The organism is Pseudomonas kitaguniensis (assembly GCF_009296165.1).
GTDB lineage: Bacteria > Pseudomonadota > Gammaproteobacteria > Pseudomonadales > Pseudomonadaceae > Aquipseudomonas > Aquipseudomonas kitaguniensis.
Genome location: NZ_VUAZ01000071.1, coordinates 1 through 42,696 on the forward strand (window position 1 = coordinate 1; position 42,696 = coordinate 42,696).

At 60.3% G+C, this 42,696-nt stretch carries 33 protein-coding genes and 4 pseudogenes; 21 read left to right on the forward strand and 16 right to left on the reverse strand.

Annotated features, from left to right (window positions below):
- Positions 1-112: 112 nt before the first annotated feature.
- Positions 113-1,573 (reverse strand): membrane-bound lytic murein transglycosylase MltF, encoded by a 1,461-nt coding sequence (gene mltF, locus F0169_RS13110; protein WP_058414827.1) that lies wholly within the window; start codon positions 1,571-1,573, stop codon positions 113-115.
- Between the two features lie 286 nt (positions 1,574-1,859).
- On the opposite strand from mltF, the gene purL reads away from it, so the two are divergent.
- The 4 genes from purL (at position 1,860) to F0169_RS13130 (ending at position 8,245) form a co-directional block, all read left to right on the forward strand.
- On the forward strand, positions 1,860-5,756 hold the full coding sequence (gene purL / locus F0169_RS13115) for a phosphoribosylformylglycinamidine synthase (RefSeq protein WP_152746772.1): 3,897 nt from the start codon (positions 1,860-1,862) through the stop codon (positions 5,754-5,756).
- 4 nt (positions 5,757-5,760) lie between these two features.
- Entirely contained in the window at positions 5,761-6,072 is a 312-nt protein-coding gene (locus F0169_RS13120; RefSeq protein ID WP_058414825.1) for a YqfO family protein, read from the forward strand.
- Positions 6,073-6,269: 197 nt separating this feature from the next.
- A complete protein-coding gene (locus tag F0169_RS13125) occupies positions 6,270-6,731 on the forward strand; it encodes a Rid family hydrolase (protein ID WP_206670177.1) in 462 nt (153 codons plus the stop codon).
- A 575-nt stretch (positions 6,732-7,306) separates the two neighbouring features.
- A complete protein-coding gene (locus F0169_RS13130; protein ID WP_122250666.1) occupies positions 7,307-8,245 on the forward strand; it encodes a pectate lyase family protein in 939 nt (312 codons plus the stop codon).
- A 159-nt stretch (positions 8,246-8,404) separates the two neighbouring features.
- On the opposite strand, the gene nagE is transcribed toward F0169_RS13130, so the two are convergent.
- From nagE to F0169_RS13165, 7 genes are all read right to left on the reverse strand, one after another.
- Positions 8,405-10,096: an N-acetylglucosamine-specific PTS transporter subunit IIBC gene (nagE, locus tag F0169_RS13135; RefSeq protein WP_152746773.1), complete on the reverse strand. Its 1,692-nt coding sequence runs from the start codon at positions 10,094-10,096 to the stop codon at positions 8,405-8,407.
- Between the two features lie 26 nt (positions 10,097-10,122).
- Positions 10,123-12,633 (reverse strand): phosphoenolpyruvate--protein phosphotransferase, encoded by a 2,511-nt coding sequence (ptsP, locus tag F0169_RS13140; protein ID WP_152746774.1) that lies wholly within the window; start codon positions 12,631-12,633, stop codon positions 10,123-10,125.
- 36 nt (positions 12,634-12,669) lie between these two features.
- Positions 12,670-13,692, reverse strand: coding sequence for an SIS domain-containing protein (locus tag F0169_RS13145; protein ID WP_122250663.1), 1,023 nt, complete (start codon positions 13,690-13,692; stop codon positions 12,670-12,672).
- The gene (nagA, locus tag F0169_RS13150) at positions 13,673-14,779 is read right to left on the reverse strand and encodes an N-acetylglucosamine-6-phosphate deacetylase (protein ID WP_152746775.1); all 1,107 of its coding nucleotides are present in this window, start codon (positions 14,777-14,779) and stop codon (positions 13,673-13,675) included. Before nagA ends, F0169_RS13145 begins: the two co-directional genes overlap by 20 nt.
- 54 nt (positions 14,780-14,833) lie before the next feature.
- On the reverse strand, positions 14,834-15,565 hold the full coding sequence (locus F0169_RS13155) for a GntR family transcriptional regulator (protein ID WP_058414929.1): 732 nt from the start codon (positions 15,563-15,565) through the stop codon (positions 14,834-14,836).
- Between the two features lie 262 nt (positions 15,566-15,827).
- On the reverse strand, positions 15,828-16,331 hold the full coding sequence (locus F0169_RS13160) for a L,D-transpeptidase family protein (protein WP_058414819.1): 504 nt from the start codon (positions 16,329-16,331) through the stop codon (positions 15,828-15,830).
- A gap of 39 nt (positions 16,332-16,370) precedes the next feature.
- A complete protein-coding gene (locus tag F0169_RS13165; protein WP_058414818.1) occupies positions 16,371-16,919 on the reverse strand; it encodes an NUDIX hydrolase in 549 nt (182 codons plus the stop codon).
- A gap of 147 nt (positions 16,920-17,066) precedes the next feature.
- On the opposite strand from F0169_RS13165, the gene F0169_RS13170 reads away from it, so the two are divergent.
- The 5 genes from F0169_RS13170 to purT all read left to right on the forward strand — a co-directional run bounded on the left by F0169_RS13170 (position 17,067) and on the right by purT (position 20,284).
- On the forward strand, positions 17,067-17,669 hold the full coding sequence (locus F0169_RS13170; protein WP_058414817.1) for a CoA pyrophosphatase: 603 nt from the start codon (positions 17,067-17,069) through the stop codon (positions 17,667-17,669).
- Between the two features lie 35 nt (positions 17,670-17,704).
- Positions 17,705-18,229: a gamma carbonic anhydrase family protein gene (locus F0169_RS13175; RefSeq protein ID WP_152746776.1), complete on the forward strand. Its 525-nt coding sequence runs from the start codon at positions 17,705-17,707 to the stop codon at positions 18,227-18,229.
- Positions 18,226-18,441: a DUF1289 domain-containing protein gene (locus F0169_RS13180; protein ID WP_058414815.1), complete on the forward strand. Its 216-nt coding sequence runs from the start codon at positions 18,226-18,228 to the stop codon at positions 18,439-18,441. Before F0169_RS13175 ends, F0169_RS13180 begins: the two co-directional genes overlap by 4 nt.
- A gap of 124 nt (positions 18,442-18,565) precedes the next feature.
- Positions 18,566-19,033 carry a VUT family protein gene (locus F0169_RS13185; RefSeq protein ID WP_058414814.1) on the forward strand — a complete coding sequence of 156 codons (468 nt, stop codon included), beginning with the start codon at positions 18,566-18,568 and terminating at the stop codon, positions 19,031-19,033.
- Between the two features lie 69 nt (positions 19,034-19,102).
- The gene (purT, locus tag F0169_RS13190) at positions 19,103-20,284 is read left to right on the forward strand and encodes a formate-dependent phosphoribosylglycinamide formyltransferase (protein WP_152746777.1); all 1,182 of its coding nucleotides are present in this window, start codon (positions 19,103-19,105) and stop codon (positions 20,282-20,284) included.
- A gap of 96 nt (positions 20,285-20,380) precedes the next feature.
- Here the strand turns inward: purT and F0169_RS13195 are convergent.
- The 3 genes and pseudogenes from F0169_RS13195 to F0169_RS13205 all read right to left on the reverse strand — a co-directional run bounded on the left by F0169_RS13195 (position 20,381) and on the right by F0169_RS13205 (position 23,977).
- Positions 20,381-21,690, reverse strand: a pseudogene (locus tag F0169_RS13195) (MFS transporter).
- 223 nt (positions 21,691-21,913) lie between these two features.
- Positions 21,914-23,152, reverse strand: a complete 1,239-nt coding sequence (locus F0169_RS13200) for a transporter associated domain-containing protein (RefSeq protein WP_152746778.1) — start codon at positions 23,150-23,152, stop codon at positions 21,914-21,916.
- A 12-nt stretch (positions 23,153-23,164) separates the two neighbouring features.
- A complete protein-coding gene (locus F0169_RS13205) occupies positions 23,165-23,977 on the reverse strand; it encodes a cytochrome C assembly family protein (protein WP_058414810.1) in 813 nt (270 codons plus the stop codon).
- A gap of 234 nt (positions 23,978-24,211) precedes the next feature.
- Between F0169_RS13205 and ffh the strand changes: the two genes are divergently transcribed.
- From ffh to thrC, 9 genes and pseudogenes are all read left to right on the forward strand, one after another.
- On the forward strand, positions 24,212-25,588 hold the full coding sequence (gene ffh, locus F0169_RS13210; protein WP_152746779.1) for a signal recognition particle protein: 1,377 nt from the start codon (positions 24,212-24,214) through the stop codon (positions 25,586-25,588).
- Between the two features lie 251 nt (positions 25,589-25,839).
- On the forward strand, positions 25,840-26,091 hold the full coding sequence (gene rpsP / locus F0169_RS13215) for a 30S ribosomal protein S16 (protein ID WP_003175899.1): 252 nt from the start codon (positions 25,840-25,842) through the stop codon (positions 26,089-26,091).
- 5 nt (positions 26,092-26,096) lie between these two features.
- On the forward strand, positions 26,097-26,633 hold the full coding sequence (gene rimM / locus F0169_RS13220) for a ribosome maturation factor RimM (RefSeq protein ID WP_122250659.1): 537 nt from the start codon (positions 26,097-26,099) through the stop codon (positions 26,631-26,633).
- A complete protein-coding gene (trmD, locus tag F0169_RS13225) occupies positions 26,615-27,388 on the forward strand; it encodes a tRNA (guanosine(37)-N1)-methyltransferase TrmD (protein ID WP_152746780.1) in 774 nt (257 codons plus the stop codon). The genes rimM and trmD overlap by 19 nt, the downstream gene beginning before the upstream one ends.
- Positions 27,389-27,433: 45 nt before the next feature.
- Positions 27,434-27,784 carry a 50S ribosomal protein L19 gene (rplS, locus tag F0169_RS13230; protein WP_003175895.1) on the forward strand — a complete coding sequence of 117 codons (351 nt, stop codon included), beginning with the start codon at positions 27,434-27,436 and terminating at the stop codon, positions 27,782-27,784.
- Positions 27,785-27,939: 155 nt separating this feature from the next.
- Positions 27,940-28,836, forward strand: coding sequence for a site-specific tyrosine recombinase XerD (gene xerD / locus F0169_RS13235; RefSeq protein ID WP_122250658.1), 897 nt, complete (start codon positions 27,940-27,942; stop codon positions 28,834-28,836).
- Positions 28,837-29,001: 165 nt separating this feature from the next.
- On the forward strand, positions 29,002-29,733 hold the full coding sequence (locus tag F0169_RS13240) for a thioredoxin fold domain-containing protein (protein WP_152746781.1): 732 nt from the start codon (positions 29,002-29,004) through the stop codon (positions 29,731-29,733).
- 130 nt (positions 29,734-29,863) lie between these two features.
- Positions 29,864-31,166, forward strand: a pseudogene (locus F0169_RS13245) (homoserine dehydrogenase).
- 102 nt (positions 31,167-31,268) lie between these two features.
- Positions 31,269-32,677 (forward strand): annotated as a pseudogene (gene thrC / locus F0169_RS13250) (threonine synthase).
- A 100-nt stretch (positions 32,678-32,777) separates the two neighbouring features.
- On the opposite strand, the gene F0169_RS13255 reads toward thrC, so the two are convergent.
- Positions 32,778-32,978: a hypothetical protein gene (locus F0169_RS13255; RefSeq protein ID WP_152746782.1), complete on the reverse strand. Its 201-nt coding sequence runs from the start codon at positions 32,976-32,978 to the stop codon at positions 32,778-32,780.
- Between the two features lie 312 nt (positions 32,979-33,290).
- Here F0169_RS13255 and F0169_RS13260 point away from each other — a divergent pair, with 312 nt between their 5' ends.
- Positions 33,291-33,575 carry a DUF3509 domain-containing protein gene (locus tag F0169_RS13260; protein WP_058414802.1) on the forward strand — a complete coding sequence of 95 codons (285 nt, stop codon included), beginning with the start codon at positions 33,291-33,293 and terminating at the stop codon, positions 33,573-33,575.
- Between the two features lie 170 nt (positions 33,576-33,745).
- Here F0169_RS13260 and F0169_RS13265 read toward each other — a convergent pair whose 3' ends face one another.
- Both F0169_RS13265 and F0169_RS13270 read right to left on the reverse strand, forming a co-directional pair.
- Positions 33,746-34,630 carry a TIGR02285 family protein gene (locus tag F0169_RS13265; RefSeq protein ID WP_152746783.1) on the reverse strand — a complete coding sequence of 295 codons (885 nt, stop codon included), beginning with the start codon at positions 34,628-34,630 and terminating at the stop codon, positions 33,746-33,748.
- Positions 34,630-35,829: a CaiB/BaiF CoA transferase family protein gene (locus F0169_RS13270; RefSeq protein WP_152746784.1), complete on the reverse strand. Its 1,200-nt coding sequence runs from the start codon at positions 35,827-35,829 to the stop codon at positions 34,630-34,632. The genes F0169_RS13265 and F0169_RS13270 overlap by 1 nt, the downstream gene beginning before the upstream one ends.
- 149 nt (positions 35,830-35,978) lie before the next feature.
- Between F0169_RS13270 and F0169_RS13275 the strand changes: the two genes are divergently transcribed.
- Positions 35,979-36,521, forward strand: a complete 543-nt coding sequence (locus F0169_RS13275; protein WP_099239823.1) for a YaeQ family protein — start codon at positions 35,979-35,981, stop codon at positions 36,519-36,521.
- Between the two features lie 102 nt (positions 36,522-36,623).
- Positions 36,624-38,331: pseudogene (gene recJ, locus F0169_RS13280) on the forward strand (single-stranded-DNA-specific exonuclease RecJ).
- A 78-nt stretch (positions 38,332-38,409) separates the two neighbouring features.
- Here recJ and F0169_RS13285 read toward each other — a convergent pair.
- Positions 38,410-39,696: a virulence factor family protein gene (locus tag F0169_RS13285; protein ID WP_058414797.1), complete on the reverse strand. Its 1,287-nt coding sequence runs from the start codon at positions 39,694-39,696 to the stop codon at positions 38,410-38,412.
- The gene (mprF, locus tag F0169_RS13290) at positions 39,696-42,338 is read right to left on the reverse strand and encodes a bifunctional lysylphosphatidylglycerol flippase/synthetase MprF (protein ID WP_058414796.1); all 2,643 of its coding nucleotides are present in this window, start codon (positions 42,336-42,338) and stop codon (positions 39,696-39,698) included. The genes F0169_RS13285 and mprF overlap by 1 nt, the downstream gene beginning before the upstream one ends.
- Positions 42,339-42,696: the final 358 nt, after the last annotated feature.

Consider the following 42,696-nt stretch of genomic DNA (forward strand, 5'->3'; position numbering starts at 1 on the left):
TCAGATAAGTATTTTTCAACTGACACACCGCAATCGCGAGCAAGCCCGCTCCCACAGTTGACTGCATTGTATGTTGAAAAAAATCAGTCTCAACCAAACTGCCGGCCAGGATTCACAACTGCGGGTTGTCTTCCGGCGGCTTGGTCTTGTCCACACCCGGCACGTGCAAGTTACCGTCAACCACTTGGTTACCTTCCAACTGCGGTTGCGTCACCCACGTGAGGATGTCGTAGTAACGCCGGATGTTAGCCACAAAATGCACCGGCTCACCGCCACGTGCATAGCCGTAGCGGGTCTTGCTGTACCACTGCTTCTGCGACAGGCGCGGGAGCATCTTTTTCACGTCCAGCCACTTGTTCGGGTTCAGGCCTTCCTTTTTCGCCAGGATTCGCGCGTCGTCCAGGTGGCCGGTGCCGACGTTATAGGCGGCGAGGGCGAACCAGGTGCGGTCCGGCTCGGCGATCTTGTCGTCCAGTTCATCCTTGATCTTGGCCAGGTACTTGGCGCCGCCCATGATGCTTTGCCTGGCATCCAGGCGGTTGGACACGCCCATTGCCTGGGCCGTGTTCTGGGTCAGCATCATCAGGCCGCGCACGCCGGTCTTGGAGGTGACGGCCGGTTGCCATAGCGATTCCTGATAGCCGATGGCTGCGAGCAAGCGCCAATCGACCTTTTCTTCCTTGGCATACGCGCGAAAGTGCTTTTCGTACTTGGGCAGGCGCTGCTGCAAGTGCTGCGCAAAGGTGTAGGCGCCGACGTAGCCAAGTACGTCGACGTGCCCGTAGTAGCGGTCTTTAAGGCGTTGCAATGTGCCGTTTTTTTCGACCTTGTCGAGGTAGCTGTTGATCTCGTTGAGCAAGCTGTTGTCATCACCTGCCGCCACGGCCCAGCTCTGGTTGCTGGCATTGCCGAGGTCGAACGCCACGCGCACGTTGGGGAAGTACACCTGGTTCATCGCGACTTCATTGGAGTCCACCAGCGTCAGGTCGATTTGCCCCTCGTCGACCATGCGCAGCAAGTCGACCACCTCAACGGCGTCGGACTCTTCGTATTCAATCGCCGGGTTCTGCTTTTTCAGCGCGGCCAATTGCTCGGCGTGGGTGCTGCCTTTAAGCACCATGATCTTCTTGCCCACCAGGTCCGCCGCACTGGTCGGGCGGGACTGGCCATTGCGGTAGATGATCTGCGGGGTCACTTCGAGGTAAGGATGCGAGAAACGCACCTGTTGTTCGCGCTGCTCGCTGCTGACCAGGCCGGCGGCGGCGAGCACCGGGCCCTTGGGCTTGCCCAACTGGCCGAACAGGTCATCGAGGTTGTCGGCGGTCTCGATCTCCAGCTTCACCCCCAGGTCGTCGGCAAAACGCTTGACCAGTTCGTATTCGAAACCGGTTTCACCGTTGCGGTCCTGGAAATAAGTCGCCGGGCTGTTCCGGGTAATCACCCGCAATACGCCATCCTCCTTGATTCGCTCGAGCGTGCTGGGTTTATCAACACAGGCGCTGAGCATCAGGAAGAGTCCGGTTGCGATGAGCCATTTAGCGCATCGCGGGCGCAAAGCAGTAGGGGAGAACATCTGCGCAGTATACGCAAACGACCCACGGCGCCATATCTCGACAGCACGGGACTTGTCTGCTAGCACCCGCAAAACCGGGCTGAAGCCCGCAGAAACGTGGGCTGGCGAAGGTTTGTGACGGTTAAAATAACTGCGCGCAATGTCCGCGATACTGCCCTGATACCGTGCAAACCTTGCCAACTGACGTTCGGCAGCGGCCAGCGTTGCCGTTTCGGGTGCCGTTGGCGCAGGTTTACGCTAGAATGCACGGCCTCAAAGCACACCCCTTCCCGAGGCTGTCCCGAAGATGTTGATCCTGCGCGGCGCTCCTGCCCTTTCTGCCTTTCGCCACAGCAAACTCCTTGAACAACTGAGCCAAAAGGTTCCAGCGGTTACAGGCCTGTATGCTGAATTTGCTCACTTCGCCGACGTTACCGGCGTGTTGACCGCCGACGAACAGCAAGTGCTCGCACGCCTTCTGAAGTACGGTCCCAGCGTTCCTGTTCAAGAGCCTGACGGCCGCTTGTTCCTGGTGCTGCCACGGTTCGGCACCATTTCGCCCTGGTCGAGCAAGGCCAGCGACATCGCCCGCAACTGTGGCCTGGAAAAAATCCAGCGCCTGGAACGCGGTATTGCCTTCTATGTAGCAGGGCAGTTCAGCGATGCCGAGGCCGAGCTGATCGCCAGCAGCCTGCACGACCGCATGACCCAGATCATCGTCAGCCAGTTGGAACAGGCTGCCGGCCTGTTCAGCCACGCCGCGCCCAAGCCGCTGACCGCGATTGACGTGCTCGGCGGTGGTCGCGCCGCCCTCGAGAAGGCCAACACCGAGCTGGGCCTGGCCCTGGCCGAAGACGAAATCGACTACCTGGTCGACGCCTTCAACGGTTTGAAACGCAACCCGCACGACATCGAACTGATGATGTTCGCGCAGGCCAACTCCGAGCACTGCCGTCACAAGATCTTCAACGCCAGTTGGGACATCGACGGTCAGAGCCAGGAAAAAAGCCTGTTCGGCATGATCAAGAACACCTACGTGATGCACAGCGAAGGTGTTCTGTCGGCTTATAAAGACAACGCCTCGGTGATCGTCGGCAGTGTTGCCGGGCGTTTCTTCCCGGACCCTGAAACCCGCCAGTACGGCGCGGTGCAGGAGCCGGTGCACATCCTGATGAAGGTTGAAACCCACAACCACCCGACCGCGATTGCCCCGTTCCCTGGTGCTGCCACCGGTTCCGGCGGCGAGATTCGCGACGAAGGTGCAACCGGGCGTGGCGCCAAGCCAAAGGCGGGCCTCACCGGTTTTACCGTGTCCAACCTGCAAATTCCGGGTTTCGAACAGCCGTGGGAAGTGCCGTACGGCAAGCCCGAGCGCATCGTTACCGCGCTGGACATCATGATCGAAGGCCCACTGGGCGGCGCCGCGTTCAACAACGAATTCGGGCGCCCGGCGCTGACCGGCTACTTCCGTACCTTCGAGCAGTCCATCACTACACCGCGTGGCGATGAAGTGCGCGGCTACCACAAGCCGATCATGTTGGCCGGCGGCATGGGCAACATCCGTGAAGAACACGTACAGAAAGCCGAGATTCTGGTCGGCTCCAAGCTGATCGTCCTCGGCGGCCCGGCGATGTTGATCGGCCTCGGCGGCGGCGCTGCGTCCTCCATGGCCACCGGCACCAGTTCGGCTGACCTGGATTTCGCCTCCGTACAACGCGAAAACCCGGAAATGGAACGCCGCTGCCAGGAAGTCATCGACCGTTGCTGGCAGTTGGGTGACAAGAACCCGATCAGCTTCATCCACGACGTCGGCGCCGGCGGTTTGTCCAACGCCTTCCCGGAACTGGTCAACGATGGCGAGCGCGGTGGCCGTTTCGAACTGCGCAATATTCCAAACGACGAGCCGGGCATGGCCCCGCACGAAATCTGGAGCAACGAATCCCAGGAACGTTACGTGCTGGCCGTTGGCCCTGAAGACTTTGCGCGCTTCCAGGCCATCTGCGAACGCGAGCGCTGCCCGTTTGCCGTGGTCGGCGAAGCCACTGCCGAGCCGCAACTGACGGTTACCGACAGCCACTTCGGCAACAACCCGGTCGACATGCCGCTCGAAGTGCTGCTGGGCAAAGCCCCGCGCATGCACCGTTCGGCCGTGCGTGAAACCGAGTTGGGCGATGACTTCGACCCAAGTTCGCTGGAACTGGCCGACAGCATCGAACGCGTGCTGCACCACCCCGCCGTGGCGAGCAAAAGCTTCCTGATCACCATCGGCGACCGCACCATCACTGGCCTGGTTGCGCGTGACCAAATGGTTGGCCCGTGGCAGGTGCCGGTGGCTGACGTTGCCGTCACCGCCACCAGCTTCGACGTCTACACCGGTGAAGCCATGGCCATGGGCGAGCGTACGCCGCTGGCCCTGCTGGACGCCCCGGCGTCGGGCCGCATGGCGATTGGTGAAACCCTCACCAACATTGCCGCCTCGCGCATCGGCAAGCTGTCCGACATTAAACTGTCGGCCAACTGGATGTCCGCCGCCGGCCACCCCGGTGAAGACGCGCGCCTGTATGACACTGTGAAAGCAGTCGGCATGGAGCTGTGCCCGGAGCTGGGGATCACCATTCCGGTGGGCAAGGACTCGATGTCCATGGCCACCCGTTGGAGCGATGAGGGCACCGACAAGAGCGTTACTTCGCCGCTGTCGCTGATCGTCACCGGTTTTGCACCGGTTACCGACATCCGCCAGACCCTGACCCCGCAACTGCGCATGGACAAGGGCACTACCGACCTGATCCTGATCGACCTCGGCCGTGGCCAGAACCGCATGGGCGCCTCGATCCTCGCGCAAACCCACGGCAAGCTCGGCAAACACGCGCCGGACGTGGATGACGCCGAAGACCTCAAAGCCTTCTTCGCCGTGATCCAGGGCCTGAATGCCGACGGCCACCTGCTGGCTTACCACGACCGCTCCGACGGTGGTTTGCTGACCAGCGTGGTAGAGATGGCCTTCGCCGGCCACTGCGGCCTGAACATCGTGCTCGACAGCGTTGCCGAGGATGCGTTTGAAATTAACGGCATCCTGTTCAACGAAGAGTTGGGCGCAGTGATTCAGGTGCGCCAGGACGCAACCCCGGACGTGCTCGCGCAATTCAGCGCCGCTGGCCTGGACGACTGCGTGGCGGTGATCGGCCAGCCGATCAACAACGGTGAAATCAATATCTCCTTCAATGGCGATACCGTGTTCGCCGGCCAGCGCCGTTTGCTGCAACGCCAATGGGCTGAAACCAGCTACCAGATCCAGCGTCTGCGCGACAACGTTGAGTGCGCCGAGCAGGAGTTCGACGCGATCCTGGAAGAAGACAACCCGGGCCTGAGCACCACGCTCAGCTTCGACGTTAACCAGGACATCGCCGCGCCTTACATCAAAAAAGGCATTCGCCCACAAGTTGCCGTACTGCGTGAGCAGGGCGTCAACGGCCAAGTGGAAATGGCGGCCGCGTTCGACCGCGCGGGTTTTAATGCGATTGACGTGCACATGAGCGACATCCTCGCCGGTCGCGTTGACCTCAACGAGTTCAAAGGCCTTGTTGCCTGCGGTGGTTTCTCCTACGGCGACGTGTTGGGTGCCGGTGAAGGCTGGGCCAAATCGGCCCTGTTCAACAGCCGTGCCCGCGATGCGTTCCAGGGCTTCTTCGAGCGCAACGACAGCTTCACCCTGGGTGTGTGCAACGGTTGCCAGATGATGTCCAACCTCAGCGAACTGATCCCGGGCAGCGAGTTCTGGCCGCACTTTGTGCGTAACCGTTCCGAGCAGTTCGAAGCCCGTGTCGCCATGGTGCAAGTGCAGGAGTCCAACTCGATCTTCCTGCAAGGCATGGCCGGTTCGCGCATGCCAATCGCCATCGCCCACGGTGAAGGCCATGCCGAGTTTGAAAACGAAGAAGCCTTGCTCGAAGCCGACCTGTCCGGCTGCGTGGCCATGCGTTTCGTCGACAACCACGGCAAGGTTACCGAAACCTACCCGGCCAACCCGAACGGCTCGCCGCGCGGGATCACCGGCCTCACCAGCCGCGACGGTCGTGTGACCATCATGATGCCGCACCCGGAGCGTGTATTCCGCGCCGTGCAAAACTCGTGGCGCCCGGAAGAGTGGGACGAAGACGGCGCCTGGATGCGCATGTTCCGCAACGCTCGCGTGTGGGTGAACTAAGGCGGTGTACAAGCTTGCCTTCTTTGTGCCCACAAGCCATGTGGAGACGGTGAAAACCGCCGTCTTCGCAGCGGGTGGCGGGCGCATCGGCGACTACGACAGCTGCGCCTGGCAAGTGCTGGGCCAAGGCCAGTTTCGCGCGTTGGACGGCAGCCAGCCGTTTATCGGGCACGTCGGCCAGGTTGAAGTGGTTGAAGAATGGAAGGTGGAGCTGGTGGTGGCGGATGAGTTGATGGTGGCTGTCGTGGCTGCGCTCAAGCTAAGCCATCCCTACGAGACACCGGCGTATGAGGTGTGGCAACTGGCGGATTTTTGATCCGACGGCTGTGAAACGAGAAACCCGCTGGGCCATCACGGACAGCGGGTTTTTTGTGCCTGGAAAACAGAAACCCCCTACAGAGGCTTTGTCGCCAGCAACGGTAGTGTGCCGCTCGGGTGCTTCGAGACAACGCATCCGCATCAGTGGCCGCGTGGATGTCTCGGGCTTGGACCCAGTCGAGAAGGTGTTCCTACATGAAGAAGAACCAGTGGATCGCAGGCAGTGCTCTGGCGGCTATGTTGATGGGTGCCGGAGCCGCTTGGGCGGTTAAGCCCGAGGCCAAGGGCAACGTCCAGTTTTACGATTCCGGGCGTTTTGACCTGCCATTCTCGGATGGCGTACGTGTAGGCAATGTGTTCTACACCGCCGGGGAAATCGGCGACGCTCACGGTTCCGACAAAGTGGTGCCAGGCGGTATCGTGCCGGAATCGCGCCAGGCGTTGGAAAACATCAAAACCACGCTCAAAGCCAACGGCTATGCGATGACCGACGTCGTGAAGTGCACGGTTTTCCTGGAAGATATTAAGGACTGGCCAGCTTTCAACGACGTCTACAAAGAGTATTTCAAAAAGCCTTACCCGGCGCGTAGTGCGTTCGGCGGCACCCAGTTGGCCTGGAGTGCCAAGATGGAAATTGAGTGCATTGCGGCCAAGTGATGCGTTCGGATTGATTCGCTGGTTGTGAAACTGGAAACCCGCTGGGCCAGTGTGGTCAGCGGGTTTTTTGTTGGCTGTCAGGGCCTCATCGGGAGCAAGCCCCCTCCCACAGTTGACCGGGTTGTCTGTCATACATCACGCCAATGTGGGAGGGGGCTTGCTCCCGATGAGGCCTCAGATATTTCTTACAGACCTTTCAGGTTGTCCCTCGAAACTGGCGTCACTAAAGGGTGGCTGTGCGCGGGAGGCCTTAGGGTCACCGGGGTCCTGGCGACTCGGTCTTGCAGGCCCGTGCACAGCTGCCACCCATCAACTGCAAGTGATGCCGGTAGCTCCCATTTTTGCCAGGAGTTTTACCATGATCAAAGACAGTCCAAATCTTCGGTTGGGCGCAGAGCGTCCAAGGCGGCATTACCACGCAGAGCGTGGGAACGATCATGTGAAGTTAATCGGGTTGACGGTGATGTTTTTATAAACTACTGTATGAATGTACAGTAAATGTGCACATGGCCAGGACGGCCATGTTTCATTCTTGACCCGAATAACCGGGTCTTATGATTTAAGAGAGGGAACTCATGTCTTATCCAGAAAGCAAACTCACTGGCCTCACCGGCTTTGCCAAAGCCGCTAAAGTGACCGGCGGCTGGTCCGGCCCGGTTGTCAGTATCACCACCCTTGATCAACTCAAAGCCAATATCGGTGATGCCACACCGCGGGTGTTGGTGATCAACAGCAATATCTCAACCTCCAGCCTGACCAAAGTTTCCCTGGGCTCGAACAAAACCCTGGTCGGTTCGTTCCAGAACCGCACGCTCAATAACATCCACTTTCGGGCGACCGCCGCTTCGCAGAACATTATTTTTCAAAACATCATCTTCCAGCATTCCGCCAGCATCAAAGATAACGATGACATCCAGCTGTACCTCAACTACGGCAGCAAGTACTGGATCGACCATTGCTCCTTTGTAGGCCATAGCTGGTCCACCAACGATGGCAGCCTCGACAAGCTGCTGTACATCGGCGACAAGGCTGACTACACGACCATCAGCAACTGCTTCTTTGGCAGCCACAAGTACGGTTTGATCCTTGGCCACCCGACCGATGACAACAACACCGCTTTTAATGGTTTCCCACGCCTGACGATTTGCCACAACCGCTTTGAAAACATGGAAGTGCGTGCACCGGGGTTGATGCGTTATGGCTACTTCCACGTCTATAACAACTACATCAACAAGTTTCACCTCGGTTTTACGCTGGCGCAAAACGCCAACATTCTTTCCGAGAGCAACCACTTCGGTGAGGGCAGCGAGAATAAAGGCATGTTGGACGATAAAGGCAACGGCACATTTACCGACATTGGCAGTGTGCCTGCGATCACTAATCAGAAGTCGCCAAAAGCGCAGTGGACGGCTTCTTCCAACTACACTTACGCCTTGAAAACCGCCGCACAAGCGAAGGACTTTACGGTGAAAAATGCGGGGGCACAGTCGGCGAACCTGGTGTTTGGCGGCTAAAGCGATCTGCAACCAGGCGCCTGAGTTATTGGGCGTCTGTTAGAACCCGTCGCGAGCAAGGCCGCTCCCACATTTTGATTTGTGAACACATTCAAATGTGGGAGCGGCGGTGCGACGATTCGACTTGCTCGCGATTGGGCCATAACAGCCACTACACCTCTAAACCCTGCCACCCACCAACCGCGCCAACGCCTCACCCAACCCCGAAGCATTGTCACCCACCAGCAGGTGCAAAACACCGCTGTCCAGTCGACTGATGCCTTGGCAACCAAGCGCGGTGAGCTGATCGTGCGACACCACCGATTCATCCCCCAACTCTACGCGCAACCGGGTCATCGCCACCGCTTGCAACTGGCGCACATTGGCTCGACCGCCCAAGGCATTCAGCCATTCTTCGGCCTCCTGCTCATTCACCGCAATCGGCTTATCCACCGCTGCGACCGCGACAGGCACCGTCGCCACAAAGGCGGGCATCGCCAAGCGAATCTCATCGGCGATGCTGTCCGCCATCGGCCCGACCACTACTTGTAAGCTCCCGCCATTGCCTGGCCGAACCACGGCCATGGCGCCCAGTGCTTTCAGTTCGGAGTCGACCACCTTGTTGCGATCGCGCATGTCCAACCGCAAGCGCGTGGTACACGCGCCCACACTCAGCAGATTGTCCGCGCCGCCCAGCGCACGGATGTACGCGCTGGCGCGTTGGTTGTCGCTCATCGCTTCGGCCTGCACCACCGGAATATCTTCACGGCCCGGCGTCTTCAAGTTAAAGCGGCGAATGCAGTAGTTGAACACGCTGTAGTAGATCACCGCGTAAGCCAGCCCGACCGGGAACACCAGCCAACCATTGGTGGACTTGCCCCAGCCCAGCACCATGTCGATAAACCCGCCGGAGAAGGTAAAGCCCAAGTGGATATTCAACAGGTTGGTCACCGCCATCGACAGGCCGGTGAGCAGCGCGTGGACCAAATACAAAAACGGCGCGAGGAACATGAACGCAAATTCAATCGGCTCGGTCACCCCGGTCAAGAACGAGGTCAGTGCCATCGAGAGGAAAATCCCGCCCATCACTTTGCGCCGCTCCGGCAATGCGTTGCGGTACATCGCCAGGCACGCAGCGGGCAGGCCGAACAGCATCACCGGGAACATGCCGGTCATGAACTGGCCGCCTTTCGGGTCGCCGGCAAAGTAGCGGGTCAGGTCGCCGGTGACGACGGCGCCGGTCACCGGGTCGGTGAAGCTGCCGAACACAAACCACGCCATGTTGTTGAGGATATGGTGCAGGCCGGTGACGATCAGCAGGCGGTTGAACACGCCGAACACGAACGCGCCGAAGCTGCCGCTTTCCATCAGCAACACGCCAAAGCTGTTGATACCTTGCTGAATCGGCGGCCAGATCAGGCCGAATATCACCCCTAAGCCCACCGCACTGAAGCCGGTGACAATCGGCACAAACCGCCGCCCACCAAAGAAGGCGAGGTAATCCGGCAGCTTGATGTCCTTGAAGCGGTTGTACAGCCCGCCCGCCATCAAGCCGCTGGCGATACCGGCGAGCATGCCCATGTTGATGCTGGTGTCCATCACCTTGAGCGTGGAGACCATCACCAGGTAGCCAATCGCACCCGCCAGGCCCGCCGTACCGTTATTGTCGCGGGCAAAACCCACGGCAATGCCGATGGCGAAGATCAGCGCCAGGTTGGCGAAGATCGCCTGCCCGGCGTCGTGCATCACGGCGATGTTCAACAGGTCGGTGTCGCCCAGGCGCAGCAAGAGGCCGGCGATGGGCAAGATTGCGATCGGCAGCATCAGCGCGCGGCCGAGGCGTTGCAAGCCTTCGATAAAATGTTGGTACATGGCGTGTCTCCCTTTTTTTGTTGTTGTCAGCTCAGCGGCCAGTGGTGGTGACAGGCTTGGCGAACGGCTTTGGCGCTGCTCAGGTCGAGCAGGCCTTGGCTCAATTGCCGGCATTGCGCCGCGTCCAGGTGGCGGACGCGGTCTTTGATTTCGCCGATTTGCGGCGGGCTGACCGACAGCTCGCGCACGCCAAGGCCGATAAGCACCGGCGTGGCCAGCGGGTCGGACGCGAGCGCGCCGCATACACCCACCCAACGGCCATGTTTGGCTGCGCCCAGGCAGGTTTGCGCGATCAGTCGCAACAGCGCCGGGTGCAAGGCATCGACCCGCGCGGCGAGGCCTGCGTGGTCGCGGTCCATGGCCAGGGTGTACTGGGAAAGGTCATTGGTGCCGATCGACAAAAAGTCTGCGTGCTCAGCCAATTGCTCGGCCATCAGCGCGGCAGCGGGCACTTCGATCATCACGCCCAGTTGCGGGCGTTGGGTCAGTTCCAGCTCTGCGCACAACTCATCCAGACGCCGGCGGATCTGCAGCAGTTCGTCGACCTCGCTGACCATCGGCAACAGGATGCGGCAGCGTTCAAGCGGGCGCACGTGCAGCAGCGCGCGCAGTTGTTGGTCGAGCACATCCGGGCGCACTTGGGCCAGGCGAATGCCGCGCAGGCCCAGCACCGGGTTGGCTTCGACCGGCAGCGGCAAGTAGTCGAGTTGTTTGTCGCCGCCCACGTCGATGGTGCGGATGATCACCGACGTGTCGCCCATGGCATCCAGCACGGCCTGATAGGCCTGGCGCTGCTCCTGTTCATCCGGCGCGGTGCGGCGGTCGACGAAGAGAAATTCTGTGCGCAACAGGCCAACACCTTCCGCGCCGTTTTCAAATGCCACCTCGGCTTCGGCACTGGAGGCGACATTGGCGGCGACTTCGATGCGCACGCCATCGCAGGTTTGCGCAGGCTGTTGGGCGTGGGCCTGTTGCTGTTGGCGACGCAGCGTTTGCGCCTCGCGAAGCTGGTGCACTTCGGCGTGGCGCGCCGCGCTGGGTGCAAGTTCCAGGCGGCCGTTGGCAGCATCCAGCACCACGCGTTGGCCGTGTGGCACATCCAGCAGTTCGGCGCCCAGCGCGACCACGCAGGGCAAGCCTTTGCCGCGCGCGAGGATGGCGACGTGGGAGGTCGCGCCGCCTTCGGCCATGCAGATGCCGGCTGCGTTTTGCGCACTCAGTTGCATCAGGTCCGAGGGGGTCAGTTCATGCGCGCTGACGATTGCGCCAGCAGGCAGTTCGACGTGCCAGGCTTCACCCAGCAGCGCACGTAATACACGCTGTTGCAGGTCGCGCAGGTCGTTGGCACGTTCGGCAAACAGTGGCTTGCCCAATGCCAGCAACACCATGCACTGCGCCTGTATCGCATCGCGCCAGGCGTGGGTGGCGGCGCTGCCGTCTTCGATGGCCGCGGTGGCTGCTTGCAGTAACGCTGGGTCTTCGAGCAGGGCCAGGTGCGCCGCGAATATCTCCTCTTCCTCGACCTGCTTGCGCTGCCGGGCATGGTTCAGCGTGGTGCGGATTTCGTCGCGCACTTGCTCAAGCGCTGCGTGCAGCCGTTGCAATTGTTCAGCGGCGACGTGGTTGCCAGTGTCGTGCGCCAACTCGATGCCGGTAAGGCGAAACAGCGGCCCGCAGACCAGCCCCGGCGCCGCACACACACCGTGCAATACCCCGGCTTCGGTATTGACCCGACGTACAGCGACCACAACCGGTGCGTGGTGTTCTTCTTTGATAGCGACCGACAGCGCGGCGACCAACGCCTGCAACGCGGCCTCGGCATCCTGGCCGCGGCAGCTGACGCGCACCTCGTCGCCTTCGCCAATGCCCAGCCCCATCAAGCCGATCAAACTGTCGCACGCCGCCGACTTACCGGCGAACTGCAGCTGCGCCTGGCTGCTGAAACCTTGCGCGGTCTTGCGGATTAACGCGGCGGGGCGCGCATGCAGGCCGCCACGGTGAGTAATGCGCACGCTGGCGCTGACTTCCGCGACCGAGTTATCCACAGCCGTCCGCATTGTGCTGGTTGAGCGCGCCACAATCTGCAACAACGGCTCGCCAACTTTCACGGTTTTGCCGGCAATCGGCCGCAGTTCAAAGTCATCGCCATTGGTCAGAATGATCAGGCTGACCAGGCTTTTGCACTGGCGCGCAACGCGGTCCAGATCAAACTGCACCAGCGCCTGCCCAGCGCTCACCCGCGCACCTTCCTGCACCAGCACGGTAAACCCTTCGCCCTTCAACTCCACCGTGTCGATGCCCACATGCAGCAACACTTCGGCACCGTTTTCGGCGCGAATGCTCAGCGCATGCCCGCTGCGCGCAACCTGCATGATTACCCCGTCACACGGCGCGTGCAGGCAGCCATTCAGCGGGTCGATGCCGATGCCGTCGCCCAGCGTGCCGCTGGCGAACACTTCATCGGGAACATTGCGCAGGCTCAGCACCGGCCCGCTTAAGGGGGCGTTGAGGGTCAGTTGATTATTGTTGTTGGACATGGGCACGGTACTCATCAGGAAAACGCTGCAAACCACTCAGTGAGTGCGGGTAACTTTGCTCAGGTGACGCGGCTGGTCCGGGTCCATGCCCCGAGCGACTGCCAGGCCTGCGGCCATCACGTAAAAACTCTGGATCGCCAGGATCGGGTCCAGGCTTGGGTGTTCGGCGCGGCTCAGGGTCAGGTCGCGCTCGGCAATGTCGTCTGGCGCGGCCAGCAACACGCGGGCGCCGCGCAGGCGCATATCGGCGGCCAGGCTCAACAGGCCAGCTTGCTCGGCGCCGCGTGGGGCGAACACCAGCAACGGGTAGTTTTCGTCGATCAACGCCATCGGCCCGTGGCGCACTTCGGCGCTGCTGAAGGCTTCGGCCTGGATCGCCGAGGTTTCCTTGAGCTTGAGCGCTGCTTCCTGGGCGATGGCAAAGCCTGCGCCACGGCCGATCACCATCAATTGCTGACAGCCGCGCAGGGCCTCGATGGCATTGCTCCAGTCTTGCTTGGCGGCTGCGCGCAACTCATCGGGCAGCGCGCGGCAGGCCTGCAACACATCAGCCTCCTGGTTCCAGTGGCCGATCAACTGCGCGCTGGCGCTGAGGGTGGCGATAAAACTTTTGGTCGCGGCCACGCTGAGTTCCGGCCCGGCGCACAGCGGCACGTGGTATTCGCAGGCGGCTTGCAGTGGCGAGTCTTCGGCGTTGACCAGCGAAATGCTCAAGGCCCCGCGTTTGCGCAGCAGGCGCAAGCTGTCGACCAGGTCCGGGCTTTGCCCCGACTGGGAGAACCCGAACGCCACCTGGCCGCTGACCTTCAGCGGCGCTTGCAACAAGGTCACTACCGACATCGGCAACGACGCCACCGGAATGCCCACGTGTTGCATGGCCAAGTAGGCGAAGTAGCTGGCGGCATGGTCGGAGCTGCCGCGCGCGATGGTCATCGCCACCTGTGGCGGTTGATGGCGCAGGCGAGCGGCCACGGCTTCCAGCAGCGGGTCGAGGCGTTGCAGTTGCGCGGCCACGGCGTCACCGGAGGCCAGTGCCTCTTCAAGCATTTTTGAAGTCAATGGTTTCTCCTTCGACCATTACGTCGGTGAGGTGCAGGGAGCGGTCCATGCGCACGCAGTCGGCAAAGCTGCCGGGTTGCAGGCGCCCGCGTTCTGGCAGGCCCAGGTAGTCCGCAGGGAATTGCGACAGGCGTTGTGAGGCTTCGCTGATCGGCAGGCCGATTTTCACCAGGTTGCGCAGCGCCTGGTCCATGGTCAGGGTGCTGCCGGCCAAAGTACCGTCGGCCAGGCGCACACCGCCCAGGCATTTGGTCACCGTGTGGCTGCCCAGCTTGTATTCGCCATCGGGCATGCCGGCGGCGGCGGTGGAGTCGGTTACGCAGTACAGGCAAGGGATCGAGCGCAGCGCCACGCGCATGGCGCCGGGGTGCACGTGGAGTAAATCCGGGATCAGTTCTGCGTACGTGGCGTGGGCCAGGGCGGCGCCGACGATGCCGGGTTCGCGGTGGTGCAGCGGGCTCATGGCGTTGTACAAATGCGTAAAACTGGTGGCGCCGGCGGCGAGGGCGGCGACGCCTTCTTCATAGCTGCCCAAGGTATGGCCGATTTGCATGCGCACGCCGCGCTGGCTGCACGCGCGGATCAGCGCGTCGTGGCCGGCGATTTCCGGGGCGATGGTGATCACCCGGATCGGTGCCAGGCGCAGGTAGTCTTCGACTTCGGCCAGCAACGCGGTGTGCGCAAAGTTGGGTTGTGCGCCGAGTTTTCCAGGGTTGATGTAGGGCCCTTCAAGGTGCACACCGAGTACACGCGCGCTGCCGCTCGGGCGATGCTCACAGAAGCTGCCGAGTTGGCCGAGCACGCGGGAAATTTCGTCGACCGGCGCGGTCATGGTCGTGGCCAACAGCGAGGTCGTGCCAAAACGCACGTGGGTGCGGGTGATGGTTTCGAAGGCGCCAGCGCCCTCCATGATGTCTTTGCCGCCACCGCCGTGTACGTGCAGGTCAATAAAGCCTGGCAGCAGGTACGGCAGGTCATTGTCAGCCGGGTCGCACGGCGTGCCTTCGGTGGCGACCACTTTGCCGTGTGCGTGGACCAGGCGGCCACGAATCCAGCCTTGAGGCGTGAGGATATTGTCTTCGGACATGGGGCAGTTCTCTAAGTCTGGCAATGGGCGGCAACGGCCTGTTGACGCGGCGTTCTAACGTCGAAGCTCTGCGACAAAGTCGTAGTAGTCGTTGCGGCAGTAGGTGTCGGTGATTTCAATCGGCGTGTTGTCGGCGGTGTAGCCGACCCGAGTCATCAGCAGCATGGCGGTGCCGGGGGCAATGCCCACCAGCGTGGCGAACTCATCCGAGGCATTGATCGCCTGGATATGTTGCAGGGCACGCACGATGGGCTTGCCGATGCCGTCGAGGTATTCGTAAAGCGAATTGCCGATGGCCTGTGGATGCGGCAGCACCGAGGCGGGCATCGCGGTCATTTCAATCGCCATCACCGTGTCGTCGGCTTTACGCAGGCGTTTAAGCCGCGCGACTTTGTCGGTGGGCGACAGCGCGAGGCGGATCAGCTCTTCATGGGTCGGCTGGGTGATGTCGCGCTCCAGCCACTGTGAGCTGGGCACAAACCCCTTGAGCCGGAGCATTTCGCTAAACCCCGAGAGGCGTGACAGCGGTTGTTCCAGGCGTGGCGTGATGAACGTGCCGGAGCCTTGGCTGCGGCGGATCAGGCCTTGCGCAAACAACACTTCCAGCGCTTTGCGGGCGGTGACCCGCGAGAGGCTCAACTGCTCGCTGAGGACGCGTTCGGACGGCAACGCCTGCTCGGATTTCCACTGGCCGGCATGGATCGCAGCTTCGAGGTTGCGCGCCAATTGCAGGTACAGCGGCGTCGATTGTTTGTCGTCGGGGCGCAGCGCCAATATGGGGTTCATCATTAAGGTTTCCGACGCCGTTATTAGAGTGTTGTCGCTCGGTAATGGCTGGAAACTAATACCACTTAAATACCATGTCAATGCTGCAAAAACGGTGCAGGCAATGGTTTATAGGCACTTTATGGGTGCGTGGTGGCCAGTGGTATTAGAGAGGTCTTTGGCGCGCGCAGAAGTGTGCCGCCCGCGCAGTGAACTGGTATTCACCGGCAGGCAGTCGTGAGGGCGGGAAATATTTTTGAAATTTATTACCGGCGGTCAGCGATCAAGGCCGAATCTCGATCATCGTGCCGTCCTTGACCAGGTTCCACACTTCGCGCATGTCCACGTTGCGCATGCCGATGCAGCCGTCGGTCCAGTCCAGCGTATGGAACCACTGTTCCGGGTATTCCTCGGTGTCGGGGGTGCCGTGAATCATGATCATGCTGCCCGGTTTAACACCCTCGCGGCGCGCGCGGGCGGCGTCACTGATGTTCGGGTAAGAGATGTGCATGGCGAGGTTGTAGCGGTCGCTGTTTTTACGCCAGTCGATCCAGTAAAAGCCCTCCGGCGTGCGGCGGTCGCCTTCAAACAGCTTGGCGCCCTTGGGGTTTTTGCCCAGGGAAATGCGATAAGTCTTGAGCGGTTTGCCGTCGTTGATCAGTTGTAACTGGTGGGCAGACTTGAGCACCAGAATTTTCTCGACAGGTTTGCCGCCGATGATTTCCACCGAGGAGGCCGACGACAGGGTAGCGAACGACAGGCAGATAAGAGCGAGCAACCAACGCATTAAAACGTTTTCCCTTTTAAAAGGTGCGGCCTGGAGTTGTTATTTGGCCGACCGCGTCATCGGCGGCACCGACTCGCTGCGCACCGGGAACGCTTGTTGCCGACGGTCAGCGAAGAAGCATTCTAAGGTACGCCCGACCGTGCGGAAAGCCAGCTCGGACCAAGGGATGGAAGCTTCATCGAACAGTTGCACTTCAAGGCTTTCGGGGCCTGCGGCAAAGTCCAGGTCGACCAGCTCGGCGCGGTAGAAAATATGCACCTGGCTGATGTGCGGCACGTTGATCAAGGTGTACAGGCTCAGGTTGCGCACGCGAGCGCAGGCTTCTTCCAGGGTTTCGCGTTCGGCGGCTTGTTCCACGGTCTCGCCGTTTTCCATGAAGCCTGCGGGCAGGGTCCAGAAACCCAGGCGCGGCTCGATGGCGCGGCGGCACAGCAGCACTTTATCGCCCCACACCGGCAGCGTACCGGCAACGATATTGGGGTTCTGATAGTGAATGGTCGAGCAGTGGTCGCACACAAAGCGCAGGCGCGAGTCGCCTTCGGGAATGCGTTGGGTCACCGGTTTACCGCACTGGCTGCAGAAGTTCATGCTGGGGTTCCTGAAGAGTGGGCACATCTTGGCTTGGTGCCAGGCTTTACTGCAAGTTGTGGTTTAACGACAGGCAGCGGGTTTTGGGGTTGGGCGCCCGCACGCTTTGGTGCATGATGCAAGGTAGCCAACAGACCGAGATGACTCATGCTGGACGAGCTCCTTCGCCGGGTAAGCAACCATACCCCGCACACTCTCGAAACCGACGGGCGCTTCCCCGAGGCTGCCGTGTTGGTGCCGATTACCCGCAGTGATGAACCTGAGCTGATCCTGACCCTGCGCGCCAGCGGCCTGTCGACCCACGGCGGCGAAGTGGCGTTCCCTGGCGGGCGCCGCGACCCTGAAGACCCCGACCTGATCTTTACCGCGCTGCGTGAGGCGCAGGAAGAAATCGGCCTGCCGCCGGGGCTGGTGGAAGTGATCGGCCCGTTAAGCCCGCTGATTTCATTGCATGGCATTCGTGTCACGCCTTTTGTCGGCGTCATCCCGGACTACGTCGAATACCTGGCCAACGACGCCGAAATCGCCGCGGTGTTCAGCGTGCCGCTGGAGTTTTTTCGCCAGGACCCGCGTGAACACACCCACCGCATCGATTACCAGGGCCGCAGTTGGTACGTGCCCAGCTATCGCTTCGGCGAATATAAAATTTGGGGCCTGACGGCGATCATGATTGTCGAGCTGATCAACCTGCTGTATGACGATGCCCACATCAGCCTGCACCAACCGCCCAAGAGCTTCATCACTACCTAAGCCATCGTTTGAATGGCGCGCCGTGAGGAAACACCATGAAATACCGCTTGGGCGACGCCCGCGTAGAGACTCATCCACACAGCTGGGTGGCCCCGAATGCCACGCTGGTGGGCAAGGTCAAGCTTGAGGAGGGCGCCAACGTGTGGTTCAACGCGGTATTGCGTGGCGATAACGAACTGATCCTGATCGGCAAGAACAGCAACGTGCAGGATGGCAGCGTGATGCACACCGACATGGGCTACCCGCTGACGCTGGGCACCGGCGTGACGATTGGCCATAACGCCATGCTGCATGGCTGCACCGTCGGCGACTACAGCCTGATCGGCATCAACGCGGTAATCCTCAATGGCGCCAGGATCGGCAAGCACTGCATCATCGGCGCCAATTCGCTGATCGGCGAGGGCAAAGAAATTCCCGACGGTTCTTTGGTGATGGGCTCGCCGGGCAAAGTTGTGCGTGAGCTGACCGAAGCGCAAAAACGCATGCTCGAAGCCAGCGCCGCGCACTATGTACACAACGCGCAGCGCTATGCGCGTGACCTGGTTGAGCAGGAACAATGAACCCGACCGAACGCCCCGTCGCCTCGCCGTGCGTGAGCATTTGCGCGCTGGATGATGACGATATTTGTACGGGCTGCCAGCGTAGTGTGGAGGAGATCACGCGTTGGAGCCGCATGGACAATGCCGAGCGCCGGGTGGTGCTGGGGTTGTGCCATGAGCGGGCGTTGGCGAGCGGGTTGGTGTGGATGATGCCGGGTAAATCCGGCGCCTGACAGACCGCTATCGCGAGCAAGCCCGCTCCTGTGGGAGGGGGCTTGCTCGCGATGAGGCCCCTGAAGACGACATATTCAGAAATGTGAAGTACCCTAGCCGGCTTGTTCACAGGTCCCGTCCGCCATGCTCTTCCTGATCGCTTACATCAGCAGTGTCGTGCTGATCAACTTCGCTTTTTCCACCGCCCCGCACCTGGATGTGATCTGGTCCGCGTGGGGCGGCCTGGTATTTATCTTGCGCGACATGGTGCAAACGCGCTTCGGCCATGGCGCGATCATCGCCATGTTGGCCGCGCTGGCGCTGTCGTACATCACCTCCGACCCGTCCATCGCGCTGGCCAGCGCCACCGCGTTCGGCGTGTCGGAGTGCATCGATTGGCTGGTGTTCAGCATCACCAAACGCCCGCTGCATGACCGCCTGTGGATAAGTTCGGCGCTGAGCATTCCTATCGATACCTTTATCTTTTTCGGCCTGATCGGCGCGCTGACGCCAGCGGTGGCAGGCACTGCATTGGTGTCCAAATTCGCCGGCGTGACGGTGGTGTGGCTGATCATGGCCTGGCGTATCCGCCAGCGCGCCGTCGCCAACTAAGGCCAATTTTTACAGTTCATGTAAAATGCCGGCCTTTCTCCCCATGATCCGCTCCCCTGAGGACCTGAGATGACCCGAATCGGAACTCCACTGTCGCCAACCGCGACCCGCGTTTTGCTGTGTGGCTGCGGTGAGCTGGGCAAGGAAGTGGTAATCGAGCTGCAACGCCTGGGCGTTGAAGTGATTGCCGTGGATCGCTACGCCAACGCGCCGGCCATGCAGGTTGCGCACCGCAGCCATGTGATCAACATGCTCGACGGCGCCGCCTTGCGTGCGGTGATCGAAGCGGAAAAGCCGCACTTCATCGTGCCGGAAATCGAAGCCATCGCCACCGCCACGCTGGTTGAACTGGAAGCCGAAGGCTTCACCGTGATCCCGACCGCGCGCGCCACCTCGCTGACCATGAACCGTGAAGGCATTCGTCGCCTGGCCGCTGAAGAACTGGACCTGCCGACTTCGCCGTACCACTTCGCCGACACCTTCGAAGACTACAGCAAGGCTGTGCAAGACCTCGGCTTCCCGTGCGTGGTCAAGCCGGTGATGAGTTCGTCGGGCAAGGGCCAGAGCCTGTTGCGCAGCACTGACGACGTGCAAAAAGCCTGGGAGTACGCTCAGGAGGGCGGCCGTGCCGGTAAAGGCCGCGTGATCATCGAAGGCTTCATCGACTTCGATTACGAAATCACCCTGCTGACCGTGCGTCACATCGGCGGCACCACCTTCTGCGCACCTGTCGGCCACCGTCAGGAGAAGGGCGACTATCAGGAATCCTGGCAGCCGCAAGCCATGAGCCCGATTGCCTTGGCGGAATCCGAGCGGGTTGCCAAAGCCGTGACTGAGGCACTCGGTGGCCGTGGCCTGTTTGGCGTGGAGCTGTTTATCAAGGGCGATCAAGTGTGGTTCAGCGAAGTCTCGCCGCGCCCACATGACACCGGTTTGGTGACCTTGATTTCTCAGGACCTGTCGCAGTTTGCCTTGCACGCTCGCGCCATTCTGGGCCTGCCGATTCCACTGATTCGTCAGTTCGGGCCTTCGGCGTCGGCGGTGATTTTGGTGGAAGGGCAGTCGACTCAGACTGCATTCGCCAACCTCGGCGCGGCGTTGAGCGAGCCGGACACGGCGTTGCGTCTGTTTGGCAAGCCGCAGGTGAACGGCCAGCGCCGCATGGGTGTGGCGTTGGCACGGGATGAGTCGATTGAAGCGGCGCGGGCCAAGGCTACGCGTGCTTCGAAGGCTGTTGTGGTAGAGCTCTAGAACCGCGTCGCTTGCATCGCGAGCAAGCCCGCTCCCACATTTTGAACTGTGAATGCTTTCAAATGTGGGAGGGGGCCTGCTCCCGATAGCGGTCTATCAGGCCACCTTGTTCAAATCATTATCACGCGTCTCTTTCAGGCACAGCACGGCAATCAAGCTGAGCAATGCCGCCGCCGACACATACCCGCCCACATAACTCAGCCCACCCATCGCCACCAGCTTGGTCGCGAAGAACGGTGCGGCCGATGCCCCTACAATCCCACCCAGGTTATACGCCGCCGACGCGCCGGTATAACGCACACGGGTCGGGAACAGTTCCGGCAACATCGCGCCCATCGGCGCGAAGGTTATGCCCATCAGGAACAGCTCCAATGCCAGGAATAACGCCACGGCCCACGTCGAGCCATGGGTCAGCAGCGGCTCCATGGTGAACCCCGACAAAATCGCCAGCACCGCGCCGACGATCAGCACCGGCTTGCGCCCGTAGCGATCACTGGCCAGTGCCGCCAGCGGTGTCGCCAGGCCCATGAACAACACGGCGAAACACAACAGCCCAAGGAAGGCTTCGCGGCTGTAACCCAGCGTCGAAACGCCGTAGCTCAGGGAGAACGCCGTGGTGATGTAGAACAGCGCATAGCACACCACCATCGACGCGGCGCCGAGTAACACCGGCAACCCGTGTTGGCTGAAGAGTTCCACCAGCGGCACTTTCACCGGCGCTTCGTTGGCCACGGCATGGGTGAACACCGGGGTTTCATGCAGCTTCAGCCGTGCATACAGGCCCACCATCACCAGCGCGGCGCTGAGGATGAACGGGATACGCCAGCCCCAACTGCGAAATTGCTCGTCGTTCAGGCTCATGGCCAATATCAGGAATAAGCCGTTGGCGGCCAAAAAACCAATCGACGGGCCGAGTTGCGGGAACATGCCGAACCAGGCGCGTTTGCCTTTGGGCGCGTTCTCGGTCGCCAGCAGCGCAGCGCCACCCCATTCGCCGCCAAGGCCCAACCCCTGGCCGAAGCGCAGCACACACAAGAGGATTGGCGCCCAGGCGCCGATGCTGTCATAACCCGGCAGCAAGCCGATCAGCGTGGTGCACACGCCCATCAGCAGCAAGGATGCGACCAATGTGGATTGCGCCCGATACGATCGCCGAAGTGGCCGAACAGCGCCGAACCCAGCGGGCGGGCGATAAAGGCGATGCCGAAGGTCAGGAACGACGCGAGCATTTGCGCGGTGCCGGAGGTCTGCGGAAAGAACACGGGGCCAATCACCAGCGCTGCCGCGGTGGCGTAGATATAGAAGTCGTAAAACTCGATGGCGGTGCCGACGATGCTCGCGGTAGCAACCCGTGCGGTCGAGTTGAGCGGGGCGGCGGGCGCGGCCTCGTTATAGGTGCTGCTCATTGAGGTATCCCTGAAGGTCATTGCGCGTTTGGACGCGGATTATTATTGGTCGAACACCCATGGGTCAGGGTTGTGCGCCGTGCGGCTCGGGATGGGAGCAAACACGCGGTGGGGCAGGGCCGGTAAGCCGCCCCGATTATAGGAAGGGGTGTGCGCATACAACAAGGGCAGTGTGGGAGGGAGCAAGCCCCCTCCCACATTGGACTGAGTCGTGTCAGTCAGGTCAGGCAGCCACCGGCACTCGGCTGGTGTGCCAGATCAGCACTTTGCTGACGCGGTTGTCCTCGGTTTCGAGGATTTCCAGGCGGTAGCGGCCAATTTTCAGGCATACCGCGCAGTCCGGAATAGTCTCCAGCGCTTCGGTCACCAGGCCGTTAAGGGTTTTGGGGCCGTCACTCGGCAGGTGCCAACCGAGGCTTTTATTCAGCTCGCGGATCGACGCGGCGCCGTCGATGATGTAGCGGCCGTCGGGCTGCGCTTCAATATGCGGGTTGTCTGCACTCTGTTCACTTTCGAATTCGCCGACGATTTCTTCAAGGATGTCTTCGAGCGTAACAATGCCCAGCACTTCGCCGTACTCGTCCACCACCATGCCCAGGCGGCGTTGCTGTTTGTGAAAATTCAGCAATTGCAACTGCAACGGCGTGCTTTCCGGGACGAAGTAGGGTTCGTGGCAGGCGGCCAGCAAGGCTTCTTTGCTCAGCGTGGCCTCGGGCAGCAGGTGTTGAATCTGCCGCGTATTCAGCACGGCCTGCACCTGGTTAATGTCGCTGTGGAACACTGGCAGGCGAGTGCGCTGGGAGGTGCGCAGTTGTTCGATGATGTCCTCGATCGGGTCGTCCAGGTTGATGCCGTCTACTTCGCTGCGCGGCACCAGGATGTCGTTAACCGTGATGTTGTCCAGCGCATGAATGCCGGGCATGCCAGGCGTGCGGTCGTCGTCTGCGTCGGGCTGCGGTTCATCGTCATGCTCGGGCAACGGCTCGTCGCTGTTTTTCACCGTGCCGGATTTGCGCGCAAAGGGGCGCAGCAACAACAGGCTGATGCCATTGAGCAACCAGGCCAGCGGGTAGAGCATTTTCAACGGCACGCCCAACAGCGTGTTGCCAAAACCCAGCACCGCTTGTGGGTGGTGAGTCGCCAAAGCGCGCGGCAGGTAATCGGCCAGCACCAGCAGCACGGCGCAGGAGATCAGCCAGCCTAGCCATGGGCCATTTTGCGCCCAGGCGTAAATCGCCAGCAGGGTGCACAAAATCACCACTGCAGCGCGACACAAGCTGTTGCACAGAATCAGGCTATGACGTGGGAAGTTCAGGCGGGCGGCGGCTTTGTCACCCTGGCGTGTACCGGGGCGCAGGGCCAGCAGGTGTTGTTGCGCGGCTTCGATGGCGGTAAACAGCGCCGCCCACAAAACCAGCAAAGCGATTACCGCGAGCATCGGCCCAAGGGGCAAGTTGTCCATGATTGCTGCCCGTCAGATATGCAGGATGTATTCGCGAACCAGCTTGCTGCCGAAATAGGCCAGCATCAGCAGGCAGAAACCGGCCAGGGTCCAACGTATCGCCTTGTGCCCGCGCCAGCCGAGGCGGTTACGGCCCCACAGCAACACGCTGAACACTACCCAGGCCAGGCACGCCAGCAGGGTTTTGTGCACAAGGTGCTGGGCAAACAGGTTTTCGACGAACAACCAGCCGGAAATCAGCGACAGCGACAGCAGCGTCCAGCCGGCCCAGAGGAACCCGAACAGCAGGCTTTCCATGGTTTGCAGCGGCGGGAAGTTCTTGATCAGCCCGGACGGGTGCTTGTTTTTAAGTTGATGGTCTTGCAGCAACAGCAGCAATGCCTGGAATACTGCGATGGTAAACATGCCGTAGGCGAGGATCGACAGTAGTATATGCGCGAGGATGCCCGGCTCTTCATCAATCACCTGCACGGTGCCGGTCGGCGCAAATTGCGCCAGCAACACCGTCAGCATGCCCAGCGGGAACAGCAGCACCAGCAGGTTTTCGACGGGGATGCGATAGCAGGCCAGCAGGGTCAGCGCGATCACGGCGGCGGCGATCAGGCTGGCGGCGCTGAAAAAATCCAGGCCCAGGCCGACCGGCGTCATCAAGTGGGTAAACAGGCTGGCGGCGTGGGCCAGCAGGGCGACGACGCCAAGGCCCACCAACAGACGTTTATCCGCTTTGGTGCCTTGGGCCAGACGAGTGCCCTGATAGAGAGTCGCAGCGGCATACACAATGGCGGCGGCGAGGCTGGGTAGCAAACTGGGTGACAAGGGGAGCATAAATCCTGATAGACAAGCCCGAAAGGCGCTGAGTTTGGCACACACCAACGCTGCACGAAAGACTCCCGGGCCAGACAGCGGGTGTGCACAGGCGCAGTCTTCGCTATAATCCGCGACCTGCCCACGCCGCAGGCTCGCCGAGCGCTGTTTTTAATAGCGATTTACCACAGCCTCGGCCGCCATTACCTCGGTCTACCGATGCACTTCGATGAATAGGGCCTGAAAGGATCGCGCATGTTTGAAAACCTGACTGACCGTCTCTCGCAGACGCTGCGCCACGTAACCGGCAAGGCCAAGCTGACCGAGGACAATATTAAAGACACCCTGCGTGAAGTGCGCATGGCGTTGCTGGAAGCCGACGTGGCGTTGCCTGTGGTCAAGGACTTCGTCAACTCGGTCAAAGAACGTGCGGTCGGCACCGAAGTGTCGCGCAGCCTGACCCCGGGCCAGGCCTTTGTGAAGATCGTGCAGGCCGAACTCGAAAGCCTGATGGGCGCGGCCAACGAAGACTTGAACCTCAGCGCCGTGCCGCCTGCCGTCGTACTGATGGCGGGTCTGCAAGGTGCGGGTAAAACCACCACCGCCGGCAAACTGGCGCGCTTCCTTAAAGAGCGCAAAAATAAAACCGTGATGGTGGTGTCGGCCGACGTTTACCGTCCGGCGGCGATCAAGCAGTTGGAAATGCTCGCCAGCGAAGTCGGCGTGACCTTCTTCCCGTCCGACCTGAGCCAAAAGCCGGTCGACATCGCCACCGCTGCGATTAAAGAAGCCAAGCTCAAGTTCATCGACGTGGTTATTGTCGATACCGCCGGTCGCCTGCACATCGACGAAGAGATGATGGGCGAGATCAAGGCGCTGCATGCCGCGATCAACCCGGTCGAGACGCTGTTTGTGGTCGACGCCATGACCGGCCAGGATGCGGCCAACACCGCCAAGGCCTTCGGTGACGCACTGCCGCTGACCGGCGTTATCCTCACCAAGGTCGACGGCGATGCCCGTGGCGGTGCCGCGCTGTCGGTGCGGGCCATCACCGGCAAGCCGATCAAGTTCATCGGTATGGGCGAGAAGAGCGAAGCGCTCGAACCGTTCCACCCAGAGCGTATCGCCTCGCGCATCCTCGGCATGGGCGACGTGCTCAGCCTGATCGAACAGGCTGAAGCCACGCTCGACAAGGACAAAGCCGACAAACTGGCTAAAAAGCTCAAGAAGGGCAAAGGCTTCGACCTCGAAGACTTCCGTGACCAACTGCAACAAATGAAGAACATGGGCGGCCTCGGCGGCCTGATGGACAAGCTGCCGAACATCGGCGGTGTGAATCTGGCGCAAATGGGCAATGCCCAGGGCGCGGCAGAGAAGCAGTTCAAGCAGATGGAAGCCATCATTAACTCCATGACGCCGGCCGAGCGCCGTGACCCTGAGCTGATCAGTGGTTCGCGCAAACGTCGTATCGCCATGGGCTCCGGTACTCAGGTGCAGGACATCGGTCGCTTGATCAAGCAGCACAAGCAGATGCAGAAAATGATGAAGAAATTCTCCGCAAAAGGCGGAATGGCCAAAATGATGCGCGGCATGGGCGGTATGTTGCCCGGCGGCGGCATGCCGAAAATGTAAAGAATTCGAGCGGGGGCCTAGCTCCTGCTCCGACCCACAAGGATGTGGGATCTCCAGCAAACCCGCAGTTAGCGGGAGCTGACCAGCCGTTTTAACCGACGGCTCTATAGCAGATCTGAGTGGCACGCTGATAGGCGCCAGAAAAAGACATTTGCAAAAGTCCGGATATTCCTTAGAATATGCGGCCTTTCGGGCACCTATGCCCGCTGTGCATTTAGATTTGCAGCACCGACTACAGGAACGATGTTCACATGCTAACAATCCGTCTTGCCCTTGGCGGCTCCAAAAAGCGCCCGTTTTACCACTTGACCGTAACCGACAGCCGCAACCCGCGCGACGGTTCGCACAAGGAACAGGTTGGTTTCTTCAACCCTGTTGCTCGTGGTCAAGAAGTTCGTCTGTCCGTGAACCAAGAGCGCGTAGCCTACTGGCTGAGCGTTGGTGCACAGCCATCCGAGCGCGTTGCAAAACTGTTGAAGGACTCGGCTAAGGCCGCAGCCTGAGCAATATGAACGCGACGCCAACTGTTGCTGATGATTTGATCGTTATCGGCAAGATTTACTCTGTTCATGGCGTTCGCGGCGAAGTGAAGGTGTATTCCTTTACTGATCCGACTGAAAACCTGTTGCAGTACAAAACCTGGACGCTTAGGCGCGAAGGCAGTGTGAAACAGGTCGAGCTGGTCAGTGGACGCGGGAGCGACAAGTTCCTGGTCGCAAAGCTCAAGGGTCTTGATGATCGTGAAGAAGCGCGTCTTCTGGCCGGTTATGAGATCTGCGTGCCGCGCAACCTGTTCCCTGAATTGACCGACGGCGAGTACTACTGGTACCAGCTGGAAGGTCTGAAGGTTATTGATCAACTCGGGCAATTGTTCGGGAAAATCGATCACCTTCTGGAAACCGGCGCCAATGATGTAATGGTGGTCAAGCCTTGCGCTGGCAGCCTGGATGATCGCGAACGCCTGTTGCCGTATACCGAGCAATGCGTGTTGGCTATCGACCTGGCAGCGGGCGAGATGAAGGTGGAATGGGACGCGGACTTCTAAGCGTGGCTAATTTGCGCATTGAAGTGATCAGTTTGTTTCCCGAGATGTTTTCCGCCATCAGCGAGTACGGCATCACCAGTCGGGCGGTGAAACAGGGGCTGTTGCAGCTTACCTGTTGGAACCCGCGAGACTACACGACGGATCGGCATCACACTGTGGACGATCGCCCATTTGGCGGTGGCCCGGGCATGGTGATGAAGATCAAGCCCCTGGAAGACGCATTGGTTCAGGCCAAGGCCGCCGCCGGGGAGAAGGCGAAGGTAATTTACCTGTCCCCTCAAGGCCGTCAGCTGAAACAGGCTGCGGTACGCGACATGGCGAATGAGGAAGCATTAATCCTGATTGCCGGTCGCTATGAAGGCATTGACGAGCGGTTTATTGAAGCTCATGTCGATGAAGAGTGGTCGATTGGGGACTATGTTCTGTCTGGCGGCGAGCTGCCGGCGATGGTCCTGATAGATGCGGTTACACGACTGCTGCCTGGAGCTTTAGGGCATGCGGACTCCGCGGAGGAAGATTCCTTCACGGATGGTTTGCTGGATTGCCCGCACTACACCCGACCGGAGGTGTATGCGGATCAGCGTGTTCCCGACGTATTGCTAAGTGGCAATCACGCACACATCCGGCGTTGGCGTTTACAGCAGTCCCTTGGTCGGACCTATGAACGACGCGCCGATCTTCTGGAAAGCCGCTCGCTTTCTGGAGAAGAGAAGAAGCTGCTCGAGGAATACATCCTCGCGCGGGACGATAGTTAACAACGTATCGATGGTAGGTCCATTGACTTACCTTAGGAGCACAGCATGACTAACAAAATCATCCTTGCACTCGAAGCAGAGCAGATGACCAAAGAAATCCCTACCTTTGCCCCGGGCGACACTATTGTCGTTCAGGTGAAAGTGAAGGAAGGCGACCGTTCGCGTCTGCAAGCGTTCGAAGGTGTTGTTATCGCCAAGCGTAACCGCGGCGTAAACAGTGCTTTCACCGTGCGTAAAATCTCCAACGGTGTTGGCGTAGAGCGTACTTTCCAGACCTACAGCCCGCAAATCGACAGCATGGCCGTTAAACGTCGCGGTGACGTACGTAAAGCCAAGCTGTACTACCTGCGTGACCTGTCTGGTAAAGCAGCTCGCATCAAGGAAAAACTGGCTTAAGCCCAGCTTCCCGATGCAGAAAAAAGCAGCCTACGGGCTGCTTTTTTGTGCCTGAAATTTGTCACTTTGCCGTTCATCCAGGTATTCCCCCTGTGGCAGCGGGCTTGCTCGCGATAGGATGTCACCGACAACACCTCTTCCACGCTTGAGCGCCTATGCCCGCCATCGACCACCCGCTGATTGACCGTTTCCTCGATGCCCTGTGGCTGGAAAAAGGCCTGTCCGACAACACCCGTCAGGCCTATCGCAGCGACTTGGCCCTGTTCAACGGCTGGATGCAGGAGCAAAACCTCGAACTGATCAATGCCGGCCGTGAGCTGATCCTCGATCACTTGGCCTGGCGCCTGGAGCAGCACTACAAACCCCGTTCGACTGCGCGTTTTCTTTCCGGCGTGCGTGGTTTCTATCGCTACCTGTTGCGCGAGAAACTGATCGCCGTCGACCCGACGCTGCAAGTCGATATGCCGCAACTCGGTAGGCCATTGCCAAAATCCCTGTCGGAAGCTGACGTGGATGCCTTGCTCGCCGCGCCCGACTTGAGCGAGGCTATCGGCCAGCGCGACCGCGCCATGCTTGAGGTGCTGTACGCCTGTGGCTTGCGGGTCACCGAGTTGATCAGCCTGACCCTGGAGCAAATCAACCTGCGCCAAGGCGTGCTGCGCGTGATGGGCAAGGGCAGCAAGGAGCGGCTGGTGCCGATGGGCGAGGAGGCAATCGTCTGGGTCGAGCGCTATATGCGTGATGCCCGCAGTGAATTGCTCGGCGGGCGGCCCAGCGATGTGCTGTTCCCCAGCCTGCGCGGCGAACAGATGACCCGTCAGACGTTTTGGCACCGTATCAAGCACCAGGCCAAGGTCGCCGGGATCAGCAAGAGCCTTTCGCCGCACACGTTGCGCCATGCGTTCGCCACGCATTTGCTCAACCACGGCGCTGATCTGCGGGTGGTGCAAATGCTGCTCGGGCACAGCGACTTATCCACCACGCAGATTTACACCCATGTGGCGCGGGCACGTCTGCAAGAGATGCACGCCAAACATCATCCGCGCGGGTAAAAGTCTGTCGGAAAAGGCCCAATTTGCTTGTCGCAGTCTGCCCCCCGGCCCAACTGTGGTAGGCTTCGCCGGTTAGTTAAGGGGACGGTCTGACTTGTGTTTACAGCGCCTGGTTTACCTATCGGTGTTGCGCACCCGTCCCTGCATCTGCCTTCAGGAGTTCCCATGCGCGTGACCCAGATTATTGCCGCCGCAGCGATTGCGTTGGTTTCCACCTTTGTCGTCGCCGACGACGCTGCCGAGCAAACCATTCGCAAGAGCCTGGCCGCGCTGCAGCTCGACACGCCGATCGAAAGCATCAGCACCAGCCCGATGGCCGGCCTGTATGAAGTCAAGCTCAAGGGCAGCCGCGTGCTGTACGCCAGTGCCGATGGCCAGTACATCGTTCAGGGCTACTTGTTCCAGTTGAAAGACGGCAAGCCGGTCAACCTCACCGAGCAAGCCGAGCGCTTGGGCGTGTCCAAGCTGATCAACGGTATTCCGGTGGCTGAAACCGTGGTTTACCCAGCGATCGGCGAAACCAAAACCCACATCACGGTGTTCACCGACACCACCTGCCCGTATTGCCACAAGCTGCACGCCGAAGTGCCCGCGCTGAACAAGCTGGGTGTGGAAGTGCGCTACGTAGCCTTCCCGCGCCAGGGCCTGGGTTCGCCCGGCGACGAGCAGTTGCAGGCGGTATGGTGCTCGACCGACAAAAAAGCGGCGATGGACAAGATGGTCGATGGCAAGGATATCAAGGCGGCCAAATGCGCCAACCCGGTTTCCAAGCAGTTTGCCTTGGGCCAGTCAATCGGTGTGAACGGTACTCCGGCCATCGTTTTAGCTGACGGTCAGGTGATTCCGGGCTACCAGCCTGCACCACAAGTTGCCAAACTGGCACTGGGCGCTAAATAAACCAGCATCGTCGAGCCTTTGACGATCATGGCCCGCCGACAGATCGACGGGCCATTAATTGAAAGCCGCAGTGATGCGGCTGTTTTTCCGCGACCGACCCAGCGTCGGTCGTTTCATGGGGAGTTCTTCAGTGAAACCGGTCAAAGTTGGCATCTGTGGGTTAGGGACCGTCGGTGGCGGCACCTTTAACGTACTTCAGCGTAATGCTGAAGAAATTTCCCGCCGTGCAGGGCGCGCGATTGAAGTGGCGCAAATTGCCACACGCTCGCCAAAGCCTCAGTTCCAAACGACCGGTATTGCGATTACCAACGATGTTTTCGCCATTGCCACCAACCCTGAAATCGACATCGTCATCGAACTGGTCGGCGGCTACACCGTCGCCCGTGAGCTGGTGCTCATGGCCATCGAAAACGGCAAGCATGTGGTCACCGCCAACAAGGCGCTGATCGCCGTGCACGGCAACGAAATCTTCGCCAAGGCGCGTGAGAAGGGTGTGATCGTTGCGTTCGAGGCCGCTGTGGCAGGTGGTATTCCGGTGATCAAGGCGATCCGTGAAGGCCTGTCGGCCAACCGTATCAATTGGGTCGCCGGCATCATCAATGGCACCGGTAACTTCATCCTCACTGAAATGCGCGAAAAAGGCCGCACGTTCGAAGACGTGTTGGCCGAAGCCCAGGCGCTGGGTTATGCCGAGGCCGACCCGACGTTTGACGTGGAAGGCATCGACGCGGCGCACAAGCTGACCATCCTGGCGTCCATTGCCTTTGGTATTCCGCTGCAGTTCGACAAGGCCTACACCGAAGGCATCACCAAGCTGACCACTGCCGACGTGAACTACGCCGAAGCCTTGGGTTACCGCATCAAGCACTTGGGCGTAGCGCGCAGCACATCGGCCGGTATCGAGCTGCGTGTGCACCCGACGCTGATCCCGGCTGACCGCCTGATCGCCAACGTCAACGGTGTGATGAACGCGGTGATGGTCAATGGCGACGCTGCCGGTTCGACCCTGTTCTACGGCGCCGCGCGGCATGGAACCGACCGCGTCGTCGGTGATTGCCGACCTGGTGGACGTGGTTCGCGCCATGACCAGCGACCCGGAAAACCGCGTGCCGCACCTGGCCTTCCAGCCGGATTCGCTGTCGGCCCACCCGATCCTGCCGATCGAGGCGTGCGAAAGTGCTTACTACCTGCGCATTCAGGCCCAGGACCATCCGGGTGTGTTGGCTCAGGTTGCCAGCATCCTGTCGGAGCGCGGCATCAACATCGAGTCGATCATGCAGAAGGAAGTCGAGGAGCAAAACGGCCAGGTGCCGATGATCCTGCTGACCCATCGCGTGCTTGAGCAGCACATGAACGACGCCATCGCCGCCCTGGAAGCCCTGCAAGGCGTGGTCGGCCCGGTGGTGCGGATTCGCGTCGAACATCTAAATTAATTCAGCTGCAAGCGCAGGCGGCAGGCCTCAAGTAGAAGCAAATCTGCTTTAACTTGAAGCGTGTCACTTGCAGCTTGAAGCTCAAACCAAAGGTTTGCTCCTATGCGTTACATCAGCACCCGCGGCCAGGCACCGGCCCTGAATTTCGAAGACGTTTTGCTCGCAGGCCTTGCCACTGATGGCGGCCTGTATGTACCGGAAAACCTGCCACGCTTCACCCAGGAAGAAATCGCTTCCTGGGCTGGCCTGCCGTACCACGAGCTGGCGTTCCGGGTAATGCGCCCGTTCGTCACCGGCAGCATTCCGGATGCGGATTTCAAAAAGATTCTTGAAGAGACCTACGGCGTATTTTCCCACAGCGCTATCGCCCCGTTGCGTCAACTGAACGGCAACGAATGGGTGCTTGAGCTGTTTCACGGCCCGACCCTGGCGTTCAAGGACTTCGCTCTGCAACTGCTCGGTCGCTTGCTCGATTACGTGCTGGAGAAGCGCGGCGAGCGCGTGGTGATCATCGGCGCGACCTCCGGTGATACCGGCTCGGCGGCCATCGAAGGCTGCAAGCACTGCGAGAACGTCGACATCTTCATCCTGCACCCGCACAAGCGCGTGTCTGAGGTGCAGCGTCGCCAGATGACCACCATTTTGGTGAGAACATCCACAACATCGCCATCGAAGGCAACTTCGATGACTGCCAGGAAATGGTCAAGAACAGCTTCGCCGACCAGAGCTTCCTCAAAGGCACACGTTTGGTGGCAGTGAACTCGATCAACTGGGCGCGGATCATGGCCCAGATCGTCTACTACTTCCACGCGTCCCTGCAGTTGGGCGGCCCGGCGCGTTCGGTGTCGTTCTCGGTGCCGACCGGCAACTTCGGCGATATTTTTGCCGGTTACCTGGCGCGCAACATGGGGCTGCCGATCAACCAGTTGATCGTTGCCACCAACCGCAACGACATCCTGCATCGCTTCATGAGCGGCAACCAGTACGCCAAAGAGACCTTGCACGCAACGCTGTCGCCGTCGATGGACATCATGGTCTCGTCGAACTTCGAACGCCTGTTGTTCGACATGCACGGTCGCAACGGTGCAGCGATTGCCGGTTTGATGGACACTTTCAAGCGCGGTGGCGGCTTCAGCGTCGAACAAGAGCGCTGGACCGAAACCCGCAAGCTGTTCGACTCCCTGGCCGTGGACGATGCGCAGACCTGCGAAACCATCGCCGAGGTTTACGCCCAGACCGGCGAGCTGCTGGACCCGCACACCGCTATTGGCGTGAAGGCCGCACGCGAATGCCGTCGTAGCCTGGACATACCCATGGTGATCCTGGGCACTGCCCACCCGGTAAAATTCCCGGAAGCGGTGTTGAAGGCTGGCGTTGGCAAGGCGCTGGAATTGCCCGAGCACCTGGTTGACCTGTTTGAGCGTGAAGAGCGCTGCACCGTGCTGGCGAACGACCTGAAGGCTGTGCAGGCGTTTGTCAGCCAGCATGGCAACCGGGGTAAGCCGTTGTAAGGCAAACCGCTCGCGCCTTGGCGCAGACAAGAACGCCGCTTTCCCTTCCTTGGGTCAGCGGCGTTTTTCGTTGTTGGCAGGCCCGGCTGTGCTCAGTCGGTTACGTAAGTATTTTAATGGCGAGGGCCACCACTGAGCTGAACACTGTAAACATGGCCATGACGACTCCCAGCGGGTACCAGAAATTTTCACGGGTTATTTTGTGGGCTTCGGCGTTGAGTTTTCGTTGCTCCGCATAGATGCGTGATATGTCAGCGTGAATTTTTTCTATTACAGCCTGCTCTTTGTCGTGTTGCAGCATCATCTTCATCCTTCTTGATAGGGCCTTTTGACATGCGCTCTGCCTGCCAGGCAGGTCGGTCGGTGCTCACTGAGTATAGGATTCGCCTACGGTCTCGGCGCCCTGCAACCCCCAAAACAACCGCCCATTGCGTAAGCAGTTATGTGGATGCGTTTTCTGATTGTCATGTTGCAAGCGCATGCTGGTTCTCGTCACTCCCCGAAGGCCGCACAAAGACGAAAAAGCGAACTTTCCTACGTCATAACCAGTCACTTAGGAGAGATGCAGCTCCCGTTGAAACGCATGTTTGCGAACTATTGAGTGGTGATCGAAATGGAAAGTATCAGCCTATTGCTCGAAGAAGCACTGAGCCCTTATCAGGTTACGCTGACCACCTGCGGTGCGCAGGGCGATTGCCTGGTGACGGTGAAGAGCCCTGCTGGCGCCATTGTGGTCGAGCGCGAAGTCGACCAGGCGCAATTGATGGATAAACGTGTACTCGTGGATGTGGTCGACTGCTTGCTGCGTGACCTGAAAATTGCCGAAGGCCGCCTGGAGCCTTCCGTCATTGCAGCCTTGCGCAATGCTGCGCAAACCCGCGGCGGCGCCTTGGCATGAAGAATTGTTTAATCGAGGAAACTTCCTGCAGCATGGCCGGTCAGATTTCGTAACAGCAAGAGCAAACATTGTGCTCCGGTGTTTGTGGCTTGTTGTACTGGTCATTGTAGGCCACGTTTAACCCCGAAGTGTCTCCCCACGCTTCGGGGTTTCTTTTTGCCTGCGATTTGTCAGGGCTCCGGGGAATCTTGGAAAAAGCTCGGGTTGTCGAGCAAGTAGCGTTCCCGCATGACCGGGTCCAACCATGCAGCGTAGGATTGCTGCAGCTGTTGCTGGGGGATGTCGCTTAACACCTGATTGATTCGCTGCATGGCGTCGCGACCTTGAGGCGTGTCTGAGCAACCGATATGCGTAAGCTGGTAAGGCGCAGAGCCTTTGATGGGATAGAACATCAGGTCGTGGGCGGCGATGTCCTGTTGCGCAGCGTGGTAGCGGATTTCCGACGCGTAACCCAACACCACCTCCAGTCGCCCCAGACGCTGCATTTGCAACAGGCTGCCCAGCGCATCATTGCCGTAATGCAGGGCCAATGTGTCTGCGGCGGCGCCTTTGAGCTGGTCGTCGATGAAGGGGCCATAGCTTCGTTCGGCGGTGGCGCCAACGCGCGCGTCAGGCGAGTCGAGAAAGGCCTGCAGGTCAAAGTGGCCCTCGACAATAAACGGCGCCATTTTATCTAACTGGCTGCGTCGCACTGTTACGCCGTTGGCCACCGAGACGTAAGCCAAGTCGGAAAACACCATGTACTTGGCCCGGTCCGCTGTCCACAGCACTGACGGATCACAGGTGAGCGTGGGGTCGCGCAGCATTTGAATGCTGCGGGCACGGTTGACGTGCATGACTTGGTGGCGGTATTCCGGCAGACGCTTGGTGAGCATCAATAACAGTTGGTCCAGCGCGCCCTGACCCTTCTGTGGCCCCTCAAAAAGCGTGATGGGCGGCAGGTCGCGCAGCAACCAGATCAATGTGTCTTCGGCCTGTGCCGAGAGCGGCAATATTGCGCCTATCGCACCGGCTAGGCACAGAGGAAGGAGTCGTCGTCTGCGCGGACTGGCCATCAGATCGCGCCATCCTCACGCAAACGCTTGATGGCTGCGGCGTCGTAACCCAGCGCGTTGAGCAGCACGCTGTTGTGCTCGCCCAGTTGCGGCCCAACCCATTCACAACTGCCCGGTGTATCCGAGAGTTTGGGCACGATCCCGGGCATCTTGAAGTCCTTGCCACCCGGCAGCTTGGCCTGAAGAAACATCTCCCGCGCCAGAAACTGCGGGTCACCCAGCATGTCTTCGGCGCTGTAAATGCGGCTGGCGGGTACTTCGGCTTGGTTGAGCTGCTCAACCACGTGGTCCACCGGCAGCGAATTGACCCAGCGATCAATCACGCCGTAAAGCTCATCGCGGCGGGTGTCACGTCCGTCATTGCTGGCCAATTGCGCGTCGTTGGCCAAGTCTTCACGGCCGATTGCCAACATGAAGCGTTTGAAGATCGCGTCACCGTTGGCACCGATTTGCACGTGCTTGCCATCAGCACTGGTGTGGATGGAGGAGGGCGTAATACCCGGCATGATGTTGCCGGTGCGCTCGCGAATAAACCCGAACACGTCGAACTCCGGGATCATGCTTTCCATCATCGCGAAAATAGCCTCATACAGCGCCACATCCACCACTTGGCCGAGGCCGCCGTTGACTTCACGATGACGCAGCGCCATCAGCGCGCCGATCACGGCCCACAACGCCGCAATCGAGTCGCCGATGGAAATTCCGGTGCGCACCGGCGGGCGGTCGGCGAACCCGGTGATGTAACGCAAGCCGCCCATGGACTCACCCACCGCGCCAAACCCCGGCTGGTCTTTCATCGGCCCGGTCTGGCCAAACCCCGAGAGGCGCACCATCACCAGCTTCGGGTTCAGTGCGTGCAAGGTTTCCCAGCTCAAACCGAGCTTTTCCAGCACGCCGGGGCGAAAGTTTTCGATCAGAATGTCGGTGTCTGCCAGCAACTGTTTAAGAATCGCCAGGCCGTCCGGATGCTTGAGGTTAAGCGTCAGCGACTTTTTGTTGCGTGCCTGTACAAACCACCACAGCGACGTACCTTCATACAACTTGCGCCATTTACGCAGTGGGTCGCCGCCGTCCGGGGATTCGACCTTGATCACGTGCGCGCCGAATTCGGCGCAGATGCGTGAGGCAAAGGGGCCAGCGATCAGGGTGCCCAGCTCGACGACTTTCAGGCCAGCAAGTGGTTTGGCATTAATCGACATGAGGTTCCTCATCAAACGAACGGCGGTGGTGTGATGCCTTTTAACATAGGCGAGTTACGCAGGTATAAGGATGATGCAGCGCAGTATTCGTTGAATGACCTCGCCATCGGTTAGACTGGCCGCCTTTCCCTGTCTCTAGAAGCCCGTTCATGGCCCAGCCGTCCACGACCTACAAATTCGAACTGAACCTCACCGACCTCGACCGTTCGGTGTACGAGAGCGTCAAACAGACCATCGCCCGCCACCCTTCCGAAACCGAAGAGCGCATGACAGTGCGTCTGCTGGCCTACGCGCTGTTTTACAACGAGCAGTTGGCGTTCGGTCGTGGCCTGTCAGATGTGGACGAACCGGCGCTGTGGGAAAAAAGCCTGGATGATCGGGTTTTGCACTGGATCGAAGTCGGTCAGCCCGACGCTGATCGCCTGACCTGGTGTTCGCGCCGTACCGAACGCACCAGTTTGCTGGCTTACGGCAGCCTGCGCGTGTGGGAAGGCAAAGTAGTGCCCGTGGCCAAAAACCTGAAAAACGTGCACATCGCCGCTGTGCCGCAGGAAATCCTCGAAACCCTGGCCAAGGACATGCCTCGCGTTATCAAGTGGGACGTGATGATCAGTGAAGGCACACTCTTCGTCACCGATGACCGTGGCCAGCATGAAGTGCAGCTGGAATGGCTCGTCGGCGAGCGCGACTGAATAGAAGCAGCTGCAAGCTACGAGCTTGAAGCTTGAAGCTTGAAGCTTGAGGCTTGAGGCTTAAACCTTACCTTTCCCCTACAGAGAACTCCCCGACGTCCCATGCGTATTGATCCTCGCCCGTTGCCCGCTGTACTGCCGTTTCTCGGTGAATTGCCGCCGCTGTTGACCCGTCTCTACGCCGCGCGCGGGGTGCAGTCGGAAGCCGAGCTGGACAAGAGCCTGGCGCGGTTGATTCCCTACCAGCAGCTCAAGGGCATCGATGCGGCGGTGGACCTGTTGGTGACGGCCCTGGAGCAGCGCCAGCGCATCCTGATCGTCGGTGACTTCGACGCCGACGGGGCCACTGCCAGCGCGGTCGGTACACTGGGCCTGCGTTTGCTCGGTGCGGCGCATGTCGACTACCTGGTGCCGAACCGCTTTGAGTACGGCTATGGCCTGACCCCGGAAATCGTCGCGGTAGCTCTGCAGCGTGAGCCGCAGTTGCTGATCACCGTGGACAACGGCATTTCCAGCGTCGAAGGCGTGGCGGCGGCCAAAGCGGCGGGGTTGCAGGTGTTGGTCACCGACCACCACTTGCCGGGCGATGAATTGCCGGCGGCAGACGCCATCGTCAACCCGAACCAGCCCGGTTGTGAGTTCCCCAGCAAGGCGCTGGCCGGTGTCGGCGTGATCTTCTACGTGCTGATGGCCTTGCGCGCGCGTTTGCGCAGCCTGGGCTGGTATGACAGCAAGCCCCAGCCGAACATCGGTGAACTGCTCGACCTGGTGGCGCTGGGCAGCGTCGCCGACGTGGTGCCGCTGGACGCCAACAACCGCATCCTGGTCTATCAAGGCCTTGAGCGTATTCGCGCCGTCGCGCTCGGCCCGGCATCAAGGCGATTCTCGAAGTCGCCAACGCGACCATGCGCGCATTACCTCCACCGACCTCGGTTTTATTCTGGGGCCACGGCTCAACGCCGCCGGGCGCCTGGATGATATGAGCCTGGGCATCGAATGCCTGCTCACCACTGACGTTGCGGCCGCACGCGAGATGGCTGCGCAGCTTGACGGCATGAACCAGGACCGCAAATCCATCGAACAAGGCATGCAGCGCGAGGCGCTCGCCCAGCTCAAGGACTTGCCGGTGGAGTCGATGCCTTACGGCTTGTGCCTGTTCGACCCGGAATGGCACCAAGGCGTGATCGGTATTCTGGCCTCGCGCATGAAAGAGCGTTACTTCCGCCCGACCATCGCCTTTGCGGATGCCGGTGATGGCTTGCTCAAGGGCTCTGGGCGCTCCGTGCAGGGTTTTCACATCCGTGATGCGTTGGCGGTAGTGGCAAGCCAGCACCCCAACCTGATCGCCAAATACGGCGGCCACGCGATGGCGGCGGGTTTGACGCTGCCTGAAGCGAATTTCCCGTTGTTTGCCGAAGCCTTTGATGCCGAAGTGCGTCGGCAACTGCGTGAAGAAGACCTCACCGGGCGCCTGCTGACCGATGGCACGCTGGCGGTGGAAGAGTTTCATCTGGAGCTGGCGCGCGCACTGCGACATGCCGGGCCGTGGGGGCAGCATTTCCCCGAGCCGCTGTTTCACGGTGTGTTTCAGTTGGTGGAGCAGCGCGTGGTAGGCGAAAGGCACCTTAAAGTGGTGCTCAAGAGCGAATGCGGGTCTGTGAAGCTTGATGGCATTGCGTTTGGCGTGGACCGTGAGGTCTGGCCCAACCCGACGGTGCGTTGGGTTGAATTGGCCTACAAGCTGGACGTGAACGAGTTTCGTGGGCAGGAAACCGTGCAACTGATGATTGCGCACATCGAACCGCGCTAGTTATTTACCACGCCCCAAAACCAACTGTGGGAGGGACCAAGGTCCCTCCCACATTTTTGATTGATGCAAACCTCAGGCTTACTCGGTTTTATCCTTGGCCTGATGCTTCACGATGATGTCCACCAAACGCTTGGCCAGCGCCGGGTAGTTTTCATCAAAGTGATGCCCGCCGGGCAGCTTCATCGCCTCACCAACAGCGGTCTTGTCGGTGCAGCCGCTCTCGTCGACTTCTTCGGCACCGTAGATGCACACCACTTTGTCAGCCGGCAGCTTGGCCATTTCCGGGCCGGTAGCGGCTTCTTTGCCGGCATTGCCCAGCCAGCCTTCCACTTCGATTTCAAAGCTGCCGGTGCGCGCGAACGCGAGCAGAATGATGGCATCGACGCGTTGCTGTTCGTTTTCCGGCAAGCGGTTGTAGATCGCCGGCAGTACGTCGGCACCGAACGAATAACCGGTCAGCACGAAGCGCTTGGTGCCCCACTTCTGACGGTAATGCTGCATCAGTTCGGTGAGGTCTTTGGCGCTTTGTTCCGGGGTTTTGTGCTGCCAGTAGTAGCGCAGGGTGTCGATGCCGACCACCGGGTAGCCGATCTTGGCCATTTCACCGGCCACGTCGCGGTCCAGGTCACGCCAGCCGCCGTCACCGGAAAGGAACAGCGTAACAGTGTCTTTGGCCTGGCCAGCCGGTACTTCGACCACAGGAATCGCCAGGCCGCCGTTGTCCGAACCGACAAGCTGCTTGCGCAGTTCGTTGTTCAGCACTTGCGGGTAGTGAATGTCGTAGTCGCTGATGCTGGTGGTCGCGCGCGGTGTGTCGCGTACGAAACTGGCGCTTTCATCGTCCGGGTTATCGTTCCACGCCACCAGCCAATTGCCATGCGCGGCGGTTTTCGGCAGCGGGTCCTTGCACCCTTCCTGCACCAACGCGAAGCCAACAGAGATCGCGTTGGCCTTGTCGTCGTTCTGCGTGGCCAGCCAGCGCCAGGCGAGTGCCGCGCCAGGGCCGATGCCGCTGACCAGCGTCGCCGGGCCTTTAAGTTGGGCCAGTGCACTTTGCAAGGCTTGTTCTTGTAACGCACAGTCATCTTTGGGCAGGATCACTTGAACAATTTGCGCCGCGCCGCCTTGGCTCAGCGCGATCAGTTGGCTGTCGGTAAGGGTTTCATCGGCCATAACGGCCACCGCCACACGGGCTTTGGCAGTGCCTGCCGGGGTGACGCGGGTCATCACCGAACCGTCGGCCTGGGCCAGTTGCTCCAGAGCCGGTTGCGCGGCAGGGCGCTTCATGTACCAGAAGCCACCCGCCGAGATCAGCGCAAGCAGCACCACAAGGGCTAAGACATACCGCCAGGAGCGTCGAATCATCAGCGTTTCACCAATCCAGTCAAGCCGCCCGCAATCAGGGCGGCGGTATCAGCCAGTGCCACCAGCGGATCAAGTCCTGCGGGCACGGCCATATAACGGGGTTCCCAGTCAGGCTGGAACTTGTCTTTGAAGCGGCGTAAACCTTGGAAGTTATACAGTTGCTCGCCACGGCGGAACACCATCGAACCCAGGCGCTGGGTCAGTGGCGCGCCACGTCGTGGTTGCAGGCCCGACAACGGCACCATGCCGAGGCTGAAGCGGGCGTAGTCGTGGTTCTTATAATGTTGAATCAGGCCGACCATCATAAATTCCATGGTCAGCTTTGGCGCGTCAGGGTGCGCACGCATCAAGTCGAGGCTGGCCAGGTCGTGATTGTAGGTCTCGAGCAGGTTGGCGAACGCCACCGTGCGCCCTTCGAAGCGAATGATAGCGATGCGAAAGTGCTTGAGGTAGTCGTCGCTGAAGCGGCCCAGGGAGAAGCCCTTTTCGCGCACGTTCTTGCCGGTCAGCCAGGCATCCGAGATCACTTTGAGTTCGTCCATCGGCGCATGGCCCGGCTCGAAGATCTCCAGTGACAGACCGTCCCGCGTGCCCCGGTTCCAGGTGTAGCGCAGGTCCTTCATCTCTTTGCCCTTGGCTTCCAGGTCAAAGCGTTTCAGGTCGACGCGGGCTTCTTCGCCCAGCTTGATCGCGGTGAGGCCGATGTCCATGTAGTACGGCAGGTTCTCGGCGCGCACCTGATAGAACACCGGGCGGGCGTGATGGATGTCGCACAGGTCGCGGAACTGCCAGATCATCTCGGCGCGCGGTTGCGTTGGCCCAATCGGGTCGTACAACGCCACCAGGCTGCGACCGCGGCGCGCGTACATCAGAAAGGCTTCGTCGTTGGGGTGAAACAGCAGCGCCTTGTCACCGGTCAGCGCCAGGCCGCCATCGGGTTGGGACGAGGCCATCAGAATTTTAGTCGCGCGGGCCAGTTCGTCCGGTGTCGGCAAGTGGATGATCGGGCGTGCAGTGCGCAGCAGCCAGGTCAGCGACACAATCACCAGCAGCACCGCTGCACCCAGCAATGAGCGCAAGCCACGTGGGGCGTTGGCGTCGAGGGTGAACTGCCACCACAGTTGGTGGCTGTACGGCACGTCTTGATAGGCAAACAGCAGCAGCCAGATCGAAGCGCCCAGCACACACACGCTGGCCACCAGGTACAGCGGCGAAAATGGCAGCTCGGTCAGGCGGCTGGCGCGGTAGAACGAGCGACGGAAGATCGCCAGCAACACCGCGGTCATGATCATCAAGCTGGCTTCTTCCCAGTCGAAGCCTTTGAGCAACGACAGCAGGGCGCCGGTCAGCAGCAGCACCATGGTCAGCATCCAGGCAGCCGACAAGCGTCGACGCAGGCCTTGAGCGAGCAACAGGCACAACACACCGATCAGGCTGGCACCAAAGTGCGAGGCATCAATCAGGCGGTGGGGAATCAGGAAGCCGATGTTTTCCAGGCGTGAGTCGATTTCTGGCGTGGCGCCGGAAAACAGCAGAACCACGCCTGACAAAAAAACCAGCACGGCCAGCACTGGTGCGGCCAGGCCCGAGGCAACCCGCAAACTTTGCTGGGTCTGGAACAGGCGCTGAGCTTCGTTGACCAGCAGGAACACGCAGGCGATCAGCAGCGGCAGCACCACGTAGATCATCCGGTACAGCAGCAGGGCGGCAGCCAACGGCGCGGCACCGAGTTTGTCGGCGAATGCCGCCAGCAGAATCGCTTCAAACACACCGACGCCGCCCGGTACATGGCTGAGTACGCCTGCGGCCAGGGCCAGCAGGTACACCAGCAGGAACGGGCCGAACGGCGGCGCTTCGGGCAGCAGCATATAAAGGACGGTGGCGGCAGCGGCGACGTCCAGCGCGGTGATGATCAGTTGCAGGAAGGTCAGGCGGCGGCCGGGCAGGCGCAGGGTGCGACGCCCAGCCTTGACCAACAGGTTGTCCGGGTAAGGTTGTTCCGGCAAACGGCGACGATAAATGCCGATGCACAGCGCGGCCGACAACAGCAGCACCGCACCGGCAATGCCACCGAGCAAGCCTTGCGATAAATGCAGGTAAGTCGATGCAGCCGGCAAGTTGCTCAGCGTGGCCAAGGCGGCCAGCGGCGGCAGGGCAGTGCCGAGGGCCAGGCTGGCGAACACGGTCATGTGCGCCACTTCCGAAGCCCCGATGCCATGGCGTGCATATAAACGGTAGCGCACCGAACCGCCCGAGAGCATCGATAGACCGATGGCATTGCCGATGGCGAAGGCAGTGAAGCCACCCAGGGCCAGGGTCTTGGCAGGCAGTTTTACCCCGGCGTAGCGCGCGCCGGAGAATTCATAGCCCAGCAGAATGATAAAACCTGCGACGGCCGCGCCAAACGCACCCAGCAGGGCGGGCTTTGGCACTTCCAGTATCGAGTCGTGGAGGGCGTAGAGGTCCAGCTCCAGCAGCAAGTGTCGGCAGGCGATCAGGGCTATTGCGAACAGCAACAGGGTAACGCCCAGCCCGATGGGCTGACGGTACTTGCTCAACAGATCCAGCCAACGCAAACGGGTGGGAGTGATCGGTTGTGTCGCTGTGACAGTGTCTTGTGGTTCAGACGAGTTGGCGCGCATCAATCACCTCGTGGATTGTGCGCGACAGGATGGAGGTATCCAGCCAAGTTACCAATCCCTATGGACAAAATAATTACAAATATTAACGCTTATCGCCGGGTGGGGCGACAGCGGCCATTGGTCGTAGAGGGTAGCGCTTGAGCATTGAGCATAGCTTGCAATGACATGGACTCTACAAACCGCATACGGTTTCATGAAAGATGCCATGCCATTGTTTCAGAAGAAGCTTTTTTTATCAGATTACAAAAAAACTCTTTCGTAGTAGCCTTTTTTTGATGTTTTGGTTGCGGGAGCCGGATTTTGAACCGACGACCTTCGGGTTATGAGCCCGACGAGCTACCAGACTGCAGCTTACGTA

Bases quoted from the DNA above. Each gene is read 5' to 3' on its own strand.
- nagA (WP_152746775.1), bottom strand. From the start codon at position 14,779: ATGTCCGAAGACAATATCCTCACGCCTCAAGGCTGGATTCGTGGCCGC.
- rimM (WP_122250659.1), top strand. From the start codon at position 26,097: ATGAACGCGACGCCAACTGTTGCTGATGATTTGATCGTTATCGGCAAG.
- F0169_RS13285 (WP_058414797.1), bottom strand. From the start codon at position 39,696: ATGATTCGACGCTCCTGGCGGTATGTCTTAGCCCTTGTGGTGCTGCTT.
- F0169_RS13180 (WP_058414815.1), top strand. From the start codon at position 18,226: ATGAACCCGACCGAACGCCCCGTCGCCTCGCCGTGCGTGAGCATTTGC.
- F0169_RS13255 (WP_152746782.1), bottom strand. From the start codon at position 32,978: ATGCTGCAACACGACAAAGAGCAGGCTGTAATAGAAAAAATTCACGCT.
- trmD (WP_152746780.1), top strand. From the start codon at position 26,615: ATGGGACGCGGACTTCTAAGCGTGGCTAATTTGCGCATTGAAGTGATC.
- ptsP (WP_152746774.1), bottom strand. From the start codon at position 12,633: ATGTCCAACAACAATAATCAACTGACCCTCAACGCCCCCTTAAGCGGG.
- F0169_RS13275 (WP_099239823.1), top strand. From the start codon at position 35,979: ATGGCCCAGCCGTCCACGACCTACAAATTCGAACTGAACCTCACCGAC.
- purT (WP_152746777.1), top strand. From the start codon at position 19,103: ATGACCCGAATCGGAACTCCACTGTCGCCAACCGCGACCCGCGTTTTG.
- F0169_RS13165 (WP_058414818.1), bottom strand. From the start codon at position 16,919: ATGAACTTCTGCAGCCAGTGCGGTAAACCGGTGACCCAACGCATTCCC.
- F0169_RS13175 (WP_152746776.1), top strand. From the start codon at position 17,705: ATGAAATACCGCTTGGGCGACGCCCGCGTAGAGACTCATCCACACAGC.
- F0169_RS13170 (WP_058414817.1), top strand. From the start codon at position 17,067: ATGCTGGACGAGCTCCTTCGCCGGGTAAGCAACCATACCCCGCACACT.
- mltF (WP_058414827.1), bottom strand. From the start codon at position 1,573: ATGTTCTCCCCTACTGCTTTGCGCCCGCGATGCGCTAAATGGCTCATC.
- F0169_RS13125 (WP_206670177.1), top strand. From the start codon at position 6,270: ATGAAGAAGAACCAGTGGATCGCAGGCAGTGCTCTGGCGGCTATGTTG.
- F0169_RS13160 (WP_058414819.1), bottom strand. From the start codon at position 16,331: ATGCGTTGGTTGCTCGCTCTTATCTGCCTGTCGTTCGCTACCCTGTCG.
- nagE (WP_152746773.1), bottom strand. From the start codon at position 10,096: ATGTACCAACATTTTATCGAAGGCTTGCAACGCCTCGGCCGCGCGCTG.
- F0169_RS13130 (WP_122250666.1), top strand. From the start codon at position 7,307: ATGTCTTATCCAGAAAGCAAACTCACTGGCCTCACCGGCTTTGCCAAA.
- mprF (WP_058414796.1), bottom strand. From the start codon at position 42,338: ATGCGCGCCAACTCGTCTGAACCACAAGACACTGTCACAGCGACACAA.
- rpsP (WP_003175899.1), top strand. From the start codon at position 25,840: ATGCTAACAATCCGTCTTGCCCTTGGCGGCTCCAAAAAGCGCCCGTTT.
- F0169_RS13260 (WP_058414802.1), top strand. From the start codon at position 33,291: ATGGAAAGTATCAGCCTATTGCTCGAAGAAGCACTGAGCCCTTATCAG.
- F0169_RS13240 (WP_152746781.1), top strand. From the start codon at position 29,002: ATGCGCGTGACCCAGATTATTGCCGCCGCAGCGATTGCGTTGGTTTCC.
- ffh (WP_152746779.1), top strand. From the start codon at position 24,212: ATGTTTGAAAACCTGACTGACCGTCTCTCGCAGACGCTGCGCCACGTA.
- purL (WP_152746772.1), top strand. From the start codon at position 1,860: ATGTTGATCCTGCGCGGCGCTCCTGCCCTTTCTGCCTTTCGCCACAGC.
- xerD (WP_122250658.1), top strand. From the start codon at position 27,940: ATGCCCGCCATCGACCACCCGCTGATTGACCGTTTCCTCGATGCCCTG.
- F0169_RS13185 (WP_058414814.1), top strand. From the start codon at position 18,566: ATGCTCTTCCTGATCGCTTACATCAGCAGTGTCGTGCTGATCAACTTC.
- F0169_RS13200 (WP_152746778.1), bottom strand. From the start codon at position 23,152: ATGGACAACTTGCCCCTTGGGCCGATGCTCGCGGTAATCGCTTTGCTG.
- F0169_RS13265 (WP_152746783.1), bottom strand. From the start codon at position 34,630: ATGGCCAGTCCGCGCAGACGACGACTCCTTCCTCTGTGCCTAGCCGGT.
- rplS (WP_003175895.1), top strand. From the start codon at position 27,434: ATGACTAACAAAATCATCCTTGCACTCGAAGCAGAGCAGATGACCAAA.
- F0169_RS13155 (WP_058414929.1), bottom strand. From the start codon at position 15,565: ATGAACCCCATATTGGCGCTGCGCCCCGACGACAAACAATCGACGCCG.
- F0169_RS13205 (WP_058414810.1), bottom strand. From the start codon at position 23,977: ATGCTCCCCTTGTCACCCAGTTTGCTACCCAGCCTCGCCGCCGCCATT.
- F0169_RS13270 (WP_152746784.1), bottom strand. From the start codon at position 35,829: ATGTCGATTAATGCCAAACCACTTGCTGGCCTGAAAGTCGTCGAGCTG.